Below are 53058 nucleotides of genomic sequence, written 5' to 3' on the forward strand. Positions count from 1 at the left end.
CGCTGAAATGGGTGGTGATGCTGGCGCCGCTCGCCTTCGTCATGCTGTTCTCGTTCAAGATGCAGACCATGTCGGCGGCGAGTGCCCAGGCGATGTTCTGGGCCTTCTGCGCGGTCATGGGCCTGTCGCTCGCCTCCGTGTTCCTGGTCTTCACCGGAACCAGCATCGCGCGCACCTTCTTCATCGCCGCCACCATGTTCGGAGCCACCAGTCTCTACGGCTACACGACAAAGCGCGACCTGACCCAGTTCTCGTCATTCCTGATCATGGGCCTGATCGGCGTGGTGGTCGCCAGCATCGTCAACATCTTCCTCGGCTCGACCGCGCTGCAGTTCGCCATCTCGGTGATCGGCATCGCCGTGTTCATCGGCCTGACCGCCTGGGATACGCAGACGATCAAAGAACAGTATGCCGAGAATTTCGACGCGGAATCGCGCCAGAAACTTGCCGTCTTCGGCGCCTTCTCGCTCTATCTGAACTTCATCAACATCTTCCAGCTGCTGCTGAATTTTACCGGCGAACGCGAATAACGACTATCCGCTGTGGGCAAGAGCGAGGGTTATTGCTCTTGATGCGGAGAGGTGGCCGGAGGGAGATCCTCCGGCCACAATTCGTTCCTGCAGAACCAGGCTACACCTTGAGTCCCCAAGAGCTTTTGCTAGTCTGCCCGCCGCGCCGGCCTTCAACAACGACCCGCGAGGAAATGTGGCACAGGACAGCCAAACGCTTCATGGCGATGGTATCTCGGCGACCATCGTCGCGCAGGGCGCCGAACTGATTGCGCTGCAAGACGCGCACGGATTTGAATTCCTGTGGCAGGCGGGGCCAGAATGGCGGCGGCACTCGCCGGTGCTGTTCCCGATCGTGGGGCGGCTGGCGGGCGATCACCTGCGCCATCGCGGCCGGACCTATCCAATGACGCAGCACGGGTTTGCGCGCGACAAGCCGTTTGCCTGGGCGCAGAAGGGACCGCGATCCTGCACGCTGGTGCTCACCGACGACGCCGACACCCGGGCGCGCTATCCGTTCGCCTTTCGGCTTGAAGTGACCTACACGCTGGTCCGCCAGCAGCTTGATGTGACTTTCGACATCACCAACACCGGCGATGAGTTCCTGCCGGCGTCGATCGGGGCGCACCCGGCATTCAATTGGCCCTTGCAGCCGGATTTGGCCAAGACGGACTACCGGCTGATCTTTGCCGATGATGAGCCGGCGCCGATCCGCCGCCTTAAGGACGGACTGCTGCTGAAAACGCCACAGCCGACGCCTGTCGAAGGCAACATACTCCCGCTCTCTGAGCGGTTGTTCGACGAGGACGCGGTGATCATGGACCAGCCCGCCAGCTCCATCGTGCGTTATGCCGCCGAGCGTGGCCCGGCTCTGGAGATGTCCTGGCAAGGGGTTCGGGAGTTGGGCGTCTGGTCAAAGCCGAGCGGCGCGCCATTCCTTTGCATCGAACCTTGGCACGGCCTTGCAAGCCCGGTGGATTTCGATGGTGATTTTGTCGACAAACCGGGCCTGATTCTGATCGCGCCGGGCGGAAAGCGCGCGATGAGCTATCAGATACGGCTGCTATGACGTTCCTGATCGGCAGATCCAGCCATGTCGGGAGTGCCCAGTGAAGCTGTATTTCAGCCGCAATCCCAATCCTCGATTGGCGGTCGCGGCGGCACTCCATCTCGACGCGAAAGTCGAATTTGAATTCGCCTCGCCATTCGCTCCGGGGCAAGCGGAGAAATTTCGCCGGTTAAATCCCAATCTCTCGCTGCCCATCCTCGCGGAAGAAGAGGGAAAAAGCCTCTGGGAGGCAGACGCCATAGCCTGCCGGCTCTCGCGCGATGCGCATTCGGATTTCTGGCGCAGCGGCGATGACGAACCCGAGATGATCCGCTGGCTGAGCTGGGGCAAGGAGCACTTCGCACTCGCTTGCGACACGGTGCATTTCGAACGTGGGACCAAACAGCGGTACGGCATCGGCCCGATCGATCAGAAGCGGGTGGAGGAGGGCCTAAACCAATTCCATACGGCCGCGGCAATACTCGACGCCGTGCTTGCCGAGCGGCAGTGGCTGGTCGGGAATTCGGTTTCCTATGCCGATTTTCGAATGGCGACCTTTCTGCCGTTCAACGATGCCGCCAGATTGCCGCTCGACGATCATTCCTCTGTCAGCCGCTGGTACCGTCGGCTTGAAGACATCGGCCCCTGGCGTGACCCTTTCAAGGGGATGGATGCACCCGAATTGCCGCCGGTGCCGCAAACGGCTGTCGCGGACCAGCGGTGAGAACGCGCGCGAAGAGCCGCGCAGCAGGCCGAGCCTACCAAGGCAATGATGTGCGGGGGATCGGATGAATATCTATGTCCTGAGCGTGGTCGAAGGACAGGAATGGGTCCTTCCTCGACAGGCGGACGACTACCAGCTGTTTTCGACGCTCTGCGGCCGGAAGCAGAGACAATGGCATCCGCCCGGGATGGAGATCCTGTGCGAACACGACGACGGTACGCTCCGGCAATATTCAGATTTTCCATGGCTTGGCGAGCATGTGCTCATCCCGCGGGCGAGGGCGTTGAAGTTGCTTCGGCCAACCCTCGAACCGTACGGTGAATTCCTGCCGCTTCGTGCTGACGAGCCAATATCGCTCTTCAATGTCACCACCGTGATCGATGCGCTGGATGAGGAACGTTCAAAGATCGTTCGCTTTGACGATGGCGGCATAATGGTGATCGAAAGCCTCGTCCTTCGAGCGGACGCAATCGGCGGTACCGAGATATTCAAGCTGCCCGAGCGTGCCGATGGGGTGCGAATATCCGATATCTATCTGCAGGAGACGATCGTACGCCGGATCGGGGAACTTGGGCTCAAGGGCATTGCTTTCAACTTGGTCTGGAGCGACGAGCCGGCCGGACAAGGCAGGATCGAGTACTCAGGTGTGGAAAAGGGCATTTCAACCGCGAGCTCCCTCACGCGCTTTTGGGCCGGTCTGCGGCGAAGAGCAGGGTTTTGACATCAAACCTGCCGGACGACGGTGCCGACCACATTGACGAGAAGGCGCGCGGCGGTCAGCGCTGACAGGCCGTCGATATCGGCCGGAGGATAGAACTCGACAAGGTCGAACCCTGCGATCCGGGCCCGTCTGCCGAGGCTGGCGATCAGGTCGATCACCTGCGTGTAGGTGAGGCCGCCGGGTGTACGCGCCGCCACGCCCGGCATGATGCTTGGATCGAGGCTGTCACAGTCGAGGGTGACGACAACCCGCGCGCCTTCCGGAATATGCCGGAGCGCGGCTTCGACGCTCTGAGCGTGAACCTCGCGGGCGGTCACGAAGTGGCTGCCATAGCGCCGTGCCGCTTCGATCTCGGTGATGCGTGCGCTGCCGACGCTGCGCAGGCCGACTTGCACCATGCCTGCTACATGCGGCATCTCGCTCGCCCTGCGCATCGGGCTCGAATAGCCGTGGCGTTCGCCATACACCTCGTCGCGCCAGTCGATATGGGCGTCGATCTGCAGGACCCAGACCGGCCCGTGCTCCGCAAAGCCGGCGAGGAAGGGAATGGTCATGGAACAGTCGCCGCCGATCAGGATCGGCACGGCCGGCAATGCCAGGATCTCGCACGTTTTTGCCTCGATCCTGACCCTGTTGCCGGCATTGTCATGCATGGTGGTCAAGATATCGCCGGCGTCGATGCAAGACACCGGCTTGCCGTCGAACAGCGGACCGCCGAGATCGAAATCCCAGTGCCCGACGAACGTGGCGTCGTCCTGGCTCGCAGCGCGGATGGCATCCGCCGCCAAGGCGTGGCCGCGGCTGTCCTTGCCGGGATAAGTGCTGCCGTGACCGGCCCCGAAGATCACCGCGCGGGGCATGTGACCATCTGCGAGACGGTCTGGAAAGCCGAGAAAGGGAGGCGAGGGGGTCATGCCTTGATGGATCCTGATGATGCTTAGCGCACGCCGATCGGGTGCGGTTAAGTCAAGCGCCCCGGCTTCAGCTTTGTGCCGATCGGGTAAGCCCAATAAACTCTAAAACAATCGAGATCGATCACCCACCTGGTGTTTCAAATTTGGGCCAACGGGGCATTGGCGGTGGCATGCGCCGATTTCGAGGCGACATTGCGCTGCCGGCGAGGACGTTGGGGCGGCTTGCGTCGGCAGGCGCGATCCCGAAATTTCCAGTACGTGACGAGAATGAACCTTGGCTGGTCGCCTGATAGCGGAACCAGGCGAGGTTCACGTTGTTACCACAGCGGGCGACTGCCGGTTGCCGGATTCGGAGTCATCGTTTCATGACCAATGGTCCATTGCCTGAAAACGTTCTGGTCTCGCTTCCCAAGATCGATGCAAAAGCGGCGCCGACGCTCAAAAATGCCGAGGCGGAGGTATTTTACACGGAAGCAATCCGTGAGCTTACCGCCACCGACATACCCTTTCTGGTCGCCGGGACCTACGCGGTAAGCGCTTATACGGGTGTCACCCGCCAGACCAAGGACCTCGATATCTTCTGCAAGGCAGGCGACTACGCGCGGATCCTGGCCCATTTCAAGCAGCTTGGATATGCCGTCGAAATCGAGGATGACCGGTGGCTCGGCAAGGTGTTCAAGGGCACGCATTTCTTCGACGTCATATTCGGCTCGGCTAACGGCACGGTGCCTGTTGGCGACCTGTGGCTGGAACACGCCCGCCAAACAGAGCTGTTGGGCAGCAGGGTGCGGATCATCGGCCCGACCGAACTCATCTGGTCCAAATGCTTTATCCAGGACAGAGGGCGACACGATGGCGCCGATATCGCTCATACGATTCTCAAGGCGGGCGATCAGATCGATTGGCACCGGCTGCTTTCTTATCTGGAGGTTCACTGGGAGGTTCTGTTGATGCAGCTTATCAATTTCAGGTGGATCTATCCGAGCGAGCGCGATCATATCCCGGCGTGGCTGCTCGATGAATTGCTCGACCGCCTCGCCAAGCAACGGCAGTTGCCGTCTCCAAGGATGAAGATCTGCCGTGGGCGGCTGCTTTCGCAAACCGATTACGAAATCGACGTCAAGGAATGGGGCTTCGCCGGCGTCGGTGGTGTGGGAGAATTCCGTGATGGCTGATCCCGTCAAGAGCAGCGCGCCCAAGGAGGGCGCACGCGCGCTCAAAGTTGCCGCGGTCGGGGATCTCCATGTGCGGGAAGATGCGCAAACCTCGTATCGCGACCTCTTCGGCGAGATATCGAGCGAAGCCGACATTCTCGTTCTCACGGGAGATCTGACCAATCTCGGCAAGCCTCGTGAAGCGGAGATGCTGGCCGAGGATCTGCGCAACTGCTCGATCCCGGTCGTGGCGGTGCTCGGCAATCATGACTACGAGTCTGGTGCGGTGGAAGACGTCACGAAGATCCTGCGCCAGGCGCATGTTCATCTCCTCGACGGGCAGGCAGTTGAAATCGAGGAGGTGGGTTTTGTCGGCGTGAAGGGATTCATAGGCGGCTTCGGCTCACGCATGCTCGGCTCATTCGGTGAACCGGCGATCAAGACGATGGTCGCGGAAAGCGTGAACGAGGCAATGCGACTTGAAAATGCGATGCGCCAGGTGCGGGCGAAGCGCACACTGGTGATCCTCCACTACGCGCCAATTGCCGACACAGTCGCGGGAGAACCGCCGGAGATATTTCCATTTCTGGGCTCTTCACGCCTGGCGGAGACGATCGATCGATTCCAGGTTAGTGCTGTCGTGCACGGTCATGCACATCGCGGTTCTTACGAAGGTCAAACACCTGGCGGAGCCAAGGTCTACAACGTCGCCATGCATGTGGCCAAGCCAAGCGGCCGCCCCTACGCCTTGCTCGAAATCTGACGCCAGCGGCATGCGCCGTGGTGTCCATTGGCCTTGACTCAATTGGTGGCGTTGATCGATTTCGCCAACTCTTCCAGCTTCCGGGGGTCGTTGCCGTGACGGCGCACCAGTTCGCGAGCCTGCCTGGACGGCAAATCGGTCGTGGCCGCCAGTTGTCGCACCTGCTGATCGTCGATGGCGACCTGCGGCAATGTATGGTCGATATTTCCTTCCTTGTCCTTCATCGCGCTTCTGCTTGATCCCTGTCGACGACAACGGCTCGAAAATCCGACCGGTTCCGAACGATCTGCAACTTTTGCGCCTTCACCTGGGCGGACCAACATACTCGTGTCCCGAGGGCGTAACGATCTCGCTGGATTCTGCCAGGAACCATGCCACGGCGCACGAGTTGTTCCGACTGAACGGAGATAGTTCGATGCCACAGCCAAGACAGCCAGACCCAAATCGCGATGTTCCCGTGCCCCCTCCAACATGGAAGCCCGAGCCGATCGAGGAACCCGAACCGGAAAGGCTCCCGGACGAGACCCCGCTGCCCAATCCCGACGAGAATGAAGAGCCTCCCATCCACGCGTAGGACGAAGGGGAGTTTCTTTATCGCGGGGCAAAGCACACCTTCATCGCGGGGCAAAGCACACCTTCGGACGGCTAACGATCAATCTCGCCAAACACGATGTCGAGCGATCCGATGATGGCGGCAACGTCGGCGATCATGTGCCCTCGAGACAGGAAATCCATCGCCTGCAGATGGGCGAAGGATGGCGCGCGTATCTTGCACCGGTAAGGGACATTGCCCCCGTCGGAAACCAGATAAACACCGAATTCTCCCTTTGGCGCTTCAACCGCGGCGTAGACTTCTCCGGCCGGCACGCGATGCCCCTCGGTATAAAGTTTGAAATGCTGGATGGTCGCCTCCATCGAGCGTTTCATCGTGGCGCGCCGCGGCGGCGTGATCTTCTGGTTTGCAAGCGCGACCGGCCCCTGGCCTTCGGGTGACCGCAGTTTTTCCAGGCATTGCTTCATGATCCGCACCGACTGGCGCATCTCCTCCATGCGGACCAGGTAGCGGTCATAGCAGTCTCCGTTCTTTCCGACGGGAATGTCGAAATCCATGTCCGGGTAACATTCGTATGGCTGTGCCTTGCGCAAATCCCATGCGGCGCCCGATCCGCGCACCATCACGCCGGAAAATCCCCAGGCCCAGGCATCCTCCAGCCCGATCACGCCCACATCGACATTGCGCTGCTTGAAGATACGGCTGCCGGTGAGCAATTCGTCGAGGTTGTCACAGACTTTGAGGAACGGATCGCAGAAAGCCCAGATGTCGTCGAGAAGCTTCGGAGGCATATCCTGGTGCACGCCGCCGATTCTGAAATAATTCGCATGCATGCGGGCGCCGGAGGCGCGCTCGTAAAAAACCATCAGCTTTTCCCGCTCCGCAAATCCCCAAAGCGGCGGCGTCAGCGCGCCGATATCCATGGCCTGCGTCGTGACGTTGAGGAGATGCGACAGAAGCCGGCCGATTTCGCAAAAGAGAACACGGACGAGTTGTCCACGCTTTGGAACGGTGATTTCGAGCAGTCTTTCGGCAGCGAGGCAGAACGCATGCTCCTGGTTCATCGGCGCGACATAGTCGAGCCGGTCGAAATAGGGCAGCGCTTGCAAATAGTTCTTGTGCTCTATGAGTTTTTCGGTGCCGCGATGCAGTAAGCCAATATGCGGATCGGCACGCTCGACGATCTCGCCGTCCAGTTCGAGCACCAGCCGAAGAACACCGTGGGCCGAGGGATGCTGGGGCCCGAAATTGATGGTGAAGTTGCGAACGGCGGCTTCGACCATTGCTGCTCTCCGCGACTGTCGGGGCAAGGCGTGATGCGAATGGTTCGGCGCCTCAAGTCGTCGTCTGAATGATCAGCGTCAGGGTGCCATCGCCATCTATGTTTGCAGCGACAACCTGCGAGGAATTGAGCCCATTCGCCCTCAAGGCCGATGTCGCTTGAGGCGAAGCATCGACTGAGTTTTGCAGGCGTAGCAAATCTTCGGCGCTGGTCTGATTGATCACGGCATCCGCCTGCGCCTTGATTTCGTCAGGCAGATCCTCGACGGCGACAATGGCAACGCCGGTGAAATTCAAATCAGCAGAGCCTGGATCTGGCAGCGCCTGCTCCGGTTGCACTTCGCCCAGCGGTGGCGTCACCTGGGGAAGCTGCGGTCCAACAGTTTGGGCGTAGACGGGCTGAATGATGACCGCCCCGGAAAGTGCGACAGCTATCGTCAACATGCGCATGGTCGCTCCTTGCATCCTTCGAGGGAGATTTTGAAGAAACCCCCATGCCGAGCGATTGTTCCCGCGGGGCTGGTCACACTGGGCAATTTCGCGTCGACCCCCCTGGGGAAACGCCGAACGAACAAATGGCCCAGACGACGTCATATGGCTGTCTCCCAACCGGCTGAGCGGTTGCGTACGGAATCGTACCATCGATTGATCTGCACCTTGGAGAGGATCAAAATAAAGCAGAGGTGACCATGGGAGGGAGCCGCATGAGCATCGCCAGATGGGCAATAAGACCTGTCGGTACCGCCAAGGCGTTTCTGGCAGAGGAGCTTCGAAGTGCGCGATACGGCGACATCGTTTCGGTCAAAGCGGCGATAGAGGCCGCTCGCAGCGACGCGCCTTATTTGCAGGATACAGACGATGAGTTGATGGAGACGATCGTCGAGCTGGCACGGGAACTGGGGCTGGCCGTCCTTTTTGACTCTCGCGATTGACCGATGAGCCATGGCTGGAGGACTCACCGGTGGTTGAAGCGATTTGGTACGAAATCGACAATTGGCTCATGGCCGAAAATGCGCAATCATTTGGAAATGGGACGACGGCTGGACGACAAACTCGATTGCAAGGCTTGTGGGACTATCCAAATGGACATTCCCGACAACGCCAAGGAATCGACGCCAATTCATTGCAGCAATTGCGGCGCCTTTCTCGGCGAGTGGGGCGAATTGCAGGACGATTTCTACCGCCAGGCTCGCGGTACCGAGGCATTCGACTTGCGCAACGGAACCATTATCAAGAAGTAGCGCGCAACGACGCGGCCTCCGGATGACATCGGCAAATTCGCAAGGGGTTGGCAGATCTAGCCGACCTCGATGACCACCATCAGCCCGCCGCCGCCCTTCTCCTCGACATTGTTGTTCGTCGTGTGATGCGGGATGTGGCAGTGAATGAGCCACTTGCCGGGACGCAGCGCCTTCCACACGACGTCATAGCGCTGTCCCGGTCCGACATTGATGGTATCAGCTAGGAAGCGCGCCGAGGGAGAAAGCGTCTCACCGTCACGGGCGACGACCTCGAAGGGTCCGCCATGGATATGCATTGGATGGACGAAGCCGTTGTTGGTGCCGATGAAACGCACCTTCAGCGTCTCGCCCACCTTCATAGGAATGGTGTCGGTTGCGGGATAGGCTTTGCCGTTGATGGTGAAGAAGTTCGGCATGCCGCCTTCCATGGGCATCGACGGATAAGTCAGCCCATCGCGCACCAGCCATTCCTGAAGTTCGATGACATAGTCGTGGTCAGCCGGAACCTCGTCGGCAGGATTGGCGGGATCGATAATCAGCGCCCCATAAAGCCCCAGCGCCTGGGTGCGGTCCGGCTTGGCATGCGGATGATAGAAGTAGGTCCCGTGCTGGGTCGCGGTGAACGCATAGGAATAGGATTGTCCAGGCTCGATCGGCGGCTGGGTGATCTCGGCAGGTCCATCCATCTGGTTCGGCAGGATCATGCCGTGCCAATGCACCGTGGTTTCCTCGGGCAGGTCATTGGTGACGTCGATGCGAACCTTATCGCCCTGGCGAATGTGGATGCGCGGACCGGGAATCTGGCCATTGTAGGCATAGGCGTCGACCGCGACGTTGGGCAGGATCTGCCAGCGGACCACCGATGGTCTGAGCTCGAACACCTTGACGCCGTTCTCTAGACGGAATGGCAGTTCCTGGTCGCCCTTGGCGGCAAGACCATAGGACGAGGTAACGCGACGCGGATCGGTTGCAGCCATGTCACGCATGGATTCCGCCGGCGTGTCGCGACCCATGATCATGCCTTGCGGCATGATCGCGCCGCCGACGTCACGCGCCGAAAGCGTCAGGTTCAGCCAGTTCGCCGGCGCGGCCATGCCGATCGCCAACGCCAACACCGACACAATACCGAGGGCCGCAATCTGCGGCGTCGTAGCGTCCGTCTCCATCTGATGGCCGCTGCGTTTGGACTTGCGGGAGGTGTTGCGGCTTCGTCGATCGTCGCCGGCGTTGGGGTGATGCGTAGCGTGCTGTTGGTGGGCGGTCGGCTCTCCACTGCTCGTTTCGTTCGCCTGCGGGCGCTGCGTCATCAATCCGTGCTTCAGCCCGCGCGCGACCAGCCAGACATTGGCCGGATAGGCGAGCGTGAAGCCGGCGATGACGCCGATCGACATCACGCCCCAGAACAAAAGCTCGGTCGGCTCCATGGCGCGCATGTCGCGTCCCATCATCAGAAAGCTCATGACGGGCGCCATGCCGGCCATCATGAAATTCATCGAGATGAACTCGGGCAGGAAGCTCTTGCGCACGTTCTCCCAGTAGGTGCCGCCCATCATCGATTTCATGAACAGCGATTGGAAGATGAACAGGCCGAAGGCAAAGCCCGCCAGATATTCGACGATGAGGTCGAGCCACATCGGCAGGCCAAGCGTTGCCGTGATGACTGCGGCGAGAATGATGCCGGTCGCATCGCCGGCAACGCAGTGGATGGTCGAGCCGACCCCCTGTTTCCACAGCGGCCTGGTGAAGTCTTCATGCTCGCCTGGACGTGGCTCCTTGTCTGCAAGCACATAAAGCAGCAGCCCCAATGGGCCCATATAGAGGGTCACCAGGATGAAGCCCCATTTCATCACCACCGGTTCGGGATTGTTGCGGTATTGATCGAAGCCGACATAAAGCGTCGAGGCGGCGGCAAGAGCGAACCAGACGGCAAGGAAATAGTCGATTGGCTGGATGAACATGGATGCATCCCGTCGCGGATCAGTGGCTTGTCACAAGCGCCCCCGTCGATGAACGCAGCCGGCGTGTTTATGATCCCGCCGGCCCAATCCGGTTGTGTCGAATTCTCCAGCCTGGCGCTCTTGTCGAAGCATTAACGCGCGGTAATTCCCTTGAAGGCGTGGGCGCTTCGCTGCCTCAACAGGAGCTGGCCATGAAACATCAAACACTCGACCAACTGCATGCCGTCGCCAAGATTGAATCGTCGGCTGCTTATTCCGCCATGACACGAAATCAGCGCATAGAGCGCTGGGCTGAACTGCTGGAGCGTAATCCCGAGCGATGCCTTGGGGCGTTTGCAGGCACCGAACATCTGCACCCTGAAGCACGTTCATTGATGCGGGGCGAGGGAACGGCAATTTCGGTCGCCTTCGAGGATCCAGTGCTGCGCGCATCGGGTTTAAAGGACGACACATACGGTGAGGCAAGGCGCTTTTTCGAGCTGAACGACTGGCAGCTGCACGACATCGTCTGCGATTGCCACGTCGGCTCAACCATGAAAGCGCGCTGGGCTGCGACGCGGGTCCGCTCAGCCATCAGCGGCAGGTTCTTTGCGTGGTTGCGGCAAAGGATAATGCGCTGACCGTAGTTGGGGATCGTCGTCGCTTCGGTGCGGCATACGATCCCCTGTCTTGCCGATTGGATGTCTTGCCGATTGGATGTCTTGCCAATCGGATTGTCTTGCCGACGCGGATCAACGCTTGTCCTGGTACAGCCGGTTGGTCGCCCGGTCGCTCTCCCGTTGTTCGGCGGGTCCACGCCGACGGCGTGCGATAACGGCATAGGCCATCAGCACGATCAGCAGCAATGGGCCGCCGGCAACGACGACCAACCACATGATATCTCCAAACATGGCGGCATCTCCTTTCCCAGACAACCGGCGAGGAGGAGAACCGTTCCGTGCAGCAGGCCACCTCGGTCGCCCCTGGTCATTAACTTACGAATTGCGTTCGTAGGTTCCGATGAGTTCAGCCTGCTCAAGCGAATGTTTCTGCGCCTCCCGCCAGATGCGCTCGATGCCCACGCTGGCTGGAATGGCAAGGCTCGGCGTGTCGAGCGCGGCCAGCCGGAAATGGTAATGGTGAACGCCATGCCCGACCGGCGGTTCAGGGCCGTCGTAATAGGCGTTGCCAAAATCATTCGTTGCTTGCCTGAGGGCGCCCGGACCCGGCTTGCCGCTTTCGGCCTCGGGAAGTTCCCTCGTGTCCGGGGAGATGTTGAACACCGCCCAATGACCAAACGTTCCGCTCGGCGCGTCAGGATCCTGAACGACGAGAACGAGGCTCTTTGCTTCGTCCGGCACTCCAGACCATTTCAGCGGCGGCGATACGTTTTTGCCGTCTCGTGTGTATCTTTCGGGAATTTGTCCGCCTTCGGCAAAGGCGGCACTGCTAAGGGCAAGTGGCATGGTTCACTCCTTCCGGCGAAGTTGATCGCAGCGACGCGCAGGGCAGCTATTTGTTGGTCCGCATTTTTTGTCTTGGATCGATCCCGCCAGCGGCGGTCGTGTCGTTTTCGACGTCACCTTCGACCGTGTTCTCGCCTTCAAGCTCGAACTCTTCGCCTTCCTTGATCGTTCCCTTGGAAGTCCCGATACCAGGATTGTTCGCCAAGTCGGCATCGCTCGGTTTCTTCCATTTCGGATGTTTGGTTCCGGTCATGAGAAAACTCCTTCGACGGGGATTGCAGTTTTGAAATCGCAGACCGGATAGTTCGTTCCGGTTCCACGCCTCAGCTTCTTCATTGGTTCGCCGCGCGCCGGCTAAAGCCCGAAGGGGTAGGTGTCGGGAACGCCGGTTCTTGCATGCTCCGGGCCAAGCGGCGTCACTGCCGCGGTTTTGTCGAACCATAGGAACGCGTCGAACTGCCGGGGCAGGGAAGCGTCCGCATAGTGGCTGCCCAGCTCGGTTTCCGGCCGGTAGATCACCCCGATGAATCGCTCCAGCCTGCGTTCCAGCAGCCGCTCACGCAGCGTTGTGTCGCGCCCGAGGTCGAGCAGGAACCGCGACACAAGGGAATCGTGGCAAAGCCGTTCGTAGCTGTCGGCGTGCGACGCGCGGATTTGCTTCACCTCCATTTTGCCGTCCCAGTCGCTGGCGGCCGCTACAGTGCCGGAATGCGTGCCCATACCGATCAGCGCTGCCTCATCCCCGAAACGCTGCCGGCAGAGCTGGCCGATGTTCAGTTCGTCCCTGACGACGCCCATCTCGGTAAAGCGGGCATCGCCGATATGGGAATTGTGCGCCCACACCACGGCCTTGGCGTTGGGGCCGCCGGCATGCAGCAAATGTTCCAACGTTTCGAACATGTGCGTGTCGCGCAGGTTCCAGGACTCCGCGCCGCCATAGTACATGATCCGGTAATAGTGTTCGGCGGACGCGATCAGCCGGGCATTCTGACTGGCGTCGAGAAAGTCGGTGCCGTCCCTTTTTGCATATTCGAGCTGTTTGGCGAGCAAGTCCCGGCATTGTTCCAGCACCGCTTTCTCGCATTTTTGATAGCCGGCGGTGAGCACCGCGCGGCCGTAGGTGGACGGATCGTGTTGCCAGGGCGTCAGGCAGCCATAGCGTTCGCGCGCGATCTTGGCTGCCTGGGGATCGACCCGGTCGAGATAGTCGAGGACCGCGCCGATGGAACCGCTCATATTGTAGATGTCGAGGCCGTGGAACCCTGCTTGCGCCGAAGGCTCTAGCTTCTCGTTGTGACGGCGCATCCAGTCGGTGAAGGCCGCGACATCGGTGTTGCGCCACATCCAGGTCGGAAATCGCTGGAATGGCGCGCCAGTGCCGGTTCGCGGCCGACGATGGCGAACATAGCGGTCGATCGCCGCTGCGTCGGGCCAGTCTGCCTCGACCGCGACGATGGTGAAGCCGTGGCGTTCGATGAGCCTGCGGGTGATCGCCGCGCGCGCCCTGTAGAATTCGGACGTGCCATGGCTTGCCTCGCCAAGCAGAACAATGCGCCGGTCGGCAAACCGATCGAACAATGCGCCGAAGGCCGGATCGTCGAAATCGGGCAGGGGTTCGGCCGCGGCCGCGATCATATCAGGCAGGCTGATCGGATGGGGATGTCGAAGCGGACGACCAACGTCGGTGGCCGTGCCGTTTTCCGACCAACCCTGCTCGCCGATCAGAGGGACGAAGCGCACGCCGCCGAAATCCTCCTCGCTATAGGTTGCGGCGCCTGTCCGGGTGACTTTGAGCAGACGTTGCAAATCCGGGTCGTCGCCGACCGGAATGACGAGCCTGCCGCCGACATCGAGTTGCTCCTGAAGGGCGAGCGGTGCGCCGGGACCACTGGCTGTCACCACGATGGCGTCGAACGGCGCCGCCTGCGGCCAGCCCTTGGTGCCATCGCCTGTCCGAACCTCGATGTTTTGGTAGCCGAGTTTTTCAAACCGCCGCTTCGCCGTTTCGGCCAAACCGGGATGACGCTCTATCGTGTAGACCTGTTCGACGATCCGGCTCATCACCGCGGCCGCGTATCCCGAGCCGGTGCCAATTTCGAGCACATGGTCACCCGGTTTGACATCCGCCATCTCGATCATGAACGCGACAATGTAGGGTTGCGATATGGTCTGGCCATCGGCGATCGGCAGCGGCGTGTCTTCGTAAGCAAATTCCTCGAAGCCGGGTTCGACGAAGGCCTCGCGTGGAACTTCGCGCATTGCCTGCAGAATCTCACGGTCATGAATGCCACGCCGGCCGACATGGATATTGACCATTCGATCACGGGCACGAGGAAGATCGAGCATCTTTTAGCTCCCTTTGGTGCAACGCTTCGAGGCTATCCTTCGCGGTACCTGCCTTGAGCCTGGCCTTCGCGATTCCAGTTTCTAACCGCCGGAGTACTTCAAGGTTCCCGCCTATTTGCGGACAGGGCCGCAAAGCCGGCTGAGATGGCGTCCGGTCTCTCGGCCGCGTGGGTCGTGACGCCGACCCGAACGCGGCAGTCGGGGGTTGCTCAAGCGCAAAGATGCCCCAGTTATCACCAGCGAACCGAAGCTGGAGATGTCGATGAACGACAAGGCTGCCGCGACGCCGCAGGCCATCGGCCACGAACGGATCGACCTCATGGACCGCTACTGGCGCGCCGCGAATTACATCTCGGTCGGCCAGATCTATCTGCTCGACAATCCGCTGTTGCGCGAACCGTTGAAGGCCGAACACGTCAAGCCGCGGCTGCTTGGCCATTGGGGCACGACGCCGGGGCTGAACTTTCTCTACGTGCATCTGAACCGCGTTATCCGCGAACGCGACCTCGATGCTCTGTTTATCTGCGGGCCGGGCCATGGCGGCCCCGCAATGGTCGCCAACACCTGGCTCGAGGGCACCTATAGCGAGATATATCCCGATATCGGGCAGGACGAAGACGGCCTCAGGAAACTGTTCCGGCAGTTTTCCTTCCCCGGCGGCGTGCCAAGCCATGCCGCGCCCGAGACGCCAGGCTCCATCCATGATGGTGGTGAATTGGGATATGCGTTGGTTCACGCCTTTGGTGCGGCCTTCGACAACCCGGATCTGGTGGTTGCCTGCGTCGTTGGTGACGGTGAAGCCGAGACCGGTCCGCTCGCGGCGGCATGGCATTCCAACAAGTTCCTGAACCCAGCCTCGGATGGCGCCGTCCTGCCGATCCTGCATCTCAACGGCTACAAGATCGCCAATCCGACAATCCTCGGCCGCATGGACGATCAGGAGTTGCGAAATCTTTTCGCCGGCCATGGCTACGAACCGTTCTTCGTCGAAGGCCACGAGCCGCTTGCCATGCACCAGTCGATGGCCGCGACACTCGACACGGTGCTCGATCGCATCCGGTCCATTCAGGAACAGGCACGGGCTCCGGGATGGCATGGTCAACGCCCGCAATGGCCGATGATCGTGCTGCGCAGCCCCAAGGGATGGACAGGTCCCAGGGAGGTCGATGGCGAGAAGGTTGAGGGTTTCTGGCGCTCGCATCAAGTGCCGGTGTCGAACGCACGCGGAAATGAGGGCCACCGCAAGATCCTCGAAAACTGGATGCGAAGCTACGAACCGGGAGAGCTGTTCGATGAAAGCGGGCACCTGTTGCCGGAGCTCGCGGCACTTGCCCCAACAGGGACAAAGCGCATGGGCGCAAGCCCGTACGCGAATGGCGGACTGTTGAAGCGCGATCTTGTTCTTCCCGACTGGAAAAGCCTGGCGCTGGAAGTGCCTCGTCCGGGAGGCGTCATCGCTGAAGCGACGCGGATTTGCGGAAGCTATCTTCGCGAGGTGTTCCGCCTCAATGCCGAGGCGCGGAATTTTCGCCTGATGGGGCCGGACGAGACGTCATCCAACCGCCTCGACGAGGTGTTCGAAGTTACCGATCGGCTCTGGATGCAGCGCATTGAACCCTACGACGTCCATCTTTCCCGTGACGGACGTGTCATGGAGGTACTCAGCGAGCACCTCTGCCAAGGCTGGCTTGAAGGCTATCTGCTCACCGGCCGCCACGGCCTGTTCTCCTGCTATGAAGCCTTCATCCACATTGTCGATTCGATGGTCAACCAGCATGCCAAATGGCTGAAGACCTCCGGCGAGCTTGCCTGGCGCAAGCCGATCGCCTCGCTCAATTACCTTTTGACCTCGCATGTCTGGCGGCAGGATCACAATGGTTTCAGCCATCAGGATCCGGGCTTTGCCGATCTGGTCGCCAACAAGAAGGCCGATACGGTAAGGCTCTATTTTCCGCCGGATGCCAACACCCTGCTGTGGATCACCGATCATTGCCTGAGAACCTATAACCGCATCAATGTCATTACCGCCGGCAAGCAGCCGGCACCGCAATGGCTGTCCATTGAAGAAGCCGAAGCGCATTGCAAGGCGGGGGCGGGCATCTGGGAATGGGCCGGTACGGTTGCTCAGGGCGAGGAGCCCGACGTGGTCATGGCCTGCGCCGGCGACGTGCCGGCCCTGGAAACGCTGGCCGCGACCGACATTCTGCGCTCTGCGATCCCCGACCTGAAAATCCGCGTCGTCAACGTCGTCGACCTGATGACGCTGCAGTCCAACACCGAGCATCCGCACGGGCTCGCCGATGGAGACTTCGATGCGTTGTTCACGAAGACACGGCCTGTAATCTTCGCCTATCACGGCTATCCCTATCTTATTCATCGCCTGACCTACCGTCGCGCCAACCATGACAACATGCATGTGCATGGCTTCCGCGAGGAGGGCACCACGACGACGCCGTTCGACATGGTGGTGCTCAACGAACTCGATCGCTACCACCTCGCGCTTGCCGCCATCGAACGCGTGCCGGGACTGGCCGAAAGGGCCGAAGAGCTTGCCGGCGAACTCCACGGCCGGTTGGTGAAGCACAGGGCTTATGTCCGCGAGCACGGCGATGATATGCCCGAAATCCAGAAATGGAGCTGGCCCGACAAAGGCGCGGCAAAGGCGCGCCAATGATGCGCCAATCGATCCTGGCATTGAATGCCGGTTCGTCCAGCATCAAGTTCGCGCTTTACGATCTTGTCTCGTTGCAGGCTCTGCAGCTCGTTTCGCGCGGCACGTTGGACCTGGGCGACACCCCCACCCTCCGCGCAAAAGCGGCCGACGGAACGGTGCAGTGCGATCGGCAGCTCGCCACCGACGGGCCGCGTGACGCAGCCATAGGCGAGATGCTGAATTGGGTGCAGGGCGAAATTGGCGAAAGGAACCTGCTCTGCGCCGGCCATCGCATCGTGCATGGCGGAAGCGAATTCATCGAACCTGTCCGTCTGACCCCGGACATCATCGACGCCATCGACAGGTTGACGCCGCTCGTTCCGCTGCATCAGCCTCGCAGTCTTGCGCCGGTCCGTGCAATAGCCGCCTTGCAACCGGACCTGCCACAGGTCGGATGTTTCGACACCGCTTTCCACCAGACGATCGATCCGCTGGTGCGGCGCTTCGCCCTTCCGCGCCAATATGAAGGGCAAGGCTTGCGCCGCTACGGGTTTCACGGTCTCTCCTATGAATACATCGCCGGGCGGCTCAGCGGGATATCGCCAACTCTTGCGGCGAAACGCACCATCGTCGCCCATCTCGGCAATGGTGCCAGCCTTTGTGCTTTGCAGCAGGGCAAGAGCATCGATACGACGATGGGGTTTTCGGCCCTGGATGGCCTCGTCATGGGCACGCGGTGCGGCGCCATCGATCCCGGCGTGCTGTTGTACTTCCTGCTGGAAAGAGGCATCGCGGCTGAGGAGCTGCAGACGATGCTCTACGAGAAGTCGGGACTGCTCGGCGTATCCGGTATTTCGGGCGACATGAGGACGCTGGAAGCGAGCAACGATCCTCGCGCCCAAGAGGCGATGGCGCTTTTTGCCTTCCGCGCGGCGAAGGAAGCAGCAGCGCTTGCAAACACGATGGGTGGTCTTGAATGCCTCGTGTTCACCGCCGGCATCGGCGAACGGTCCGCGTCCATCCGCAAGGCCATATGCGAAAAATTGACCTGGCTTGGCGTGGTGCTTGAAGAACGCGCCAACGACATCCACGCCGAAATCATCAGTCGTCCCGAGAGCAAGGTGGAGGTGCGCGTGATTGCGACCAATGAGGAAAGTGTCGTTGCACGTCACAGCCGTAAGGTGATGCAAGCCTGAAGGCTCGCCATTGGCATCGGAAACTCGGCGTCGGTTCGGCTCGGCAAAAGCGCGGGCAAGGGCATTCCCTGTACGAAAATTACCAAGCAAGCGGTCGGGGGAACCAACTGCCCATGGAAATATTGTGCGAGGAATCTCGGCTAACCCCGAGACCGTCGGCACGATGATCACGCCGACAGCCATACTTCAGGCATTGGCTGAGGAATCCATGTTTACGGACGATGTTGCGGTGAGGCGCCTGAAAATCCTGGTCCAGCAATATGTCGAGACACGCAAGAAACGCCACCATGTGATCTCTACCGCCAAGGCCGGAACCGCAATTCGGGAGGTGATGCCAAGTTGCCCGCTTTCGGGAGAGGCCTTCGATGATCTGATTGCGGCCTGCGCCATCGAGCATGGCCTGGCTGTGCTCTTCGACAATCCAGGTACATCAGGCACTGAAATCTGAGGCTGGCGCTTCCGATTCTATCATCGCAATGAGGAGTTCAGTCGGCATGTCCAGGTACTTTTTCGACCTTCGAGATGAGAGCGGAAGCTTGCAGGAGGATCCCGAGGGCCAGGAATTTTCTGATCTCGCGAGCGCCGAGGAAAACGCGATGGCGTCGGCGAAGGAAATCCTCGCCGAAGAGCTGCTGCATGGCAAGCCGCTGCGTACCGGATTGGCCTTCGAGATTTTTGACGAGAACCGCAACCTGGTGCTGCACTTCCCCTTTGCGCTCGCGGCCGAAAAGGCCGGCGAACCCCCTTAATCCCGAATTGCCTGGCGGCCGATCCCCTGCATGGGTCATGCAAGCCGGGCCTCAATGCGGATCCTATCCTTCCGCCTTGAAGTTTCTGGCTTCTTTTTCGACCTTGGGGCTGTCATTGCCATGCTTTTGCATAAGCTCCTTGGCCTGCTTGGGTGAGACGTCGGTGGTCTCTGCCAAGCGCAGCGCCTTCTTGTCCTTGCTTTCGGTCTTCTGCTTCTTGGCCGTCATGGCTCTTGAACTCCTTTGTAGGCTGTTCCGATCGATCTTTGCCGGTCCCGAGCATATCCAGATGAATTGTCATTGCCTGGTTTGCTTCGACGAGACGTCAACGAGACGGTGCGGGTCAGGTTCCGTGCATCGTCTGCTCATGTCCGAACTTGTCACGCCACGCGGCGGTACCGATGGCGATCTCGGATGAATTCATTGAAGAAGCGGCCTTTTGAGGAAGCTTTGGTGAAAGCGGCATAAGTTACCGGAGCAACATCCTCATAGTCGTAACGTTTGCCGCTCGGAACAAACCAGACCGAGAGGATCCTGGTGGCGGGGTCGTATTGTGCGTTTCGGATCACGGTCGATGGCATGGTGGCACCCGACGGGTCTGCCCGAATAACCCGTTAGCGATCGTCAGGTTCCGCCGATGCCCTCGCGCCTTGCACGGCGACTACCGGTCGCGCGGGTTGCCCAACTTCGGGTCGCGCTTCCTCGAATATCGGTCGATGCGTGGCAGGCTGTCATCAAACTCGATGTACGGTAGCCTCAGATCCCAATAGGCATGGGCTTGCGGCTGAAAACCTTCAGGTTTGTCAAGAAAACCGACCGCCACGTAGAACTCGTCCGGCAGACCTTCGTCGCTATAGCCTATCGAGCTTCCACAGTCCGGGCAGAACGTGCGGGTGACGCCTGGCGTTTTGGAAAAGGCCTTCGGTGCCCCTCTAAGAAGCTGAAATTGCTCTGGCCGGTAACCGACCCAAATTGTCATCGGACTTCCGATGGCCCGGCGGCAATCGTCGTCGTGATCGTAGCATATCCAGAAAGGCTGTCCGTCCATGGCTGCGGCGATTCCTCCGCAGAAGCAGGCTCCGGTCTCGCGCCGCATCGTCTGTCAATCCTGTCGCGCCCAAGGACGTTCAGAGAGCGGCCGAACGGCCGCTCCCGTTCAAGGTGAAGTCCTCAAAATCATGCATCGTGATGCTCGGGCATGTTCTTGAGCTGATCCTTGGTCCAGTTCGTCACCGCGTGAACGTCGCCGTCTTCATCGCGCATGAATTCCAATTGGCTCGCGGGAACGGCCACCGGCTTGGCACCTATGCCGAGAAAGCCGCCGACATCGATGACGACCTGACTGGCGGCTCCAGACCCGTGGACATGCGAAACGCTGCCGACCTTGTTGTCATCCGCGCCGTAAATGGTGGCGTCTTCGAGAATGTCTGGCGTCAGTTCGGTGCTTGTGAGGCGTACGTGGTTGGTGTGATCCATCGTTCGGACTCCTGTTGGGTGGAATATTTGAACCTCTCAGCCGGGCAATCGTTCCGAAGAATTTCGGGGCGACGGACGGACGACGCAAGGACGCAAGAACCCTCAAATCAGCCTCGGCCCGAATTGACTCGCAAAGCTCTGTACGGAAGCGTACAAAGGGCAATCGTCAGCAGCACAGTTTGGGCGTTGACGCTTGGGAGTGACCATCGCTCTTGTCCATCACGAGGCATGGCGTTGCATGGCGAAGGAGCCCGAGCACCCCGGTCTGCCAGTAGTCGCGATAACCGCGCTTGCGCGGGATACAGGCGCCGCTGAACAACAGATACATGATATCATATCGCTCCTCGGGTTCGATCGCGCCTCTATCCTGCGGGAGGCTCGTTTGCTGGCGAAAGATGGTCAGCCAACAAGGCCTTCGAGTCTTCAGCAGTAACTGTCGGTTTCATACCAACACGCCGGCTCGTCTAGTGCTGCGCGAGACGAAGTCTATGGTTCGTTACCGTCCGCTCGTTCGACGGGCGCGGCCGGCTAAGAGATTCCAGTGCTCTTGCCCAAGGGAAAAGAGTCTCGTGGATTACCAGATACTGCAAGCCAAGAGCGAATTGCTTCGCCGCATGAGCGCGGACGATTTCGCGCGGCTGAGGCCACATCTGGCGAGCGTTTTCCTGGAGTTGCGCGCGCCGATGGAGACCGCGGGGCAGAAGATCGAGGCCGTCTATTTTCTGGAAAGCGGACTGGCCTCGGTGGTGGCGAGAACTTCGGCGGCGACCGAAGCGGAAGTCGGAATCATCGGGTTCGAGGGAATGACCGGCTCGGCCCTGGTCATGGGGGACGACCAGGCCAACTTTGACTGTTACGTCCAGTCGACATGCGAGGCCCTCCGGATGGAGGCTGCCCCCTTCGTCGAAGCCCTGGAGGACAGTCCTACATTGCGACCGTTCCTGTTGCGCTATGTCCAATATTTCCACGTTCAGACAAGCTACACCGCATCGATCAACGCACGGCAGAGCCTGGAAGTCCGACTGGCGAGATGGCTTCTGATGTGCAGCGACCGTACTGTCGGCGACCGGCTCATGATAACCCATGAATTTCTGTCCATCATGCTTGGTGTCAGGCGTCCGGGGGTTACCGTCGGCCTCCAGATGATCGAGAGTTACGGTTATATCCGGGCGCGCCGCGGAGAGATCACGATCCGCGATCGAGATGGTCTCATAAAGTTGGCGCGAGACTCTTACGGCCCACCCGAAACCCAGTACCGCCGGCTTATCGGAGATTTGGGCTCGAAGCATCCCGCGAGGCAGGAGCGGCCACTCGCTTGAGGGCCGGGGCCAACAGAGGCTTCTCCGCCACTGAACCGCCAAGAAGACATTTCGAGTGGCCGACGCGATGATGCCGGTGAGACACCGTTGCCCAAACCCGCGCCGGCCACCGCGGCATTTTTTGGGGATGCCGCGTTGCCAATCTAGTTGCTGACAAGCAACTGGCAACGGAAGCTGATGGTTCGGTAAGAATCGTACGTACATGGACGCAGCGTCCCTCGATCGCATTCAAGGCATGCCCGCGGAATCCTGGATTGAATACAGTCACCCCGATAGACTCCGGATTGACAGGCTTTGTCCGGTCAGTGCGGTGATATCCGCAGGGCGGAGTGCAGATTTGCTGGCTCGGTTCCGATATTGCCAGGCGGACTGGCCTTCACCATCTAGCTGGGATGGCGACACCCAAATCGAAAGCACTCGGCTCCGACTCATCCGGGCTCCAGCACGATCTCTTTGGTGCCGCCGACGACCTGCCGGAAGGTTTCCTCTACCAGCCTGATCTTATCACCGCGCAAGAAGAAACCGAACTCGCCCGGCATCTCGGAGGCCTGCCTTTCGAGGCGTTCGATTTCCATGGCCATCTGGCAAACCGGCGCGTCGTGGGTTTTGGCCTGCGCTACGACTACGATAGGCGCCAGGTGGTCGAGGCCCCGCCGATCCCTGACTTCCTGTTGGCCCTGCGCGACCAGATCGCGGCGTTGGCAGGCAAGCCCGCCGAGGCCTTCGCGCAAGTGTTGATCAATGAATACCGGCCCGGCGCGGGCATCGGCTGGCATCGAGACAAACCTCATTTCGAAGACGTTGCGGGTGTTTCGTTGCTGGCGCCTTGCAGCTTCCGGCTCCGGCGGAAGAATGGCGCCAAGTGGGATCGCCGGACCATCGTCGTCGAACCAAGGTCGGCGTATCTCATGACTGGACGATCGCGCACGGAATGGGAGCACAGCATTCCGCCAGTTGACCTGCATCGATACTCGATCACCTTGCGGACATTGCGCTAACTCCGCAGGAGCATAAGAACCTTCTTTTCCGCCGACGGCGGCGTGCCACGCGATCCACCGATCTCCGGAAGATCGAAAGCCAGCGTAAAGTATCGCCCGCCGAGTTCATCGATCACACCATCATAGATTTTCCGGGAATGGGGCCAGCGTGCAGAAGGATCAAGGCCGGTCGGCCCGGATCGCCGGCCGTGGATACCGCCAGCTGCATATCGCCTGCTTCGAGGGACGAGCATCGTTGATCCATTCTCAGGAATTCAGGAGAAAACGACGAGCGATCGACTAAGTTGCCCCACTGGTTGCAGTTCTCCAGCGGTGGTCAGTGCTCAAGAGCCAGCCGCTGTGTGCCGGCTGGACCGTCGCCACGTGGGAGGAGGGGCAATCTCGCCACCGGCCTGTTGGTCAGCCTGGCGGAACAAGCATTCAACCCTGGCGTTAAATGCCGGGCGGTCCCGCAACGGGCGAATGGGCTGTCGCGAGGAAGTCGGGGCGATCGCAATTAGGACAATGCAGGGAGATCCAGATGCCGCTCGCGGCCTTCGCACTTAATTGCTCGCTCAAAGCTTCGAACGACAGAGAAAAATCCTCCACCGATCGGTTGCTGCCGATGTCCTGGCGGCGCTGATGCAATACGAGGTGAAGGGCGAGATCGTGCGTGCGCTCAGTCACGATATCAAACCCGGCGTGCTCTCCGACATGGGCGAGGGCGACGATTGGCCGAAACTCAGAAAGAAAATACTGGCGGCCGACATTTTCGTACTCGGGCTCCCGATCTGGCTTGGCCAGCCCTCGAGTGTGGCCAAGCGCGTCCTGGAGCGGATGGATGCGTTTCTCGAGGAGACCGATGACAAAGGGCGCATGCCGGCAGCAGGAAAGGTGGCCTTGGTGGCCATCGTCGGCAATGAGGACGGTGCGCATCACTGCCACGCGGAATGCTTTCAGGCACTGAACGATGTTGGCTTCACCATCCCGGCCAATGGCGGGGTCTTCTGGGTCGGCGAGGCCATGCAGGAGGTTAACTATGTCGATCTGCCGGCGACTCCGGAAAAAGTCTCGGGTGCGATCGAAATGGCAGCATCAAACGCCGCCCATCTCGCTGGATTGCTGAAAGACCGGGGCTACTTGGGCATCTCGGGGTGACCTTTGTTCGCCTGACATCCTTCAACCTGGCAGCGTCGATGCGGTCTCAGTCGGGAACAGGAAGGCTTGTAGCGAGTTCATAATCACATCAGCCGGCGACCGCCGCTCCGTCTAAGGCGCGAAGCCGCAAACAGGAGAGCAAGTCATGGGTCTCGGCACAATTCTTATCATCATTCTGATTATTGCATTGCTTGGCGGTTTTAGTGGGCTTGGCGGCGGGCCATTCTACGGCACCGGCTATTACGGCGGGGGCGGCCTCGGTCTTCTGCTGCTTATAGTCATTATCCTGGTCGTGCTCGGGCGTCTCTAGCCCTCGCGATGCGGTGGCAGGGAGTATCACCTGCCGCTTGCAGTCCCTTTTGCGGGTTGCTTTGAATCCATAGCAGCCCAGCATTGGCGGTCCGCCCTCTGGAGGGCGGACCACTGCTCGGACATATCAGGTCAAAATCAGGACGATCTTGAACGTATCCGGATCAACGATCACGATCCGGCCGTCCGCAAGCACGAAATACTCGTAGCTTTCGTAAGCGGGAACGATCTTGACGATACGAGCCGGCAAACGATGCAGCCTGACCTTTTGCCGCGGAACTTCGACGCCGACGGTGATGTCAAAATCGACGTTGGACACAGGCTCGACCTTCGTCTCCCGGATGATCTGGGTGACTTCGGTTTTCTGCTCCACCGTCACGTTGTTGATGGAACCGGTTGACGTCGTATCCTGCGTCGAGGCCTTGCCCTGGGCCTGCTCGTCGGTTTGCGTCTTGGCCTTGTCCTGAGCCTGCTGGTCGGTGGTGGTGCCGGCCTTGCCTTGAGCCTGCTCGTCGGTTTGCATCTTGGCCTTGTCCTGAGCCTGCTGGTCGGTGGTGGTGCCGGCCTTGCCCTGAGCCTGCTCGTCGGTCTTCAGCTTGGTCTTGTCCTGAGCCTGCTCGCCCATCTTGGAACCATTCTGGCAGCCAGCTTGCCCGGAAGCGCAATTGGCGTCTGCGCCAGACTGGCTTTCGGGCTGTTGTGTCTGAGCCATCGCCGTTCCACAGCCGAGCCCGATCGCCAGCATGCTGGTAATGAGAACATGTTTCATGGGGAAATCTCCCTGGGTAAGGTTCGTCCCTTCAGTGCGTAGAACCAGCACCCAAAAAAAATGTTCCGAGATAGTTGAGTGAGGGCTAAAAAACGACCTCGCTTGAGATCATACGATCGCGGGCGAAAGCCGCCGCTAAAACGACCTTTTCAACTCTGCCGATTGCCCTAGCTCTCTCCTGAGAGGAGACCGGATCTGGCAATTTATAGTCTGAGAGTGGTCAGCTTCATTTTCGTTGTATTGGCTTTCGTTCCGGCCGCCGCGCATTTCTTCACGATGTTCAACAAAATGAAGCTCGACGGGCCGAACTATCTGGCTGCGCAACGCGCCTATGATGGATGGAGCCTGTTCGCCATCGTAGTGCTGGGAGCATTGCTCTCTACGGCCGCCCTGGCGATCCTGCTCTACCGAGCGAGTGCATCTTTCGGCTTGGTTGTTGTCGCCTTTCTCAGCATCGGCGCCACACAATTGGACGCTGACCTATCCAATCAATCAGGCGACCCGGAACTGGACTGTCCTGCCTGAAAACTGGGAGCTGCTGCGGCGCCAATGGGAGTATTCGCATGCCATCGCCGCCGGCCTCAACGCCTTGGCGTTGTGCTTTTCCTATCGGCGCTTCGCGCTGCGGTGCGTTGAACGACCACGTCTTCACCAGCACGGCCGCCGAGCGGGCAGGAACCACCAATAAAGCGAAAACATTGACCCGCCAGATGTTTCCAGCGTGGCCCGAAAATGAAGCGGTACTATTTCGATCTTCAAAACGGTGACGGCGCGATACCCGATGATAACGGGCAGCTGTTCGAATCCCGGGAACAAGCCAGAGCGGAAGCAATTCGTATTTTCCAGGATGTTGCCCAAGACGAAATGCCCGACTGCGATTTCGTCAAGGTAACCGTCAAAGTACGCGATGAGATCGGTGCGCAGATGTTTGAGGCATCGCTTGTCCTGACCTCCGGATGGAGCGTGTGATGCCGCGGTGCTAGCGGCTATACCGCACCGGGATTTGCACGACATTCTCCGATCCAGGCAGATCGAAGGCCATGGCCAGCTGACGTACGGAGGCCATCTCCACGATCAGTTCCTCGATCGAAAGATCCGGCAGGCCGGTCTTCACCCTCTGCCTCACCCTGGCCGCAAGTTCATGGACCCGCACCGGGACGAAAAGCGGGCTGTCGTCCAGCAGCTTGCTGATTTCGATGACCACATCGGCGTCGATGTCTTTCGGCAATTCCCGCATGGGCGTCACCTCCAATCGAAGCAACAGCCCGCCATATCGGTGCGGCGGGCGATCAGGCATTGAGCGCCGGGCAGTGGGATCGGAGAGGGACGTGCTCGGCGCTGGCCGATAGCCAGATTCATAAAGCTGCGGGCATCGGTGTGTCACGAAAAAATATCAGTACGAAAATTACCAAGCGGTTTCGTCCCACGCAATCCACAAGCGCCTTCCCCGAAATCGCGGCTCCGGCAGCGGCTGTTCCCGACAGAGGAGGAACAAAAAATATGGCCCGGAATTGAGACTGACGAATTGGAGGATCTGGTCATGGACAGCAGGGAAGAAAAGATCAAACGGCGAGCCCATGAAATCTGGGAACAAGAGGGCCGGCCGGCTGGCCGCGAGCAGGAGCACTGGGACCAGGCCGTGCAGGAGATCGAGGCTGAGGGTTCGGAGACTGAACGTGGCCCGGTTTTGCCTGATCCGACAGTTGCAGCCGATTCCAATAGCTTGAAGCGTTGATCGTCAGATGCCGTGGCGTCTTGAGAGGACGATCAGGCAACCAAATTGGTGGAACCTCGTTTGCCGGACAGCAACCAGAGGAGGTTTCGATGAAGAGGTTCTTTTCACTCCTGGTCCTGGCCGCTGGCCTTACGCTCGGCGCCTGCGACAACAATATCGAGCCGATGAAAGCCAACACCGGCCCCATCAACAAGAACCCACAAGTTGACCAGGCCGCCAGGCCAGAGTCCGCGACTGGTGATGATAAGCCAGCTATTGCGCCTCAGAGCCAATGAACTCCGTCTCACATTGCGACACACCTCTGCTGCGCGTCGCCTATCTCGATGGTGGACCGCAGGACGGCGCCCCGGTTATCCTGCTGCATGGCTGGCCCGACGACGCGACGACATACGCTCGGATTTCACCGGTCCTTCATGAAGCTGGCTTCCGGACGTTTTCGCCTTGGTTGCGAGGCTTCGGGCCGACATCGTTCCTGTCAAAAGAAATCATGCGCTCGGGCGAGATTGCCGCGATGGCGCAGGATGTGCTGGATTTTGCCGATGCGCTTGGCCTCAGCCGCTTTGCGGTCGTCGGACACGATTGGGGTGCCCGGATATCCTATCTGCTCGCGTCGGTTTTCCCGGACCGCATCAAGTGCTGTGCTGCGCTGTCGCTCGGCTGGCAACCAGGCAAACCAGCAACGCCGGCGCCCGGACAAGCGAAAGCATTTTGGTATCAATGGTTCATGGCAACGGCACGGGGCGCCGAGTTCGTACGAAACAACGGCAAGGAATTCGCCAGATACCAGTGGGACAGCTGGGGTCCATCAGGCTGGTTCGACGACGCTATTTTCGATGGTGTCGCGAGTTCGTTCGAAAATCCTGACTGGGCGGATGTGACGTTGCATTCCTATCGGGTCCGATGGGAAGAGGCCGAGCCCGATCCCCGCTATGCCGAACTCGCCCGCCGGCAAGCAGCGGTCAAGATCATCACGGTGCCGATCCTGACGCTTCATGGTGGCGCGGACCGCGTTGTGTTTGCCCAGTCCTCAGAGGGGCTCGAAGAGCATTTCACCGCGTTCTACAGGCGGGTGGTGCTGGATGGCATCGGACACTTCCCGACGCGTGAGGCTTCTGATCAGGTTTCGCGATTGTTGGCTGCGTTTCTCGACAGCCATGGCAAACGCTGAAGTGGGGTCGTCATCCGACCTCATAGTAGAGGCGGGAACCTGACGCATCGCCGCGCATTTCGTCTCCATGCAAGACGAACCGAAATGCGGTCTCGCAATCAATCGGCAGCCAGGGAGAATTTGAATGCAAGCTTCAGACGCAATGTCAGCACACCATACTGGCCAGCTGGCCATAGAACCGTTTGTCGGCACGGTGACGGTACGATTTTCCGACGCCATAGTCGCTGCTACGGAACGGGCGAAAGTGCTGCAGGAAGAAGGACATGAGCCCGTGTTCTACATCCCTTTCGAAGACATCTATTTCGACCTTTTCGAAAAGACGAACACCACCAGCCGCTCCCCTTCGAAAGGCACCGCGAGCTACTGGCGCGTCCATGCGGTGGGCAGCTCGGCTGACGATTTCATGTGGGCATACGAGACGCCTGAAACCGCGGCGCGGCCCATTGCACGTCATGGTGCATTCGATCCGGAAAAGGCGCGCATCGATGCTGAGCCCGCGGAGGACAGACGGCACACGCCCCACGTCCCGGAGTAGATTGCCCGTTCGCAGCGGGGCGATCTGAATTCAAGGCTGGTGCTGACGGCGCGGAGACTCGTCATCAAGGATGCGTAGTGCCTCCTCATATTTTACAGTCGATGCCCCAACCTGTCGGGCCTGCCAGATATTGTCCGCCAGATCCGCGCGCTTCACCGGCAGCGCCAATGGATTCGATGCCGCTCGTCGCACGAACGCGAAGTAGTCCTCGCCATCCCTGCGCGACATGGCGTCGACGGCCGAAGCGATCGTCGGGCCAAAACCGGCCTCGTCCAACCTGGTCCGGTTCCAGCCTTCGCCCTTTTCCACGACGTCATGGAGATAGGCGACGACCTTCTCGTCCCTGGTTTCGACCGCGTCGACGACCCGGCGGCAGTGCTCGATATACGGTCGCCCGGTCTTGTCGCGCTGTGCTGCGTGTACCTCTTCGGCAATCTTGGCCGCCCGGTAAAAGATGCTCATCTGGCTTGCCCTTCAGACATGGTTTTACCATCGCTCCTCGGTATCGTGGTGCGGCAGGTCTATTCCGCAGCAAACCCAGCCAAGTCGCTGCCTCGATCCATAATTGTAGCGCGGCTCCAGGCGAGCCGGATCGTCGAACGTTCCGACATGTAGCGCGATCTCTCCGGGCGATGCGTCATAGGCAAGGCTGAGCGGCGATCCGCAGGCGGAGCAGAAGCCCCTCCGGGCAATCGGTGAAGATCTGCGATAGGTCGGCGTCGCATTGGTCCAGGTCACGCTTTGGGAAGGCACCCAGGCCAGAACCGCGAACGCACTGCCGGTCGTTCGCCGGCACATATCACAATGGCAATAATGCACTCTCGGTTCGCTTCCAACGCGGAAGCGGATCGTGCCGCAGAGACATCCTCCGCTCAGTTCCATTTTGGCGCCCCGGCTGACTTGCGGCTCCAACGTCCATCGCGCGGTCTCATGCGAGCACCTCCATTCATCTCAGCGGAAACGCCAGCCATTTGCGTCGGTTCCTGTGGCTATCTCAGGAACCAGTGCTTGCGCGCGGCGTTGCGTGTCTTTGCCGACAATGGGAGGAAACAGGGAAATGCATCGTCGGTCGGAGAAGCGCTGATGTCGATGCCGGGGCTGGCATACGGACCTCTCGGCGATCGATGCATGCATGTCTGCGTGGATATGCAGCGGCTGTTTGCCGAGCCGTCTCAATGGGCAACGCCCTGGATCACCCGGGTTCTCCCGCAGATCGAGAGACTGGTCGAAAGACGCGCGCCACAGACGGTCTTTACACGCTTCATGCCAGCCGAAAAGCCGGGGCAGGGCGTCGGCACATGGAAGCGCTATTATGAGCGCTGGGCTTCCCTGACGATCGAGACGATCGGGCCCGAAATGACCGAACTGTTGCCGTCTTTAGCCGGCTGCTGCCCGCCAGCAACGATCATCGACAAGCACATCTATTCGCCCTGGTTCGAAGGGCGCCTCAGAGCCCTTCTGGTGGAGCGCGGCATCGATACGCTGGTCATTACCGGTGGCGAAACAGATGTTTGTGTTCTCGCCACCGTGCTCGGGGCCATCGATTTCGGCTATCGCGTGGTTCTCGTCACGGACGCGCTGTGCAGTTCTTCCGACGCAACCCATGATGCACTGCTGACGGTTTATCACCAACGTTTCGCGCAGCAGGTCGAGACGGTTGAGATGGAAACGGTTCTCTCGAACTGGACTTGACGTCCGCTAACCCGGCCCGAGTGGAAGTGTCCATGCTTCCTTGCGCGGTTGGGCTGCCTATCTGTTAAGAGAATGACGGACACCAGAACAGGTAGCAGACGTGACGCAACGATCGGGAAGTGCTGATCTTCCACTCCATGGCGGGCGCGTGCCAAAATGGCTCGGCGACCGCATGACGCGTCTTGGCGCCGTGATGTGCGAGGCGATTATTCATCACTATGGTCGAGACGAGCTGCTGCGGCGGCTGGCGCATCCATTCTGGTTCCAGTCCTTTGGTGCTGTCATGGGCATGGATTGGCACTCGTCGGGGATCACGACCAGCGTCGTGGGCGCTTTGAAGCGTGGCCTTACGCCGCTTTCCGGCGAGCTCGGCATTCATGTCTGCGGTGGTCGCGGCGTGCATTCGCGCAAAACCCCGCATGAGCTGGAGGCCATCGGCCAACGCGTCGGCTTCGACGGAGCGGGCCTGGCCACCGTCAGCCGGCTTGTCGCCAAGGTCGACAGCGCCGCTGTCCAGGACGGTTTCGATCTCTATCTGCATGGTTTCATCGTCACCGATGACGGTCGCTGGGTCGTGGTGCAGCAAGGCATGAACGGTGACAGCAAGGTGGCGCGCCGCTACCATTGGCTCTCCGAGGGCCTCAAGAGTTTTGTCGAGCAGCCGCATGCCGCCATCGAGGGCGTCCATCAAGGTGAGATCGTCAACCTGACCGACAGGCGCGCCGACGCGTCGCGCCAAGGGCAACTGAACCTTTTGCAAGACCTCGGACCCGATCGCATCCTGGGCGAGCTTGCAGCATTGGAGCGTTGCGCGGAGCCGACGCGCCGGCAAGAACCGGAGCAGCCGCTGCTGCCGCATTTGGTCATGCCGGCCCACCATGATGTTCGCGAAAGCGATGTCGTCATGCATCGTCTTCACGGCAATATCGCAGCCGCCGCGGACCGCGGTCCCACCGATTTCGCCGAGCTCCTTCTGGTCCCGGCGTCGGCGCGCGTACGGTGCGCGCGCTGGCCCTCGTTGCCGAGGTGGTGCATGGCGCGCCTTGCCGGTTTTCCGATCCCGGCCGCTTCTCGCTGGCGCATGGCGGCAAGGACAGGCATCCATTTCCGGTACCGCTGAAGGTCTATGACGAGACGATCGGGGTTCTGAAGTCGGCCGTGCAGAAGGCAAAGCTCGGTCGCGATGAAGAAATCGGTGCCTTGAGGCGGCTCGACGATCAGTCGCGGCAAGTCGAACGATACGTGACCGGCCCCAGCCTGAAGGAAATTGTCGCGGGAGAATTCGACCAGTCGCATCAGCTCGGCGGGCGCAGCGTGTTTGGCTGGGAAGCGCCGCCGGACACTGCATCAGCTGAGCGGAGCAAGAAAACGTGAGAACGAGCCAGCAGTTCACCGTTTCATGGAAACGGCGACCCACTCTAACTCTTTGTTTCCCAGACGGAAAACCGTATCACACTTTTCCTGGAATTGCTCTAGAGGGCTGTAGATCAATCGTCCAGATCGATCAGCGCGACACCGAGCTCCGGACGCTTGCTGCGACGCAGATGACCGGGTGCTTCCACCAGGGTGATTTCGAGCGTTGGCCGAACGATGCCGTCAAGCAGATGTCCACCCCGAGTGGTGCCGTCGCTCAATCCAAGCACCGCATGGACGTGCAGGCTGGGCTTATCGTCGTCGCCCAGTGCGACATCGCCGATCGCGCTTAGAACCTCGCACTGTTCGTCGACAGGGATCTTGCGGTAGGTCTTCGAGGCCGGATCAAACCAGCCCACCGTGGCTTTCTCGAAAGCCCCTATGGCGGTCAAGGACGCGCTGCCGATCTTCTGGTCGACCGCGAAGGCGGTCAGTGCCGCGAACGCTTCTTCGCCTGGGTCGAGCACCACGACGAATGTCCGTTGTCCGCCGATCTCATTGACGAGCTGCGATTTCATCCCTGTGCTCCCGCCGCATTCAGTGCCGGCCTCATATCAATGTGCGCGGTGTTCCGCATTGCGCTTGCGGGTCGCCGCAGCTTTCCTTGCCGATTCCGATCGGCTTGCGGCAGACCGTGATGCCGATGCCTTGCCGCCGCTTTTGCCGCCTTTGTGCGCTGCAGGATGGCCCGTGTGTTTGCCGCGGCCGGAACCGCCTTCCTTCTTGCCGCCGCCATCGTCCTTGTTGACGGTAGCCCATGCGCGCCGCTCTGCCTCTTTGTCGGAAACCCCGCGCTTCTCATAGCCTTCGGCAATGTGGTCGGCTTTGCGCTCCTGCTTGTCAGTGTATTTCGATTTCTCGCCTCGTGGCATGGCCTGTTCCTCCTGTTGAATAAGGGCTGAACGTCGACTCGACGCGCTGGTTCCAACAGAAGTCGCGTAGCCAATGGCGCATCGCGATGCATGGCCAAACACCGCCGCGCCGCCCAAGCTAGCGCCTTTCGGGCCGGGGAGAGTGCAGCAGCAAGGCGAGGGGGATTGGTTCAGCCGATTGCCAACCTGACGACGAGGGCCAGGATCACGACGCCGACCAAGCCGGCTATGAAGACGACCCGACGCGTGCGCGTTCGCAGGATGATCTCGCCTTGTTTCGCCTGCTCCGCAGAGAATACGGGTCCATTGTCACCGTCCTTGCCATGCCGACCATCGCTCATGATCGCCTCCTTCCGGCTGTTGGCACACAACCAGCGCTTGACCGGGGAGGTTCCGATTGCGTCGATCCCGCCGACAGAAAAAAGGATCACAGGCTCGTGAGGAGGGAACTTTGCCCTCCGCGAGTGGTTTGGGCCGCTTGAGACCCAGCCAGCCCGGAGCCAGCCATGTCCGATGCCAAGATTTCCAGTGGCCTGAGCAGACGCATGTTCATGACGGCCTCTGTTTCGGCGGCGGCGGTGATGCCGCTTGTAAATTCCCCAACGAGAGCTGCCCAGCCCGCGCCCGCAAAACCGGCCGAACCGCGCGATTTGTCGGCGGTTTCGATGCGTATCAACAAGCAAACCTACAACCTCGCGCTCGACAACCGAACCAGCCTGCTTGACGCGCTGCGCGACCATGTCGGCCTGACCGGCACCAAGAAAGGTTGCGATCACGGTCAGTGTGGTGCCTGCACGGTGCTGATCGACGGAAAGCGGGTACTGTCCTGCTTGAGCTTTGCCGTCATGAACCAGGGCCGAGAGATCACAACGGTGGAAGGCCTGGCTTCGGCGGAAGGGGAATTGCATCCGGTCCAGCAGGCCTTCGTCGACCACGATGCCTTTCAATGCGGCTATTGCACACCGGGTCAGATCATGTCCGCCATCGGTTGCATCAACGAAGGCCATGCTGGGTCGGAAGACGATATTCGCGAATATATGAGCGGCAATCTATGTCGCTGCGCGGCCTATCCCAACATCGTTGCGGCGATCGTCCAGGCACGCGACGAGACCAGGAGGGCTTAGGATGCGCCCATTCGTATATGAAAGACCAACCAGCGTCTCCGCGGCCATCGCCATGGCGTCCCGTCCCGATACTGTGCATGTTCCGCCAACCGGTGCCGACACGCAGTTCATCGCCGGCGGCACCAATCTAGCCGACTACATGAAGCTCGGTGTCGCGCGGCCGGAGCGACTGCTCGACCTCAACACTCTTGCCGAGCCGGCCTTGCGGCAGATCAGGATAGACGATGATAAGATCCGGTTTGGTGCGCTGGTCCGTATGGGTGAAGCAGCAGACAACAATGATGTCAGGCGCCGTTGCCCGGTCCTCGCCGACAGCCTGAAATTCGCTGCCAGCGGTCAGCTTCGCAACATGGCGAGCCTGGGCGGCAATGTGCTGCAACGTACGCGCTGCGAGTATTTTCGAGAGATATCTTGGCCGTGCAACAAGCGCGAACCGGGCTCCGGCTGCGCTGCGATGGAAGGGTCCAATCGCCAGCATGCCGTGCTGGGTACGAGCGCTGCCTGCATTGCCACGTATCATGGTGATTTCGCGCAGGCGCTGGTTGCGCTGGACGCCACCGTCGATGTCGAAGGTTCGCGGGGAAGGCGCACGCTCACTTTTGCCAAGCTGCATAGACGGCCGGGCGAGACGCCCGACATCGAGACGGATCTGGCCGCCGACGAGCTCATTACCGCCATCGAAGTGCCGCTCGCACGATGGGCCAGCCGGTCGCGCTATCTGAAGATACGCGATCGCGAATCCTACGCGTTTGCGCTGGCGTCCGCGGCTGTCGCGCTCGACATGGATGGCGAGACGGTAAGGAGTGCGCGCATTGCGCTCGGCGGAGTGGCGACGGTGCCGTGGCGTGCGCGCGAAGCAGAGGACGCGCTACAGGGCAAAGTGCTTGACGAAGCCACGGCGCAGGAGGCCGCAGAGGCTGCTTTCGCCGATGCCAGACCGCGCGAGCATAACGCATTCAAGATACCGCTCGGCAAGCGCACGCTGGTGCGGGCGCTGCTCGAAACCCGGGATATGAAGGGCTGAGCCATGAACCAAGCTGCACCCGCTCCAAGGGAAAACCAGGGCGATCCCGTTGTTCGCATTGACGCCCTGCTAAAAGTTACCGGACAGGCCGGCTATCCCGCCGACATCGTCACGGCCAACGTCGCCCACGGTGCCCTTGCCACCAGCAGCATTGCCCGGGGCAAGGTTTCCGAACTTCACACGAAAGACGCCAGGGCCGTACCCGGTGTGCTGGACATCGTCACCTATGGCGATCTGGACAAGACCGACATGCCGAAATTCGGCAACACCGGCGCAAGTTCGATTGGGCCTTTGCACGACAAGACGGTTTTTCACGATGGTCAGATCATCGCTCTGGTGGTCGCCGAAACCTTCGAGGCGGCGGAGGAGGCAGCGATGTTGATCCGCGCCGACTACGAGGACGAACGGCCCAGCGCCAGCTTTGATTCCAAGGGCGTGAAGATGGAACCGGCTGCCGGCAAAAGCCCGATGTTCAAGGAGGATGCGAAGGCCGGTGACTTCGACGCCGCTTGGGCGGATGCGACGGTGAAGATCGACGAAAAATATTCGACGCCGACCCAACATCATAATCCGATCGAGCTGTTTTCGACCACGGCCATATGGCAGGGCGACCAGTTGACGATCCACGAGCCCAGCCAGAATGTTACGGGCTGGAAGGTGGAACTGGCACGCCAACTGAAGCTCGATCCGGCCAATGTGCGGATCGTCAGTCCCTATATCGGCGGCGCCTTCGGCTCCAAGGGGCCGATGACGGCACGCACTGCGATCGTTGCCGTCGCGGCGCGGCGCATCGGCCGGCCGGTTCGCTGCGTCGTCAATCGCATGCAAGCCTTCGGTACGCAGACCTATCGAGCCGAAACGCGGCATCGGATCCGCATGGGCGCCGGCAAGGACGGCCGCATCACGGCGTTCGGACATGAGGCCTGGGAGGTGACGTCACGCCCTGACCCTTATGTCGTCGGCGGCACGTCCGCCACCGCGCGCATGTACAATTACGGCTCCGTTCTGACGCATGTTTCGCTGGTTCATGCCGACCGCAACACGCCTGGCTACATGCGATCGCCGCCGGAGACGCCTTATGTCTACGCGCTGGAAAACGCCATGGACGAAATGGCCGTGGCCCTCGGCATGGATCCTGTCGAGTTTCGTCGCATCAATGAACCGGAGAAGGAGCCGATCGGAGGTAAGCCATTTTCCAGCCGCTCACTCATCAAGTGCTATGACCAGGCGTCGGAGGCCTTTGGCTGGTCGAAACGCGATCCCACGGTCGGCTCGATGCGCGACGGCGATTGGCTGGTCGGGATGGGCTGTGCGACGGCAATCTATCCGACAGCCGTCGCGCCTTGCGCGGCCCGGGTTCGTCTCACCGCCGATGGCGAGGTTCGGGTCCAGTGCGGCTCGCATGAAATCGGCACCGGCGTTCGCACCATCGCCGGCCAGATGGCGGCCGAAAGGCTGGGGGTTGGCATGGACAAGATCAGCGTCGAGATGGGCGACAGTGCCTTGCCGCCGGCTCCCGTGTCAGGCGGATCGATCTCGACCGCCAGCGTCTGCTCCGCAGTCATGAAAGCCTGCGACGCGATACGCGAAAAACTGTTTGCCGCCGCTGCGGGCAAGGGGGCTCCGCTGGCAGGTTCGGGCAATGCGAAGCTGGATTTGAAGGACGAAGAGGTCGTCACCGAGACCGGCAAGTCCGCCAAGCTGGCCGATGTCTTCAAGGTCATGCAGGTCGGCGCCATCGAAGAATATGCCGAGTTTGCGCCGAAGGGTTCTTCGCCCGAAGCCCTCAGCAAACTCTATGCCGGACAATCGGAGTTTCATGGTGGAGAGAACGACGAAGATTCGGTCAAATATGCCTTTGGCGCCGAGTTCGTCGAAGTGCGCATCAACAGCTATACACGCGAAATCCGGGTGCCGCGCATTGTCGGAGCCTTCGCTGCCGGGCGCATCATGAACACGCGCACCGCGCGCAGCCAGTTGATGGGTGGCATGATCTGGGGCATCGGCCAGGCGTTGCACGAGGCCACGGAAATCGATCAGCGACACGCGCGCTACGTCAATCGCGACCTGCAGGACTATCTCGTGCCGGTCAACGCCGACATCAAACAGGTCGACGTTATCCTGGTCCCCGAAATCGACCACCAGGTCAATCCTGCCGGCGTCAAGGGCTTGGGCGAACTCGGCAATGTCGGAACGGCTGCTGCCGTGGGGAGTGCCGTCTATCATGCCACCGGCAAGCGCATTCGCGATCTGCCGATCAGAATAGATGATTTGATAGGCTGAGGGTCAAGAGCTCTGAGAGGAGGGGCTTCACAAGCCGACATCGTCATCGAAATTGTCGCGGTGGGGCGGCGTTGTCCGACTGAAAAAGTTTTCGCATGCAGCGATAGCTTAATCGCCTTGGCTCTCGAGTGTCACTCCGGGGCTGTGGCCGGAGCCGTGTAACGGCGGCGTACAGCGTCAAGCACCCGCTTGCGGCTATCCTGCGCCGACAGGGTCTTGTCCTCTTCCGCCTCGGCGGTTTCGCGCGCCAGGTCCTTGTCCCTGATCTGATGTCGGAACCATTTGGAATAGTCGCCGGTGCGCAAATGAAACTCCCAGGTCTTGTCGTCTATCCCCTCGGCGATCTGAGCGAAGATCATCAGATTGTGAGCCCTGAGGTTCATCGCATTGTCAGGGCCATGGAAATAGAAGCTGCCGGCTTCGTCGAGCTGGCCTTCGGCATATTTCCGGCTGTGCCGCTTGAGTGACTGACGTGGTTCGACCACCTTGACCGTCTTGACTTTCTTGCCCGACTGCGGCCGCCAGAACAGCACGCGCGCGCCTTTGGGCGTTGGAATGTCCTTTGGCGGCTCAATGCCAGTTTCCTTGCAGAAGACCTTCACCACGTCCTTCGCCTTGGGGCCAAGGGCAATGATGGCTGTGACAAGGCGCAAGGCGTCTGTCGAGATCGCCTCGGGGTGAACGGTGATCAGGATTGTGCCCGGCAATTCCAATGACAGGACCGCCCGCGTATCGTCGCGCCGCTTGGGCAGAAGATGGTGCGCTTCATCGATGACGAGCCAGTGCGGTCTCGCGGTGCGCCGGCGGAAACTGCTCAGGCCAGGCAGCAGGTCGGCAAAGAAATCCGGCCTCTCGTCGACGCGCAGGGCCAATCCATTGACGACAATGTTGCTGTCGGCCTTGGCGATCAGATCCAGCACCTGCGCCTTTGTCGGCGCGCTTGAGCCGTCTCCCAGGCGGACGGCGCCTTCGAGCCCGTCATAGTCGCCTTCGGGATCGAAGACGCAGAACTGAAAACCACTTTCGACGAAGCGTTCCGTCAGCGCGGTTGCCAAGGTGGATTTACCAATGCCGGAACTCCCGGCAATGAGGATCGTGTCGCTCGGCGACAGGTAGACATCATCGCCGCCAGACGATGCAAGAACGATGCCGTCATGGCGCTTCGGCACTATCGCGTGATCACGCTTTATCAGTTTTGCGATCAATTGCTCCACGCCTTTGCCGCGGGCGCCACGCATGACCAGATTGGCTGTATCCTTGACCGCCGGAATTGCATTATCGACGGCGGCGCTGCAGCCACAGGCCTGCAGGAACGCGTGGTCGTTCTCGGCATCGCCGACGCCGACGACGTTGTGCGGCGAAAGTCGAAGGTCCTGAAGGGCCGCAGCGAGCCCGGTGGCTTTGTTGATGCCGCTCGGCAGGATCATCACCGCGCCCTTGTTGAAGATGATTTCCAGTTCGAGACCCATCTTCTTGATGATATCGAGCACGGTCGCCTGATGGGGTTCCCAGGTCGCGACGATCGATCGCCCGACCGAAAGCGGCTTGACGCCCTGCCGCTTCAATCTGGCGACGAATTTGGGCTCGGGCGATGGGGCGATCACCCGTTCTTCCTCGCTTGCCGGCGTGTAGATCATCGCGCCATTCTCAGCGACGACCTTGTCGAAGAGGCTAAGCTCGGGAAAGACGCGCTTGAGATCGGGCAGTTCACGCCCGGTGACGAGAACCAGCTTGCGGCCGCTTTTCTTGAACCGCTCAAGCGCGGCGAGCGTCTTCTTGGCGACGATCCCATCATGAGCCAGCGTGCCGTCATAGTCTGCCGCCAATGCAATGAAATACATTCCGCCGACCCTTCTCGTTCCGGTTACCCGGCTAGAACGTGCGATCGAGACAAAGGCTCCCCACCGACCGGATCGCAGGTCTGGAGAAGGGCGGTTCGCCCTCGGAAATCAGGAACTCCTTCAGTGCCGGTACGTTGACCAGACAAGCCGGGAACCGTCCCGGTCTTTGCTGGCGGCGCGCAAACCGCGTCGCCGAAATCCACACCAAGCGCAATGAAAGGTAAGGCCATGGGCTTCTTTTCGAAGGACATCAAGACACTCGACGATCTCTTCGTGCACACGCTGCGCGACATCTACTACGCCGAAAAGCAGATCGAGAAGGCGCTGCCGAAGATGATCGACAAGGCAACCGACCCGCAATTGAAAGCCGGATTTGAAAAACACCTCTATCAGACGAGAGGCCATATCGAGCGCGTCGAACAGGTGTTTGAGTTGCATGGCGTCAAGGCCAAGGAGGTCAACTGTCCGGCAATTGACGGCATTCTCGAGGAGGCCGACGATGTGAGCGGTGACGTCGATGACAAGGAGGTTCTCGATGCGGCGCTGATTGCTTCGGCGCAGGCCGTCGAACACTATGAGATGACACGCTACGGCACGCTCATCGCCTGGGCCAAGCAACTCGGCCGCACGGACTGCGCCAATGTGCTGACCAAGAACCTCAGGGAAGAACAGGCGACCGATCGCAAGCTCACCGAAATGGCGGAAAGCAAGATCAACCTGCAGGCAGCCGAATAAGGCTGCAATCCGGCCGGCTGATAACTCGGCCGGCCGGATTGCCGGCAGGTTTCCACTCCGTCAGCGAGACGGGTCGACGCCCAGGGCCGCTGATTGCTTGCGCAGCGCCTCATCGTCATCCTGCGGCACATGCCGAGCAGATCCTGCTGTTTCCGTGTAGATGCGGTACGCTACGCAAGCGAGCGCCACCATGAAAAGCAGACGGCCCATCCATCCTACTCCTTGGTTACGGATTTCGTTTCGGCCATCCTCAGTAACCTCCGACGACCGGCAAGATCTCGCCGGTGATGTAGCTCGAGCAGTGCGGCGAAGCGAGGAACACATAGGCCGGCGCGAGTTCTTCCGGTTGCGCGGGTCGTTTCATTGGCGTGTCCGCGCCGAATTTCGAGACGTCGTCGGCTTCCTTGTCCGACGGATTGAGCGGCGTCCACACCGGACCCGGTGCGACCGCATTCACCCTTATGCCCTTGCCGATGAGATTGCCCGACAAGGCCCGCGTGAAGGCATGTATGCCGCCCTTGGTCATCGAATAGTCGACCAGTTGTTTTGAACCGTCGATACCGGTTACCGAACCGGTGTTGATGATCGCCGAACCGGGCTTCATGTGCGGCACCGCTTCCTGCGCCATATGAAAATAGCCGTAAAGATTGGTCTTCAGCGTCGTGTCGAAATGTTCTTCGGTCAGCTCGCCGAAATCGCTGGAATGGATCTGGAACGCGGCGTTGTTGACCAGCACGTCGATGCGGCCGAATTTTTCAACGGTCTCCATGACCGCCTTGTGGCAGTGGCTGCGTTCGCTGACATCGGCCTTGACCAGGATGCAGCGTCGTCCCTCCTTTTCCACCGCTGATTTGGTCTCTTCAGCATCCTTGTCCTCGGCCAGATAGACGATCGCGACGTCGGCGCCCTCGCGGGCGAACAACACCGCCACCGAGCGGCCGATGCCGGAATCGCCGCCCGTGATGAGTGCTACCTTTTGGTCGAGTTTTTTCGATCCGAGATAGTACGGCGCATCATACAAAGGCTCCGGCTCTAGTGCCCATTCGTGCCCCGGTTTGGGCTGATGTTGCTCGGGGAAGGGGGGCTCGGGATATTCACGGGCGCCAGCCTGCATGGCGCCTTGCTGCTTCCCATCGCCTTTCGATTTGTCCTTGGCATCGACGCCACGTTGGATATGGCGCTGCTTTGCCACTTCACCGGCTATTTCCGACTTCATCTGCATGATCGTCTCCTTGGCTTGGAGAGGAAACAACGCATGTCAGGCAAAAAGGTTTGCGCAAAAGATCGAGAGATTCCGGCCAGCGTTTGGCAATGCGTAACAACGACATCGCCAGTTGCACCAATTCAGCTGCAATGCAGCCGCGCCAGCCACCGCCGCCGATGGGGTCGAGCACCCGGGCTTGCCCGTTGCCTGTGCCGCCTTGGCAGCGAGCCAAATGTGATGATGTGGATTGGGAGCTATTGCGTCAAACTGGCGTGCGCAAAGCAGCGCCATCCGGTCTGCTCCGGGCGTAGCCGCCGGAATCTATCTTGGCGAGAGGCCATCGAGCAGGAAGTCCAGGCCTTTTCGGAAAGTGCCGTCCCAATCGTTGTCCAACAGCAGACGAGAGCGTTCGATTGTCGGATAGTGTTCGCTGAGACGTGTAAGACGCTGCTGCGCGGCTGCTCTGTCTTCTTCCGAGAGGTCGAAGCTTGCCCGGGTGAGGGTGGCGCCCATCACATAGTTCCAGAGCGACCAAATCGCAGCGTTGAGATCCGCGTCCGCAACACCGGCTCTGGACAAGGTCTTGCTCAGCATTTCCAGGCGACTGAGGATGTTCGGGCCAAGCGCCCGTCGCGGCAACAGCGATGCCGACCAAGGATGGCGCAACATTCTGGCGCGCCAGTTTTCGAGCATATGAACGACGTCTCCGCGCCAGTCCGGAGACTCACCTGTTTTAGGCGATGCGCGATATTGGAGCACCGAATCGAGTGCCAGATCAAAGACATCCTCCTTGTTGTCGACGTGCCAGTACAGGCTCATCACACCCGAGCCAAGGCGATCCGCCAGCCGACGCATTGTCAATCCGTCTATGCCCTGGGCGTCCAGCAGTTCCACCGCGATCGCCACGATACGCTCTCGAGACAGCGGCGGCTCGCTGCTCGCTTCCTGCATGGGTGGAAGCTTCGTCCGTTGCGATCGTTTGCTGGCACTGCGGGGTTTGGCTGCCATCTGTCTTCCTTGCTGGCCGAACGTCGATTTTGGCAGGCACCGTCAGGAATGTCGACGCTGAGCGCTTGACTAGTACGACGTACCATACGATGACTCGTACATCGCACGATTCATCGTATGAGCGATCTGGTTAAAGTCCATGCCGGCCGCGAGTGCGTTATTCGCAGTCAGCAGAGCCAGGAGAAATCATGTCACGCGCAATCAAGCATCTGCTTACCGGAGGGCTAATCATCATGACCATGGCAGTTTCCGCTGCGGCTACAGCGACTGGGAACGACCTCAAGCTGACCATCGTCAATCCACAGACGCTCTACGACCCGTCGCCGAATGGCTACAGCACCGCCGTGATCGCACCGCGCGGAGCTCGGATTGCCTACATCTCCGGGCAGGGCGACAGCACAGGAGCCTTGTCACCCGATTTCGCTGTCCAGGTTAAGCAGGCCTACGCAAATTTGCATGCGGCGCTCGAGGGCATCGGCGCCAGGCCGGATCAGGTGGCGAAGCTCACGGTCTTCGTGGTCGACCACGACATGTCCAAGCTCGATGTGTTGACCAGGAACGTCAAGGACATGTTCGGCGAGGCGCTGCCGGCGCAGACACTGGTTCCCGTTCCCAAGCTTGCAATCGACCCCATGCTTTTCGAGGTGGAAGCCGTGGTCATGCTGGAGTAGGGGCGAGATCGCCCCACAAACTGAAACGGGTCGAGCGCGCCGCCGACAGCCGCACATCCGGAGCCATTATACGGAAGTAGAGCCGGCCAACGGTCGGTTGAGCTTCGCGTCAGCTCAGGTCTGTCCTTCGGTTTCGCTCGAAGCAAAGCCGCCAATTTCGCGACGCATTACAGTAGGTAGTGGCTCAGCGCGTTTTCCCTTCCGGCTACCGCGGCGGTATTTGCTCTGATACTCGCGTCGCTGTTTCGCGATTTCGTAGAGTACGATACCCGAACTGGTTCCGAGGTTTAGGCTCTCGATCATCCCGAACATTGGAATTGCTACGCACATCTCGCTGCGCTCGACCGCGAGGGTGCTGATGCCCCGTTTCTCATTGCCGAACCAGACAGCGAGTTTGGTGTGCTGGGTATAATCGCCCTCGTGCAGGAAAACGCTGGTCTTTCCCTTTATATGCGGCGACGTGACGACGGACACAAAGCCATGTTTTTCCAGATGGCTGAGGCAGGCGTCAGTGCTGTCGAATCGTTTCACAAACGTCCATTTGACGGCTGATACAGACGTTTCCGAAAGCGATTTCCGTTGGCGCATTTGCTGCCAGTCATCAGGAAGTGCTTTGCGTGGATCGACGATATAGACTCTTTCAACGCCGAGGGCATTTGCGTTTCGAATTACCGTTCCGATGTTCCTGATATCATTCGGATCTTCGACAACGGCTACCAAGTTCTTGCAGCGAAACGATTTGACCGCAGCCGCACGCTTGCGAACCGATACTCTGGGTTTCTGAGCCTCAAGGGTTTCCATGAGAGAGGTTCTTACCAGAGGCGCATCTGAATCCAAGGCCCGTGGCGACTCTATCGCCGCCACATCAGGAAGTCGCATAAGATAGATTATGGAACTAACACATGGGCCAGGAACTGTAAATTGCCGCTGATTCTCATAGGCTTGAGCGTTCGTGGCGTCTTGCCTTGGGCGAATAGCCAACGCTAGGCTGTCTAGATGAAGATGGCAAACAGCGAGATCGAAGCGGCGATTGAAGTGTTCGTGCAAGGCTTCAGCGCCGACAGAAGCCGCACCTTTCCTTACGTGGCCAGCCGTGTTGGGCCGTTGTGGCTGATGCGCGACGCCGAGCGCAAGAATCCTCGCGACTACCGCGGCGAAGAATGGGTCGTCCATGACGTCGCCGCTCAAGAGGCCGATGCCATCGTGCGGCAGCATGCACGGCCGGGCTTTGCCATTTCCGTTGTGATCGCCCACGAGGATCCGGACGGGCCGACACACGAACCGCCTACAAAGCTCTCGGCTACCGGCTGCTTCGGACCGAAGGCTTTTTTGTCCACCGATTGCGCCGGATTCCCAGCCCGCCGGCGGTTGCTTCGATCGAACGCGTGCAGACAGCCGAACGGGCGGCGCAGTTGGGAAAGATCATCCGCAGGCAGCCGATCCCAGACGATTTGCTCGGCGACAGCGCGCCATTCCGTCAGTATGTGGCAGTCGATGGCGCCGATATCGTTGGGCGCGTACGCAGCCTTGATGCCCTGGGAGCCACATGGTGTTCGAGCATGTATGTCGAGCCGTCGCACCGGCGTCGCGGCATTGGCCAGGCTTTGATGTCGAGAATGTTGCACGACGATCGGGCGCGTGGGTCGAGGTACTCGGCGCTGGCTGCAACCCACGCCGGGGCGCTGCTTTATCCCCGGATGGGCTACGAGCGGATCGGAACGCTGCTGATATTTGCGTCAAGGAGCCGGAAGACCGTATGAGGGTTTATTCGCATCATGCTGATTTATAGTGGATTTCAGCTTGATCGGTGGTCAGAGCCCCTCTCTTTTACAACAGCTGGCCGGTCGTGTTGTTGCTGACGCTGCCCTGTCCAGACGACATCACGCCAATCAACCCAAACGCCTCGACAAGATCATCGAGGCTCTCGATCACGCGTAATGGGCTCAGCGCGTTCGTGAGCATGACCCGGATGAATTCGTCCGTCGTAACCTGCCCGACCGTATCCGTTTCGTTGTTCGTCGTTCCTGCGTTAACGAACACATCCTGCCGGTCAGGCGCTGGCGCAGGCCCGCAATCTGGTCGGGCTCGCAGATGTCCAGGGTCTCTATCTCGACCCGGCCAGCATGCTCGTCTGCCAGATCGTGCAGCAAGGTCCGGGTTCCGCCGCCGCGAACTGTGCCGACGACATTCCATCCCTTTTTCAGGAACTCGGCCGGCATGGCATGGCCGAGGCCCCGCGATGCGCCAATGAGGAGGATTGTGCGAGCTGGGTCGCTCGGAATGTGTTTGGGCATGAGAGTTGGTAGCTTTCGATGTTGGTCCGACAGCCGATATAAGCGGCCGTGCGCAGGGCGCCAGACGCATCAAAGTCAAAGTATGGTTGCATCAAACGCTATGTCTGGCGACGCGGCTGGGATAGGCTCAGGTCATGACCAATGTTGATGTGGACCTGAACCTTCTCGTCGCACTGGATGTGCTGCTCGCCGAGGGCAGCGTGACAGGGGCAGCCCGTCGCCTCGGCTTGAGCGCATCGGCCATGAGCCGGACGCTCACGCGACTTCGGGCAGCAACAGGCGACCCGCTGCTCGTTCGCGCCGGGCGAGGCCTGGTGCCGACACCGCGCGCTGCCGAACTGCGCGAGCGCGTCCATGAGCTTGCGCGGGACGTGCAAGCAGTGCTCCGGCCGCAGATCACGCATATGGACGTCGCGTCGCTCGAACTGGCATTTACCGTCCGAGTGAGCGAGGCATTTCTGGAATTTCTGTCTGGCCCCGTCGTGGCCGCGGTCACTCGGGCAGCCCCACGGATCTGCCTTCGCTTTGTCCCCAAACCTGACAAGGACGCGCGGCCGCTAAGGGAGGGGCTCATTGATCTGGAGATCGGCCTGCTTGGAACGTCCGCGCCGGAGATACGCACCCAGTTCCTGTTCCATGACAAGCTTGTTGGCGTTGCCCGAATTGGACATCCTCTTCTCGAGCGCGCGGCGGTGACCGCAGAAAGATATGCCGCCTGCGACCATGTCTTGGCGTCCAAGGATGGGGAGAGAATCGAGCCCGTCGATGCCGCCCTGGAGAAGCTGGGGCTTAAACGGGCGATAAGGGTCGTCGTGCCTGGATATCCGGATGCAATGCGGATCGCACGCCAATCGGATCTGGTCGCGCTGGTGCCGCATTCATGCCTGGGCAACAGCTTGACGGGCGATCTCGCTGTCACGTCGGGTCTTGCGACCTTCGAAGTCCCGGTCCCCACGCCGGAGTTCAAGATATCGGCGATGTGGCATCCGCGAATGGACGCCGACCCGGCCCATCGCTGGCTTCGCGATACTGTGATGGCCGTGTGCCGGGCAGCGTATCCGATACGGTGAGGTCACGTCGTCATGCATACCGGCATCGGCAGCGCTTTGGGTACGCGAGCCCTGGAGCCGGTCATGAAGTTCTGTTTCTTTCACGCTGATTCGTAAGGGATTTCAATCATCATCCCATCATAGGCTGGTTCGACATTGGCTGGTGTCTCGGCCACCACCGTTGCGTAGTCGAGCGGCACGTGCATATGCGTCAGCACCGCATGTATCGGCGCCAGCCGCTCGATCCAATCAAGCGCTTCGCCAAGGGACAAATGACTAGGATGCGTCCGGTATTGCAGCGCGTCGATGATCAGCACGTCGAGGGCGCGCAGCCGTTCGGCGGTGGGCTCCGGAAAGTCGCTGATGTCGGGGCAATAGGCGAGGCCGCCGATGCGGAAACCGAGCGATACGATGTCGCCGTGGATCTGCGGCAGCGGCTCGAGGGTGAGGGTACCCCCCTCTCCTTCGATGACCACCGGCTTGGTGTGGTCGATGAGATGCGGCCTGACAATCGGCGGATAGGAACTGCCTTGCGGCGTCTCGAAACAGTATCCGAACGCTTCCCGCAAGCGAAGCATCGTCGCCCTGTCGGCATGGACGTCGATGAGCTGGCGCTGATCGAGAACGAAACCGCGCAGATCGTCGATGCCATGGATATGGTCGGCATGCGGGTGGGTATAGACGACCGAATCGATACGTTTAACGCCGGCCAGCAGCATCTGCTGCCGAAAATCCGGCCCCGTGTCGATGACCACAGTCGTGCGGCCGCCATTCGACGCGATCCGCTCGACGAGTGCGGCGGCACGCGTGCGCCGGTTCTTCGGGTTGTCGGGGTCGCAATTGCCCCAGTCGCCGGTGATGCGCGGCGTACCTGGCGACGAGCCGCAGCCGAGAATGGTGAGGCGCAGCCGGTCGGTCATCGTTCAGGCGCTTTGCTCTACAGGCCGCGACATCTTGCCGAACAGCCGGAAGAAATTATCCGTCGTCAGATCGGCGATTTCAGCTTCGCTGACGCCGATGGTTTCGGCCAGCACCTTGGCGGTATGGGCGACATAGGCCGGCTCGTTGCGTTTGCCGCGAAACGGCACGGGCGCCAGGTAGGGCGCGTCGGTTTCGACCAGCAGCCGGTCATGCGGCACATCGGCGGCAATGGCGCGCAACTCAGCCGAATTCTTGAAGGTGAGGATACCCGAGAACGACACGTAGCCGCCGAGAGCGACGCCAATTTCGGCAAGCCGACGCCCGGAAGAAAAGCAGTGCAGGATGAAGGGGAAGGTGCCCTTCCCCGTTTCGGCCTCAAGAATATCAGCCATATCTGCATCGGCATCGCGCGAATGGATGACCAGCGGCAGCCCCGTTTCGCGTGCGGCGGCGATGTGATTGCGAAAGCCTTGCGCCTGTGCATCGCGTGGCGCTTTGTCATAAAAATAGTCGAGACCGGCCTCGCCGATCGCCACCACTTTCGGGTGGGCGGCCAGCCGCACGAGATCGGCAGATGTTACGTCGAGCTCTTCCGCGGCATTGTGCGGATGGGTGCCGACCGAACAGTATACTTCGTCAAAAGTCTCTGCGATTTCATGGATTTGCTGAAATCTCTTCACGCGAGTTGAGATCGTCACCATGCGGCCTATACCGGCCGCCTTGGCGCGAGCGACAATGGAAGCCCGCTCCTCGGCGAAATCTGGAAAATCCAGATGGCAGTGGCTGTCGACGAGCATCAGACGTTCGCGTCCGGCTGTTCGACGTAACGTGGAAAAACCCCTTCCGGCACGGGTAACGCGGTGCCCGGCACCAGCGCATGGTCCGCGTGGACATGCACGAAGTCGCGGCTGTCCGCCGGCACCGCCAGCAGATCGAGCAGTTTCGCGGCTGATCCCGGAGTAAAGGGCTGACACAGCACCGCCACGCGGCGCACGACCTCGGCGGTCGTCCACAGCACGGTTTCCATGCGCTCCGGATTGGTCTTCTTCAACGCCCATGGCGCCTCTCCGGCAAAGTAGCGATCGGCTTCCGCCACCACGCCGAAGATCGACGCCAGCGCCAGATGGATGCCCTGCTCGGCCATCGCCTTGCGCGCGGTGTCGAGAGCGGCGACGGCCTGGTCCAGGATCGCGCTGTCGGCATCCGTCAGGTCGCTGCGCTGTGGCACCACGCCGCCGCAGTTCTTGGCGATCATCGACAGCGAGCGCTGCGCCAGGTTGCCGAGACCATTGGCAAGGTCGGCATTGGTGCGGTTGACGATCGCGTCATGGCTGTAGCTGCCGTCGTTGCCGAAGGGCACCTCGCGCAGGAAGAAGTAGCGCACCTGGTCGAGACCGTAGTGCTCGACCATCGCGAATGGATCCACGACGTTGCCAACCGATTTCGACATCTTCTCGCCGCGGTTGAACAGGAAGCCATGCGCGAAAACGCGCTTTGGCAACTCGATGCCCGCCGACATCAGAAAGGCCGGCCAATAGACCGCGTGGAAGCGGACAATGTCCTTGCCGATGATGTGCGTAGCCGGCCAATAGCGCCATTGCTCGGCCTTTGTGTCGGGATAGCCGGCGGCGGTGATGTAGTTGGTCAAGGCATCGACCCAGACATACATCACATGCTTGTCGTCGCCCGGCACCGGCACGCCCCATTTGAAGGTCGTGCGCGAGATCGACAGATCCTTCAGCCCGGACTTGACGAAGCTGAGCACCTCGTTGCGGCGCTCGGTCGGACCGACAAAGTCGGGCTGGCTCTCATAAAGCGCCAGCAATTTGTCCTGATAGGCGGAAAGCCTGAAGAAGTAGCTTTCTTCCTCGTTCCATTCGACGGGCGATCCAAGCGGTTCGCGACGCACGCCGTCGTCGCCGACGATCGTCTCACCTTCGTCGAAATAGGCTTCCTGGCGAACCGAGTACCAGCCGCTATAGCGGTCGAGATAGATGTCGCCATTGGCGGCCATCGCCTTCCAGATTGCCTGGCAGGATTCGTAGTGGCGCGGTTCCGTCGTGCGGATGTAGTCGTCGTTCGAGCCACCCATCGCCTCGGTCATGGCGCGGAAAATCGCCGAATTGCGGTCGGCCAGCGCCAGCGGCGTTATGCCCTCCTTCTCGGCCGTTTGCTGCATCTTCAGACCGTGTTCGTCGGTACCGGTCAGGAAGAATACGTCCTTGCCATCCAGGCGCTGGAAGCGCGCCAGGGCATCGGTTGCAATGACCGTATAGGCGTGGCCGATATGCGGCTTGCCGTTCGGATAAAAGATCGGGGTGGTGATGTAGAATTTGTCGCGTGACATGAATGAACCGTCATGAATGTCTGAATGGAAAGGCGTGGCGGTGGATATCGTATCGAGGCAGCATTTGCCATCCCGATGCCAATGCATGCCGCCCAAAAGTGGCCCCGGTTTTGGGGACAACGGCATGCATCGGGAAAACCGTCACATTCGCATTGCAGAATTCAGGCGGTCGATCATGATCAGGGCGTGCTGCTTCTTGTCGAGATTGTAGGTATCGGTCTCAGATATAGCGTCCAGCGCCTCATGCCAAGTGTCCGACAATTTTTTGGCCCGTGCGAGATCGCCCGCCAGTGCTGCCTGACTTGCCGCGTCCGACAACAGGTCCAGCGCCCGGCGGTTGAAGATATCGAACTGGATCGCCTGATCGCGGCCGGCCACGGCTTCGGCGAGGCGAAACGCGCCGCCGACATCGCTCTTTCTGCCGGTGACCAGAGCGTCGAGCGTGGAGGCGATCTCCAGCCCGCCATACTGCGTCAACAGGATCGCGTTGCGGGCGCTGCCCCCTGCCCGCCCGACCAGTGCCGCGCGAGCCGCCGGATCGCCAGGCGGCGCCGGCTCGGTCGTTTCCAGCACCGTCATCAGGTCGTCGGCGTCGAGCGGGTTCAATCGCACCACCTGACAGCGCGACCGGATTGTCGGCAGCAGGCTGCCCGGCGCGTGGACAATCAGGATGAACAGCGTCCGTGCCGGCGGCTCTTCAAGATTTTTCAGCAACGCATTGGCCGCATTGGTGTTCATGTCGTCGGCGGGGTCGACGATGACGACCCGATAGCTGCCGTCGTGCGAGGTCAGCGACAGGAAGCGGCTGACCTTGCGTATCTCATCCACGGTGACGACTGTCTTGAAACTCTTGGTCTTGTCGTTCAGCGGCCGGGTCAGATGCAGCACGGAAGGATGCGCCCCGGTGGCGATCTGGCGAAACAGCGACGAAGCCGGATCGGGAGCGGCAAGGCTTTCCGGCGCCTGCGCAAAATCGGGGTGCTTCAACAGATGATGCGCAAGATGGAAGGCCAGTGTCGCCTTGCCGATGCCGATCGGTCCGGAGAAGATCAGCGCATGAGGCAGCTTGCCCGCCCGATAGGCAGCGGTGAGCACGCCCGCAGCTTGGCTGTGCCCAACCAGAAGGGGCGTTTCGGCGGGCTCCGGCACGCCGTCCAGCGTGTCGTGCTGCTCGGGTGCGATGCGCTCGAAGATCATGCCGGCGTTGCCTGCCTGTCGCGTGCCGGCGTTCTCGCCGCCAGTGCCGCGAACACCGCCGCGGTGACGACGTTCTCGACCGCGTCGGGCTCGGCGGCTGCGTCGACGACGATGCAGCGCTCCGGCTCGGCCTTGGCGATCGCCAGAAACGCCTCGCGGCGGGCCTGATGGATCGCCAGCGTCTCCTTTTCGAAGCGGTCGGCGACTGCCTCGGTGCCGCGCCGCAGCGTTGCGCGCCTCAGGCCTTCCGCCGGATCGATGTCGAAGATCAGCGTCATGTCCGGCATCATGCCGTTGATGGCGACCTGCTCCAGCGCATCCATGAACGCCGGATCGATGCCGCCGGTGACGCCCTGGTAGACGCGCGAGGAATCGAGGAAGCGGTCGCAAAGCACGATGTAGCCACGCTCGACCGCCGGCCGGATGAGCTGCTCGACATGATCGGACCGCGCGGCGGCGAAAAGCAGCGCTTCCATCTTCGGTCCGAACGGTTCGGCCGCGCCCGAAAGCAGCACATGCCTGACGGCTTCGGCGCCCGGCGAGCCGCCAGGTTCGCGGGTAAGCAGCACATCGTATTTCTTGGCGCGCATCTTCCTGGCCAGCCGCTCGATCTGCGTCGACTTGCCTGCCCCCTCGCCGCCTTCGAAGGTGATGAAAAAACCGCGTGCCAACCGAGAGGCCTTCTTGTCCATGGCTGAATGGGATTGTAGCGCTTTAGATAGTCCGCGTTCGGCCAAACGTCCATGCCGTCATTTTTTGCTTTCATGCATGTCGTTCGCCAAAACCATGGCCAGATTTGAGCGACGTACCTTAGCGCAGCCAGCCGACCGCCAGTTCCTTGACTGCATCGAGAGCGCGCTGCGGCAGCGTGCCGACGCCGATCGATTCGGCTGCGAAAAGCGGCGTCTCCTGGCTCAGCGTATCGCCGATCCAGACGCGCAGCGCACCCACCGGCTGCCCCTCCTCCACCGGTGCTGCAATCGGGCCGTCATAGACGATCCTGGCCGTCAGCTTGTCGCGGTTGGTGATCGGCAGGAAGATGTCGATCGGACCCTTGGCCTTCAGCATCACCCCGGGCTTGGCGCCGCCAAAAACCTGGGCTTCTCCAACCACCTCGTCCCTGGCGAAGATTTCGGTCTTCTCGAACGAGCGGACACCCCAGTCGAGCAGCTTTCGCGCCTCTTCGGCACGCTCCTTGTCCGAGGCCAACCCGCTCATCGCCGCGATCACCCGTGTGCCGTTGTGACTGACTGTACCGACGATGCCGAAGCCGGCTGCCTCGCTCGCACCGACCGCCAGGCCGTCGGCGCCGATGTCCATCGCCAGCAGCGGATTGCGGTTCCTCTGCGAAATCTTGTTCCAGGTAAAATCCTTCTGGCCGTAATAGCGGTAGAAATCCGGATAATCGCGCCACAGGTGCAGGGCGAGCTGCGCCAGCTCGCGCACGGTCGTCTGTTGGCCATCTGCCGGCAGGCCGGTCGAATTGACGAAAGTCGACGTCTTGAGGCCGATCTGGCGGGCCCGTTCGGTCATCTGCGCGGCAAAATTGTCCTCGGATCCCGACATGCCTTCGGCGATGATGATGCAGCCGTCATTGGCCGCCTGCACGGTCACGCCCTGAATCAGGTCTTCGAGCCGGATCGACGACTTGAGCTTGGCGAACATCGTGGATGTTCCGGAAGGCGCGCCGCCCTTGCGCCAGGCGTTTTCGCTGACAACGAACGTATCGTCGAGCTTCAGGCGACCAGACTTGATGGCGTTGAAAACCACTTCCATGGTCATCAGCTTGGCCATCGAGGCCGGCGGTATCGGCTTGTCGGCATCCTTGGAAAACAGCACCGTCCCGGTCTCGGCGTCGATCATGAAGGCCTGTGCGGCCTTGGTCTCGAACAGCTGTGCACCGGCCGGAGCCTGGAAAAACAGCAGCAGGCCAAAAACCAGAAGCCCGGCGAGCGGGAGCAAGCGAAATTGCATGATGTTCGACCCGTTGGCCGGCACCGCCGGCAAGCCCGCAAAAAGTATCGGGCTTTTTGCACGGCGGATCAACCGCGTAGCGGAAATCCAGCCTGGCTTGTGCTCAGTTGCGCACAGCCAGCGCATCGGGAGCGCCATGCGACCAGGCAGCCTGCAACATCTCGTCCAGATTGCGGTGGCCATCGGGATAGAGATTGACCGAATACCAATCCTCGCCGTCGAGTTCCGAACGCTGGATCTCGATCTTGCCGAAGGCGGCAAGCTGAGCGGCAATACGCTTGGCTTCTCCGGCGTCCTCGAACGAACCGGCAGCGACATAGTCGGTGGACGGACCGGCCGGTGGCGGCTGCCGCTTCCACGATTGAAGCACGTCGGCCGGCGACATGCCGTCGCCACCCAGCGCAGCGAAGGCACTTGAGGCGCGTTCGACCCGTTCGGCGGCGTAGGACAGCGAGGCCACGGCAAACGGCGATTGCGGCGGCAGATTGATCTGCGGGCGTTCCGGCACGATGGGCCCGAAATCGGGAAGCGCCAGATCGCCATACGCCGACGGCTGCGCCGACATGGCCGGCTGGACAGAACCGGAATCGGTCAACTGGCCCGGAAACGGCACGGCCGCGCTGCCCGCAGGCAGGCTGGGCGACGGCCCGTTCATGGCGACCATGACGCCGGTCGGCAGTCCGTCCGACGGGTCGGGCACTCTGTTGC

At 60.6% G+C, this 53058-nt stretch carries 65 protein-coding genes and 2 pseudogenes (2 of these 67 cut by a window edge); 32 read left to right on the forward strand and 35 right to left on the reverse strand.

The genetic code is table 11. The features are described 5' to 3' along the window. The 4 genes from EJ079_RS23775 to EJ079_RS23790 form a co-directional block, all read left to right on the forward strand. A protein-coding gene (locus EJ079_RS23775; RefSeq protein ID WP_127810335.1) for a Bax inhibitor-1/YccA family protein crosses the window boundary here: on the forward strand, positions 1-530 show its 3' portion. It extends 187 nt beyond the left edge of the window; 530 of the gene's 717 nt are visible here — the last part of the coding sequence; its start codon lies off the left edge, out of view; its stop codon occupies positions 528-530. A gap of 175 nt (positions 531-705) precedes the next feature. Next, a complete protein-coding gene (locus tag EJ079_RS23780) occupies positions 706-1578 on the forward strand; it encodes an aldose 1-epimerase family protein (RefSeq protein ID WP_127810336.1) in 873 nt (290 codons plus the stop codon). A 40-nt stretch (positions 1579-1618) separates the two neighbouring features. Continuing rightward, positions 1619-2281, forward strand: coding sequence for a glutathione S-transferase family protein (locus tag EJ079_RS23785; RefSeq protein WP_127810337.1), 663 nt, complete (start codon positions 1619-1621; stop codon positions 2279-2281). A gap of 64 nt (positions 2282-2345) precedes the next feature. Continuing rightward, on the forward strand, positions 2346-3002 hold the full coding sequence (locus EJ079_RS23790; protein ID WP_127810338.1) for a DUF1629 domain-containing protein: 657 nt from the start codon (positions 2346-2348) through the stop codon (positions 3000-3002). Positions 3003-3004: 2 nt separating this feature from the next. On the opposite strand, the gene EJ079_RS23795 is transcribed toward EJ079_RS23790, so the two are convergent. Beyond that, the gene (locus EJ079_RS23795; RefSeq protein ID WP_127396591.1) at positions 3005-3916 is read right to left on the reverse strand and encodes an agmatinase; all 912 of its coding nucleotides are present in this window, start codon (positions 3914-3916) and stop codon (positions 3005-3007) included. A 365-nt stretch (positions 3917-4281) separates the two neighbouring features. Here EJ079_RS23795 and EJ079_RS23800 point away from each other — a divergent pair, with 365 nt between their 5' ends. Together EJ079_RS23800 and EJ079_RS23805 are read left to right on the forward strand one after the other, a co-directional pair. Next, positions 4282-5091 (forward strand): nucleotidyltransferase family protein, encoded by an 810-nt coding sequence (locus EJ079_RS23800; RefSeq protein ID WP_023812007.1) that lies wholly within the window; start codon positions 4282-4284, stop codon positions 5089-5091. Beyond that, on the forward strand, positions 5084-5833 hold the full coding sequence (locus EJ079_RS23805) for a metallophosphoesterase (RefSeq protein ID WP_127271062.1): 750 nt from the start codon (positions 5084-5086) through the stop codon (positions 5831-5833). Before EJ079_RS23800 ends, EJ079_RS23805 begins: the two co-directional genes overlap by 8 nt. A 38-nt stretch (positions 5834-5871) precedes the next feature. Here EJ079_RS23805 and EJ079_RS23810 read toward each other — a convergent pair whose 3' ends face one another. From EJ079_RS23810 to EJ079_RS23825, 3 genes are all read right to left on the reverse strand, one after another. Further along, on the reverse strand, positions 5872-6057 hold the full coding sequence (locus EJ079_RS23810; RefSeq protein ID WP_127271064.1) for a hypothetical protein: 186 nt from the start codon (positions 6055-6057) through the stop codon (positions 5872-5874). A gap of 421 nt (positions 6058-6478) precedes the next feature. Next, entirely contained in the window at positions 6479-7669 is a 1191-nt protein-coding gene (locus EJ079_RS23820) for an NADH-quinone oxidoreductase subunit D (RefSeq protein ID WP_127810339.1), read from the reverse strand. Between the two features lie 52 nt (positions 7670-7721). Next, the gene (locus EJ079_RS23825; protein ID WP_127810340.1) at positions 7722-8117 is read right to left on the reverse strand and encodes a hypothetical protein; all 396 of its coding nucleotides are present in this window, start codon (positions 8115-8117) and stop codon (positions 7722-7724) included. Positions 8118-8371: 254 nt separating this feature from the next. Between EJ079_RS23825 and EJ079_RS23830 the strand changes: the two genes are divergently transcribed. Together EJ079_RS23830 and EJ079_RS23835 are read left to right on the forward strand one after the other, a co-directional pair. Next, positions 8372-8599, forward strand: coding sequence for a hypothetical protein (locus EJ079_RS23830; RefSeq protein WP_127322665.1), 228 nt, complete (start codon positions 8372-8374; stop codon positions 8597-8599). A gap of 150 nt (positions 8600-8749) precedes the next feature. After that, positions 8750-8908 (forward strand): hypothetical protein, encoded by a 159-nt coding sequence (locus EJ079_RS23835; protein WP_081738677.1) that lies wholly within the window; start codon positions 8750-8752, stop codon positions 8906-8908. Between the two features lie 56 nt (positions 8909-8964). Here EJ079_RS23835 and EJ079_RS23840 read toward each other — a convergent pair whose 3' ends face one another. Beyond that, entirely contained in the window at positions 8965-10866 is a 1902-nt protein-coding gene (locus EJ079_RS23840; protein WP_127810341.1) for a DUF4396 domain-containing protein, read from the reverse strand. Between the two features lie 191 nt (positions 10867-11057). Here EJ079_RS23840 and EJ079_RS23845 point away from each other — a divergent pair, with 191 nt between their 5' ends. Next, a complete protein-coding gene (locus EJ079_RS23845) occupies positions 11058-11486 on the forward strand; it encodes a hypothetical protein (RefSeq protein WP_127268879.1) in 429 nt (142 codons plus the stop codon). 111 nt (positions 11487-11597) lie between these two features. Here the strand turns inward: EJ079_RS23845 and EJ079_RS23850 are convergent, their stop codons facing one another. The 4 genes from EJ079_RS23850 to EJ079_RS23865 form a co-directional block, all read right to left on the reverse strand. Beyond that, on the reverse strand, positions 11598-11756 hold the full coding sequence (locus EJ079_RS23850) for a hypothetical protein (protein ID WP_127268877.1): 159 nt from the start codon (positions 11754-11756) through the stop codon (positions 11598-11600). An 84-nt stretch (positions 11757-11840) separates the two neighbouring features. Further along, positions 11841-12311, reverse strand: coding sequence for a YbhB/YbcL family Raf kinase inhibitor-like protein (locus EJ079_RS23855; protein WP_127268875.1), 471 nt, complete (start codon positions 12309-12311; stop codon positions 11841-11843). Positions 12312-12357: 46 nt separating this feature from the next. Next, positions 12358-12564 (reverse strand): hypothetical protein, encoded by a 207-nt coding sequence (locus EJ079_RS23860; RefSeq protein WP_013531530.1) that lies wholly within the window; start codon positions 12562-12564, stop codon positions 12358-12360. A gap of 101 nt (positions 12565-12665) precedes the next feature. After that, on the reverse strand, positions 12666-14657 hold the full coding sequence (locus EJ079_RS23865) for a protein-L-isoaspartate(D-aspartate) O-methyltransferase (protein ID WP_127810342.1): 1992 nt from the start codon (positions 14655-14657) through the stop codon (positions 12666-12668). A 262-nt stretch (positions 14658-14919) separates the two neighbouring features. Here EJ079_RS23865 and EJ079_RS23870 point away from each other — a divergent pair, with 262 nt between their 5' ends. The 4 genes from EJ079_RS23870 (at position 14920) to EJ079_RS23885 (ending at position 19255) form a co-directional block, all read left to right on the forward strand. After that, positions 14920-17331 carry a phosphoketolase family protein gene (locus EJ079_RS23870; RefSeq protein WP_127810343.1) on the forward strand — a complete coding sequence of 804 codons (2412 nt, stop codon included), beginning with the start codon at positions 14920-14922 and terminating at the stop codon, positions 17329-17331. Beyond that, positions 17328-18506 carry an acetate/propionate family kinase gene (locus tag EJ079_RS23875; protein ID WP_127810344.1) on the forward strand — a complete coding sequence of 393 codons (1179 nt, stop codon included), beginning with the start codon at positions 17328-17330 and terminating at the stop codon, positions 18504-18506. The genes EJ079_RS23870 and EJ079_RS23875 overlap by 4 nt, the downstream gene beginning before the upstream one ends. Positions 18507-18669: 163 nt before the next feature. Continuing rightward, positions 18670-18954, forward strand: coding sequence for a hypothetical protein (locus EJ079_RS23880; RefSeq protein WP_245481724.1), 285 nt, complete (start codon positions 18670-18672; stop codon positions 18952-18954). An 88-nt stretch (positions 18955-19042) separates the two neighbouring features. Beyond that, positions 19043-19255, forward strand: a complete 213-nt coding sequence (locus EJ079_RS23885; RefSeq protein ID WP_164873843.1) for a hypothetical protein — start codon at positions 19043-19045, stop codon at positions 19253-19255. 63 nt (positions 19256-19318) lie between these two features. On the opposite strand, the gene EJ079_RS23890 is transcribed toward EJ079_RS23885, so the two are convergent. The 5 genes from EJ079_RS23890 to EJ079_RS33410 form a co-directional block, all read right to left on the reverse strand. Then, positions 19319-19483: a hypothetical protein gene (locus tag EJ079_RS23890; protein WP_127810345.1), complete on the reverse strand. Its 165-nt coding sequence runs from the start codon at positions 19481-19483 to the stop codon at positions 19319-19321. A gap of 152 nt (positions 19484-19635) precedes the next feature. Next, entirely contained in the window at positions 19636-19836 is a 201-nt protein-coding gene (locus EJ079_RS23895) for a KTSC domain-containing protein (RefSeq protein ID WP_127320534.1), read from the reverse strand. Positions 19837-19916: 80 nt separating this feature from the next. After that, positions 19917-20351: a GFA family protein gene (locus EJ079_RS23900; RefSeq protein WP_127810346.1), complete on the reverse strand. Its 435-nt coding sequence runs from the start codon at positions 20349-20351 to the stop codon at positions 19917-19919. A gap of 80 nt (positions 20352-20431) precedes the next feature. After that, the gene (locus EJ079_RS23905; RefSeq protein WP_127810347.1) at positions 20432-20731 is read right to left on the reverse strand and encodes a PRC-barrel domain-containing protein; all 300 of its coding nucleotides are present in this window, start codon (positions 20729-20731) and stop codon (positions 20432-20434) included. Positions 20732-20897: 166 nt separating this feature from the next. After that, a complete protein-coding gene (locus EJ079_RS33410) occupies positions 20898-21059 on the reverse strand; it encodes a hypothetical protein (protein ID WP_164873844.1) in 162 nt (53 codons plus the stop codon). Between the two features lie 241 nt (positions 21060-21300). Between EJ079_RS33410 and EJ079_RS23915 the strand changes: the two genes are divergently transcribed. The 4 genes and pseudogenes from EJ079_RS23915 to EJ079_RS23935 all read left to right on the forward strand — a co-directional run bounded on the left by EJ079_RS23915 (position 21301) and on the right by EJ079_RS23935 (position 24495). Then, positions 21301-22050, forward strand: a complete 750-nt coding sequence (locus EJ079_RS23915; RefSeq protein ID WP_127810348.1) for a Crp/Fnr family transcriptional regulator — start codon at positions 21301-21303, stop codon at positions 22048-22050. Between the two features lie 392 nt (positions 22051-22442). Further along, positions 22443-23048, forward strand: a complete 606-nt coding sequence (locus EJ079_RS23920) for an alpha-ketoglutarate-dependent dioxygenase AlkB (protein WP_127810349.1) — start codon at positions 22443-22445, stop codon at positions 23046-23048. A 520-nt stretch (positions 23049-23568) separates the two neighbouring features. Then, positions 23569-24185, forward strand: a pseudogene (locus EJ079_RS23930) (NAD(P)H-dependent oxidoreductase). A 145-nt stretch (positions 24186-24330) separates the two neighbouring features. Next, a complete protein-coding gene (locus tag EJ079_RS23935) occupies positions 24331-24495 on the forward strand; it encodes a DUF3309 family protein (protein ID WP_013531546.1) in 165 nt (54 codons plus the stop codon). 126 nt (positions 24496-24621) lie between these two features. Here the strand turns inward: EJ079_RS23935 and EJ079_RS23940 are convergent, their stop codons facing one another. Next, positions 24622-25263 carry a DUF1236 domain-containing protein gene (locus EJ079_RS23940; protein WP_127811394.1) on the reverse strand — a complete coding sequence of 214 codons (642 nt, stop codon included), beginning with the start codon at positions 25261-25263 and terminating at the stop codon, positions 24622-24624. Between the two features lie 216 nt (positions 25264-25479). Between EJ079_RS23940 and EJ079_RS23945 the strand changes: the two genes are divergently transcribed. Both EJ079_RS23945 and EJ079_RS23950 read left to right on the forward strand, forming a co-directional pair. Next, a complete protein-coding gene (locus EJ079_RS23945) occupies positions 25480-25788 on the forward strand; it encodes a hypothetical protein (protein WP_174800324.1) in 309 nt (102 codons plus the stop codon). Positions 25789-25995: 207 nt separating this feature from the next. Then, complete coding sequence (locus EJ079_RS23950; RefSeq protein ID WP_127810350.1) at positions 25996-26232, forward strand: hypothetical protein; 237 nt, start codon at positions 25996-25998, stop codon at positions 26230-26232. A gap of 10 nt (positions 26233-26242) precedes the next feature. Here EJ079_RS23950 and EJ079_RS23955 read toward each other — a convergent pair whose 3' ends face one another. After that, complete coding sequence (locus EJ079_RS23955; RefSeq protein ID WP_127267547.1) at positions 26243-26500, reverse strand: hypothetical protein; 258 nt, start codon at positions 26498-26500, stop codon at positions 26243-26245. Positions 26501-26803: 303 nt separating this feature from the next. On the opposite strand from EJ079_RS23955, the gene EJ079_RS23960 reads away from it, so the two are divergent. From EJ079_RS23960 to EJ079_RS23975, 4 genes are all read left to right on the forward strand, one after another. Beyond that, complete coding sequence (locus EJ079_RS23960; RefSeq protein WP_127267550.1) at positions 26804-26998, forward strand: DUF2934 domain-containing protein; 195 nt, start codon at positions 26804-26806, stop codon at positions 26996-26998. Positions 26999-27087: 89 nt separating this feature from the next. Continuing rightward, on the forward strand, positions 27088-27273 hold the full coding sequence (locus EJ079_RS23965) for a hypothetical protein (RefSeq protein WP_127398196.1): 186 nt from the start codon (positions 27088-27090) through the stop codon (positions 27271-27273). After that, positions 27270-28166, forward strand: a complete 897-nt coding sequence (locus EJ079_RS23970) for an alpha/beta hydrolase (protein ID WP_127267545.1) — start codon at positions 27270-27272, stop codon at positions 28164-28166. Before EJ079_RS23965 ends, EJ079_RS23970 begins: the two co-directional genes overlap by 4 nt. Before the next feature lie 124 nt (positions 28167-28290). After that, the gene (locus tag EJ079_RS23975) at positions 28291-28701 is read left to right on the forward strand and encodes a DUF427 domain-containing protein (protein WP_127810351.1); all 411 of its coding nucleotides are present in this window, start codon (positions 28291-28293) and stop codon (positions 28699-28701) included. Positions 28702-28731: 30 nt separating this feature from the next. On the opposite strand, the gene EJ079_RS23980 is transcribed toward EJ079_RS23975, so the two are convergent. Both EJ079_RS23980 and EJ079_RS23985 read right to left on the reverse strand, forming a co-directional pair. Beyond that, on the reverse strand, positions 28732-29163 hold the full coding sequence (locus EJ079_RS23980; protein WP_127810352.1) for an HD domain-containing protein: 432 nt from the start codon (positions 29161-29163) through the stop codon (positions 28732-28734). Positions 29164-29187: 24 nt separating this feature from the next. Beyond that, positions 29188-29583, reverse strand: a complete 396-nt coding sequence (locus tag EJ079_RS23985; RefSeq protein WP_127380382.1) for a GFA family protein — start codon at positions 29581-29583, stop codon at positions 29188-29190. Between the two features lie 201 nt (positions 29584-29784). On the opposite strand from EJ079_RS23985, the gene EJ079_RS23990 reads away from it, so the two are divergent. After that, entirely contained in the window at positions 29785-30393 is a 609-nt protein-coding gene (locus tag EJ079_RS23990; protein ID WP_127811395.1) for a cysteine hydrolase, read from the forward strand. Between the two features lie 100 nt (positions 30394-30493). Continuing rightward, positions 30494-31767, forward strand: a pseudogene (locus EJ079_RS23995) (DUF763 domain-containing protein). A 113-nt stretch (positions 31768-31880) separates the two neighbouring features. Here the strand turns inward: EJ079_RS23995 and EJ079_RS24000 are convergent. From EJ079_RS24000 to EJ079_RS24010, 3 genes are all read right to left on the reverse strand, one after another. Next, positions 31881-32324, reverse strand: a complete 444-nt coding sequence (locus EJ079_RS24000) for a PPC domain-containing DNA-binding protein (RefSeq protein WP_127810353.1) — start codon at positions 32322-32324, stop codon at positions 31881-31883. 36 nt (positions 32325-32360) lie between these two features. Beyond that, positions 32361-32678, reverse strand: coding sequence for a plasmid stabilization protein (locus tag EJ079_RS24005; RefSeq protein ID WP_127329054.1), 318 nt, complete (start codon positions 32676-32678; stop codon positions 32361-32363). 170 nt (positions 32679-32848) lie between these two features. Further along, positions 32849-33019, reverse strand: a complete 171-nt coding sequence (locus EJ079_RS24010; protein WP_127810354.1) for a hypothetical protein — start codon at positions 33017-33019, stop codon at positions 32849-32851. A gap of 165 nt (positions 33020-33184) precedes the next feature. Between EJ079_RS24010 and EJ079_RS24015 the strand changes: the two genes are divergently transcribed. From EJ079_RS24015 to EJ079_RS24025, 3 genes are read left to right on the forward strand one after another with little or no spacing between them, the layout of a single operon-like run. Further along, positions 33185-33802: a (2Fe-2S)-binding protein gene (locus EJ079_RS24015; protein ID WP_127810355.1), complete on the forward strand. Its 618-nt coding sequence runs from the start codon at positions 33185-33187 to the stop codon at positions 33800-33802. A 1-nt stretch (position 33803) separates the two neighbouring features. Further along, positions 33804-34826 (forward strand): xanthine dehydrogenase family protein subunit M, encoded by a 1023-nt coding sequence (locus tag EJ079_RS24020; protein ID WP_127810356.1) that lies wholly within the window; start codon positions 33804-33806, stop codon positions 34824-34826. Between the two features lie 3 nt (positions 34827-34829). Beyond that, positions 34830-37109, forward strand: coding sequence for a xanthine dehydrogenase family protein molybdopterin-binding subunit (locus EJ079_RS24025; RefSeq protein WP_127810357.1), 2280 nt, complete (start codon positions 34830-34832; stop codon positions 37107-37109). Between the two features lie 131 nt (positions 37110-37240). On the opposite strand, the gene EJ079_RS24030 is transcribed toward EJ079_RS24025, so the two are convergent. Next, the gene (locus EJ079_RS24030; RefSeq protein WP_127810358.1) at positions 37241-38950 is read right to left on the reverse strand and encodes an HAD-IIB family hydrolase; all 1710 of its coding nucleotides are present in this window, start codon (positions 38948-38950) and stop codon (positions 37241-37243) included. Between the two features lie 228 nt (positions 38951-39178). On the opposite strand from EJ079_RS24030, the gene EJ079_RS24035 reads away from it, so the two are divergent. Next, a complete protein-coding gene (locus EJ079_RS24035; protein ID WP_127810359.1) occupies positions 39179-39685 on the forward strand; it encodes a ferritin-like domain-containing protein in 507 nt (168 codons plus the stop codon). A gap of 60 nt (positions 39686-39745) precedes the next feature. Here EJ079_RS24035 and EJ079_RS24040 read toward each other — a convergent pair whose 3' ends face one another. The 4 genes from EJ079_RS24040 to EJ079_RS24055 form a co-directional block, all read right to left on the reverse strand. Next, the gene (locus EJ079_RS24040) at positions 39746-39895 is read right to left on the reverse strand and encodes a hypothetical protein (protein ID WP_127397577.1); all 150 of its coding nucleotides are present in this window, start codon (positions 39893-39895) and stop codon (positions 39746-39748) included. A 40-nt stretch (positions 39896-39935) separates the two neighbouring features. Beyond that, complete coding sequence (locus EJ079_RS24045) at positions 39936-40907, reverse strand: SDR family oxidoreductase (protein ID WP_127810360.1); 972 nt, start codon at positions 40905-40907, stop codon at positions 39936-39938. Continuing rightward, positions 40879-41079, reverse strand: coding sequence for a hypothetical protein (locus EJ079_RS24050; RefSeq protein ID WP_127268843.1), 201 nt, complete (start codon positions 41077-41079; stop codon positions 40879-40881). The genes EJ079_RS24045 and EJ079_RS24050 overlap by 29 nt, the downstream gene beginning before the upstream one ends. A gap of 131 nt (positions 41080-41210) precedes the next feature. Continuing rightward, positions 41211-41897, reverse strand: a complete 687-nt coding sequence (locus EJ079_RS24055; protein ID WP_127810361.1) for a TetR/AcrR family transcriptional regulator C-terminal domain-containing protein — start codon at positions 41895-41897, stop codon at positions 41211-41213. Positions 41898-42085: 188 nt separating this feature from the next. On the opposite strand from EJ079_RS24055, the gene EJ079_RS24060 reads away from it, so the two are divergent. Then, positions 42086-42568 carry a RidA family protein gene (locus tag EJ079_RS24060; RefSeq protein WP_127810362.1) on the forward strand — a complete coding sequence of 161 codons (483 nt, stop codon included), beginning with the start codon at positions 42086-42088 and terminating at the stop codon, positions 42566-42568. Positions 42569-42682: 114 nt separating this feature from the next. Here EJ079_RS24060 and EJ079_RS24065 read toward each other — a convergent pair whose 3' ends face one another. Next, positions 42683-43369 (reverse strand): RNA methyltransferase, encoded by a 687-nt coding sequence (locus EJ079_RS24065; RefSeq protein ID WP_127320803.1) that lies wholly within the window; start codon positions 43367-43369, stop codon positions 42683-42685. Positions 43370-43953: 584 nt separating this feature from the next. On the opposite strand from EJ079_RS24065, the gene EJ079_RS34000 reads away from it, so the two are divergent. Continuing rightward, entirely contained in the window at positions 43954-44328 is a 375-nt protein-coding gene (locus EJ079_RS34000) for a GNAT family N-acetyltransferase (protein ID WP_245481725.1), read from the forward strand. Positions 44329-44395: 67 nt separating this feature from the next. On the opposite strand, the gene EJ079_RS33535 is transcribed toward EJ079_RS34000, so the two are convergent. Then, complete coding sequence (locus EJ079_RS33535; protein ID WP_174800325.1) at positions 44396-44608, reverse strand: hypothetical protein; 213 nt, start codon at positions 44606-44608, stop codon at positions 44396-44398. Between the two features lie 388 nt (positions 44609-44996). Between EJ079_RS33535 and EJ079_RS24080 the strand changes: the two genes are divergently transcribed. Beyond that, entirely contained in the window at positions 44997-45932 is a 936-nt protein-coding gene (locus EJ079_RS24080; protein WP_127810363.1) for a LysR family transcriptional regulator, read from the forward strand. Between the two features lie 80 nt (positions 45933-46012). Here EJ079_RS24080 and EJ079_RS24085 read toward each other — a convergent pair whose 3' ends face one another. The 7 genes from EJ079_RS24085 to EJ079_RS24115 all read right to left on the reverse strand — a co-directional run. After that, positions 46013-46831 (reverse strand): MBL fold metallo-hydrolase, encoded by an 819-nt coding sequence (locus tag EJ079_RS24085; RefSeq protein ID WP_127328993.1) that lies wholly within the window; start codon positions 46829-46831, stop codon positions 46013-46015. Between the two features lie 3 nt (positions 46832-46834). Beyond that, on the reverse strand, positions 46835-47629 hold the full coding sequence (locus EJ079_RS24090) for a TatD family hydrolase (RefSeq protein WP_127397803.1): 795 nt from the start codon (positions 47627-47629) through the stop codon (positions 46835-46837). Further along, positions 47629-49179 (reverse strand): methionine--tRNA ligase, encoded by a 1551-nt coding sequence (gene metG / locus EJ079_RS24095; RefSeq protein ID WP_127397802.1) that lies wholly within the window; start codon positions 49177-49179, stop codon positions 47629-47631. The genes EJ079_RS24090 and metG overlap by 1 nt, the downstream gene beginning before the upstream one ends. A 141-nt stretch (positions 49180-49320) precedes the next feature. Continuing rightward, on the reverse strand, positions 49321-50376 hold the full coding sequence (locus tag EJ079_RS24100; protein ID WP_127810364.1) for a DNA polymerase III subunit delta': 1056 nt from the start codon (positions 50374-50376) through the stop codon (positions 49321-49323). Continuing rightward, the gene (tmk, locus tag EJ079_RS24105) at positions 50373-51047 is read right to left on the reverse strand and encodes a dTMP kinase (RefSeq protein WP_164873845.1); all 675 of its coding nucleotides are present in this window, start codon (positions 51045-51047) and stop codon (positions 50373-50375) included. Before tmk ends, EJ079_RS24100 begins: the two co-directional genes overlap by 4 nt. Before the next feature lie 139 nt (positions 51048-51186). Beyond that, positions 51187-52350, reverse strand: coding sequence for a D-alanyl-D-alanine carboxypeptidase family protein (locus tag EJ079_RS24110; protein WP_174800326.1), 1164 nt, complete (start codon positions 52348-52350; stop codon positions 51187-51189). Between the two features lie 103 nt (positions 52351-52453). After that, positions 52454-53058, reverse strand: the 3' end of a protein-coding gene (locus EJ079_RS24115; RefSeq protein WP_127810367.1) for a septal ring lytic transglycosylase RlpA family protein. It continues 628 nt past the right edge of the window; the window shows 605 of its 1233 coding nt (coding positions 629-1233); its start codon lies beyond the right edge, outside the window — the gene reads right to left on this strand; it ends in the stop codon at positions 52454-52456.

Source organism: Mesorhizobium sp. M7A.F.Ce.TU.012.03.2.1, assembly GCF_004006095.1.
In the GTDB taxonomy this organism is placed as follows: Bacteria; Pseudomonadota; Alphaproteobacteria; order Rhizobiales; family Rhizobiaceae; genus Mesorhizobium.

What these genes read in the sequence shown, in the direction of transcription:
- EJ079_RS23790 (WP_127810338.1), top strand. Translation starts at nt 2,346, where the DNA reads ATGAATATCTATGTCCTGAGCGTGGTCGAAGGACAGGAATGGGTCCTT.
- EJ079_RS23795 (WP_127396591.1), bottom strand. Translation starts at nt 3,916, where the DNA reads ATGACCCCCTCGCCTCCCTTTCTCGGCTTTCCAGACCGTCTCGCAGAT.
- EJ079_RS23800 (WP_023812007.1), top strand. Translation starts at nt 4,282, where the DNA reads ATGACCAATGGTCCATTGCCTGAAAACGTTCTGGTCTCGCTTCCCAAG.
- EJ079_RS23805 (WP_127271062.1), top strand. Translation starts at nt 5,084, where the DNA reads ATGGCTGATCCCGTCAAGAGCAGCGCGCCCAAGGAGGGCGCACGCGCG.
- EJ079_RS23810 (WP_127271064.1), bottom strand. Translation starts at nt 6,057, where the DNA reads ATGAAGGACAAGGAAGGAAATATCGACCATACATTGCCGCAGGTCGCC.
- EJ079_RS23820 (WP_127810339.1), bottom strand. Translation starts at nt 7,669, where the DNA reads ATGGTCGAAGCCGCCGTTCGCAACTTCACCATCAATTTCGGGCCCCAG.
- EJ079_RS23825 (WP_127810340.1), bottom strand. Translation starts at nt 8,117, where the DNA reads ATGCGCATGTTGACGATAGCTGTCGCACTTTCCGGGGCGGTCATCATT.
- EJ079_RS23830 (WP_127322665.1), top strand. Translation starts at nt 8,372, where the DNA reads ATGAGCATCGCCAGATGGGCAATAAGACCTGTCGGTACCGCCAAGGCG.
- EJ079_RS23835 (WP_081738677.1), top strand. Translation starts at nt 8,750, where the DNA reads ATGGACATTCCCGACAACGCCAAGGAATCGACGCCAATTCATTGCAGC.
- EJ079_RS23840 (WP_127810341.1), bottom strand. Translation starts at nt 10,866, where the DNA reads ATGTTCATCCAGCCAATCGACTATTTCCTTGCCGTCTGGTTCGCTCTT.
- EJ079_RS23845 (WP_127268879.1), top strand. Translation starts at nt 11,058, where the DNA reads ATGAAACATCAAACACTCGACCAACTGCATGCCGTCGCCAAGATTGAA.
- EJ079_RS23850 (WP_127268877.1), bottom strand. Translation starts at nt 11,756, where the DNA reads ATGTTTGGAGATATCATGTGGTTGGTCGTCGTTGCCGGCGGCCCATTG.
- EJ079_RS23855 (WP_127268875.1), bottom strand. Translation starts at nt 12,311, where the DNA reads ATGCCACTTGCCCTTAGCAGTGCCGCCTTTGCCGAAGGCGGACAAATT.
- EJ079_RS23860 (WP_013531530.1), bottom strand. Translation starts at nt 12,564, where the DNA reads ATGACCGGAACCAAACATCCGAAATGGAAGAAACCGAGCGATGCCGAC.
- EJ079_RS23865 (WP_127810342.1), bottom strand. Translation starts at nt 14,657, where the DNA reads ATGCTCGATCTTCCTCGTGCCCGTGATCGAATGGTCAATATCCATGTC.
- EJ079_RS23870 (WP_127810343.1), top strand. Translation starts at nt 14,920, where the DNA reads ATGAACGACAAGGCTGCCGCGACGCCGCAGGCCATCGGCCACGAACGG.
- EJ079_RS23875 (WP_127810344.1), top strand. Translation starts at nt 17,328, where the DNA reads ATGATGCGCCAATCGATCCTGGCATTGAATGCCGGTTCGTCCAGCATC.
- EJ079_RS23880 (WP_245481724.1), top strand. Translation starts at nt 18,670, where the DNA reads ATGATCACGCCGACAGCCATACTTCAGGCATTGGCTGAGGAATCCATG.
- EJ079_RS23890 (WP_127810345.1), bottom strand. Translation starts at nt 19,483, where the DNA reads ATGACGGCCAAGAAGCAGAAGACCGAAAGCAAGGACAAGAAGGCGCTG.
- EJ079_RS23895 (WP_127320534.1), bottom strand. Translation starts at nt 19,836, where the DNA reads ATGCCATCGACCGTGATCCGAAACGCACAATACGACCCCGCCACCAGG.
- EJ079_RS23900 (WP_127810346.1), bottom strand. Translation starts at nt 20,351, where the DNA reads ATGCGGCGCGAGACCGGAGCCTGCTTCTGCGGAGGAATCGCCGCAGCC.
- EJ079_RS23905 (WP_127810347.1), bottom strand. Translation starts at nt 20,731, where the DNA reads ATGGATCACACCAACCACGTACGCCTCACAAGCACCGAACTGACGCCA.
- EJ079_RS33410 (WP_164873844.1), bottom strand. Translation starts at nt 21,059, where the DNA reads ATGTATCTGTTGTTCAGCGGCGCCTGTATCCCGCGCAAGCGCGGTTAT.
- EJ079_RS23920 (WP_127810349.1), top strand. Translation starts at nt 22,443, where the DNA reads ATGGCGACACCCAAATCGAAAGCACTCGGCTCCGACTCATCCGGGCTC.
- EJ079_RS23935 (WP_013531546.1), top strand. Translation starts at nt 24,331, where the DNA reads ATGGGTCTCGGCACAATTCTTATCATCATTCTGATTATTGCATTGCTT.
- EJ079_RS23940 (WP_127811394.1), bottom strand. Translation starts at nt 25,263, where the DNA reads ATGAAACATGTTCTCATTACCAGCATGCTGGCGATCGGGCTCGGCTGT.
- EJ079_RS23950 (WP_127810350.1), top strand. Translation starts at nt 25,996, where the DNA reads ATGAAGCGGTACTATTTCGATCTTCAAAACGGTGACGGCGCGATACCC.
- EJ079_RS23955 (WP_127267547.1), bottom strand. Translation starts at nt 26,500, where the DNA reads ATGCGGGAATTGCCGAAAGACATCGACGCCGATGTGGTCATCGAAATC.
- EJ079_RS23960 (WP_127267550.1), top strand. Translation starts at nt 26,804, where the DNA reads ATGGACAGCAGGGAAGAAAAGATCAAACGGCGAGCCCATGAAATCTGG.
- EJ079_RS23965 (WP_127398196.1), top strand. Translation starts at nt 27,088, where the DNA reads ATGAAGAGGTTCTTTTCACTCCTGGTCCTGGCCGCTGGCCTTACGCTC.
- EJ079_RS23970 (WP_127267545.1), top strand. Translation starts at nt 27,270, where the DNA reads ATGAACTCCGTCTCACATTGCGACACACCTCTGCTGCGCGTCGCCTAT.
- EJ079_RS23975 (WP_127810351.1), top strand. Translation starts at nt 28,291, where the DNA reads ATGCAAGCTTCAGACGCAATGTCAGCACACCATACTGGCCAGCTGGCC.
- EJ079_RS23980 (WP_127810352.1), bottom strand. Translation starts at nt 29,163, where the DNA reads ATGAGCATCTTTTACCGGGCGGCCAAGATTGCCGAAGAGGTACACGCA.
- EJ079_RS23985 (WP_127380382.1), bottom strand. Translation starts at nt 29,583, where the DNA reads ATGGAACTGAGCGGAGGATGTCTCTGCGGCACGATCCGCTTCCGCGTT.
- EJ079_RS23990 (WP_127811395.1), top strand. Translation starts at nt 29,785, where the DNA reads ATGTCGATGCCGGGGCTGGCATACGGACCTCTCGGCGATCGATGCATG.
- EJ079_RS24000 (WP_127810353.1), bottom strand. Translation starts at nt 32,324, where the DNA reads ATGAAATCGCAGCTCGTCAATGAGATCGGCGGACAACGGACATTCGTC.
- EJ079_RS24005 (WP_127329054.1), bottom strand. Translation starts at nt 32,678, where the DNA reads ATGCCACGAGGCGAGAAATCGAAATACACTGACAAGCAGGAGCGCAAA.
- EJ079_RS24010 (WP_127810354.1), bottom strand. Translation starts at nt 33,019, where the DNA reads ATGAGCGATGGTCGGCATGGCAAGGACGGTGACAATGGACCCGTATTC.
- EJ079_RS24015 (WP_127810355.1), top strand. Translation starts at nt 33,185, where the DNA reads ATGTCCGATGCCAAGATTTCCAGTGGCCTGAGCAGACGCATGTTCATG.
- EJ079_RS24020 (WP_127810356.1), top strand. Translation starts at nt 33,804, where the DNA reads ATGCGCCCATTCGTATATGAAAGACCAACCAGCGTCTCCGCGGCCATC.
- EJ079_RS24025 (WP_127810357.1), top strand. Translation starts at nt 34,830, where the DNA reads ATGAACCAAGCTGCACCCGCTCCAAGGGAAAACCAGGGCGATCCCGTT.
- EJ079_RS24030 (WP_127810358.1), bottom strand. Translation starts at nt 38,950, where the DNA reads ATGTATTTCATTGCATTGGCGGCAGACTATGACGGCACGCTGGCTCAT.
- EJ079_RS24035 (WP_127810359.1), top strand. Translation starts at nt 39,179, where the DNA reads ATGGGCTTCTTTTCGAAGGACATCAAGACACTCGACGATCTCTTCGTG.
- EJ079_RS24040 (WP_127397577.1), bottom strand. Translation starts at nt 39,895, where the DNA reads ATGGGCCGTCTGCTTTTCATGGTGGCGCTCGCTTGCGTAGCGTACCGC.
- EJ079_RS24045 (WP_127810360.1), bottom strand. Translation starts at nt 40,907, where the DNA reads ATGCAGATGAAGTCGGAAATAGCCGGTGAAGTGGCAAAGCAGCGCCAT.
- EJ079_RS24055 (WP_127810361.1), bottom strand. Translation starts at nt 41,897, where the DNA reads ATGGCAGCCAAACCCCGCAGTGCCAGCAAACGATCGCAACGGACGAAG.
- EJ079_RS24060 (WP_127810362.1), top strand. Translation starts at nt 42,086, where the DNA reads ATGTCACGCGCAATCAAGCATCTGCTTACCGGAGGGCTAATCATCATG.
- EJ079_RS24065 (WP_127320803.1), bottom strand. Translation starts at nt 43,369, where the DNA reads ATGGAAACCCTTGAGGCTCAGAAACCCAGAGTATCGGTTCGCAAGCGT.
- EJ079_RS24080 (WP_127810363.1), top strand. Translation starts at nt 44,997, where the DNA reads ATGACCAATGTTGATGTGGACCTGAACCTTCTCGTCGCACTGGATGTG.
- EJ079_RS24085 (WP_127328993.1), bottom strand. Translation starts at nt 46,831, where the DNA reads ATGACCGACCGGCTGCGCCTCACCATTCTCGGCTGCGGCTCGTCGCCA.
- EJ079_RS24090 (WP_127397803.1), bottom strand. Translation starts at nt 47,629, where the DNA reads ATGCTCGTCGACAGCCACTGCCATCTGGATTTTCCAGATTTCGCCGAG.
- metG (WP_127397802.1), bottom strand. Translation starts at nt 49,179, where the DNA reads ATGTCACGCGACAAATTCTACATCACCACCCCGATCTTTTATCCGAAC.
- EJ079_RS24100 (WP_127810364.1), bottom strand. Translation starts at nt 50,376, where the DNA reads ATGATCTTCGAGCGCATCGCACCCGAGCAGCACGACACGCTGGACGGC.
- EJ079_RS24110 (WP_174800326.1), bottom strand. Translation starts at nt 52,350, where the DNA reads ATGCAATTTCGCTTGCTCCCGCTCGCCGGGCTTCTGGTTTTTGGCCTG.